Source organism: Pseudomonas sp. CFBP 5748 (assembly GCF_053850495.1).
The window spans coordinates 693,881-749,357 of sequence record NZ_JBSPTN010000001.1; the positions used below are offsets into that span (position 1 = coordinate 693,881).

General features: G+C 61.1%; 53 protein-coding genes (2 of these 53 cut by a window edge). 27 read left to right on the top strand and 26 right to left on the bottom strand.

The annotated features are described in order from the left end of the window. Positions 1 to 280, bottom strand: the 5' portion of a protein-coding gene (locus ACWNZ1_RS03180; protein ID WP_135844635.1) for a LysR family transcriptional regulator. Its footprint begins 653 nt before the window's first position; the window shows 280 of its 933 coding nt (coding positions 1-280); the start codon lies at positions 278 to 280; the stop codon falls past the left edge of the window. Positions 281 to 393: 113 nt separating this feature from the next. Between ACWNZ1_RS03180 and ACWNZ1_RS03185 the strand changes: the two genes are divergently transcribed. After that, complete coding sequence (locus ACWNZ1_RS03185) at positions 394 to 891, top strand: DMT family transporter (protein WP_256452512.1); 498 nt, start codon at positions 394 to 396, stop codon at positions 889 to 891. 2 nt (positions 892 to 893) lie between these two features. After that, a complete protein-coding gene (locus tag ACWNZ1_RS03190; protein ID WP_135844637.1) occupies positions 894 to 1,346 on the top strand; it encodes a DMT family transporter in 453 nt (150 codons plus the stop codon). A 5-nt stretch (positions 1,347 to 1,351) separates the two neighbouring features. On the opposite strand, the gene ACWNZ1_RS03195 is transcribed toward ACWNZ1_RS03190, so the two are convergent. From ACWNZ1_RS03195 to ACWNZ1_RS03205, 3 genes are all read right to left on the bottom strand, one after another. Next, positions 1,352 to 1,633: a hypothetical protein gene (locus ACWNZ1_RS03195; RefSeq protein WP_135844638.1), complete on the bottom strand. Its 282-nt coding sequence runs from the start codon at positions 1,631 to 1,633 to the stop codon at positions 1,352 to 1,354. A 128-nt stretch (positions 1,634 to 1,761) separates the two neighbouring features. After that, positions 1,762 to 2,778: a purine-nucleoside phosphorylase gene (locus tag ACWNZ1_RS03200; protein ID WP_256452513.1), complete on the bottom strand. Its 1,017-nt coding sequence runs from the start codon at positions 2,776 to 2,778 to the stop codon at positions 1,762 to 1,764. Between the two features lie 42 nt (positions 2,779 to 2,820). After that, the gene (locus ACWNZ1_RS03205; RefSeq protein WP_256452514.1) at positions 2,821 to 3,771 is read right to left on the bottom strand and encodes a nucleoside-specific channel-forming protein Tsx; all 951 of its coding nucleotides are present in this window, start codon (positions 3,769 to 3,771) and stop codon (positions 2,821 to 2,823) included. A 309-nt stretch (positions 3,772 to 4,080) separates the two neighbouring features. On the opposite strand from ACWNZ1_RS03205, the gene selD reads away from it, so the two are divergent. Both selD and mnmH read left to right on the top strand, forming a co-directional pair. Beyond that, on the top strand, positions 4,081 to 5,115 hold the full coding sequence (gene selD / locus ACWNZ1_RS03210; protein WP_256452515.1) for a selenide, water dikinase SelD: 1,035 nt from the start codon (positions 4,081 to 4,083) through the stop codon (positions 5,113 to 5,115). Further along, on the top strand, positions 5,115 to 6,218 hold the full coding sequence (gene mnmH, locus ACWNZ1_RS03215) for a tRNA 2-selenouridine(34) synthase MnmH (RefSeq protein ID WP_256452516.1): 1,104 nt from the start codon (positions 5,115 to 5,117) through the stop codon (positions 6,216 to 6,218). Before selD ends, mnmH begins: the two co-directional genes overlap by 1 nt. Before the next feature lie 133 nt (positions 6,219 to 6,351). Here the strand turns inward: mnmH and ACWNZ1_RS03220 are convergent, their stop codons facing one another. Next, on the bottom strand, positions 6,352 to 7,026 hold the full coding sequence (locus ACWNZ1_RS03220; protein ID WP_135844643.1) for a histidine phosphatase family protein: 675 nt from the start codon (positions 7,024 to 7,026) through the stop codon (positions 6,352 to 6,354). Between the two features lie 320 nt (positions 7,027 to 7,346). On the opposite strand from ACWNZ1_RS03220, the gene ACWNZ1_RS03225 reads away from it, so the two are divergent. From ACWNZ1_RS03225 to ACWNZ1_RS03240, 4 genes are all read left to right on the top strand, one after another. Further along, positions 7,347 to 8,045 (top strand): glutathione binding-like protein, encoded by a 699-nt coding sequence (locus ACWNZ1_RS03225; protein ID WP_135844644.1) that lies wholly within the window; start codon positions 7,347 to 7,349, stop codon positions 8,043 to 8,045. Continuing rightward, positions 8,042 to 8,899 carry a PhzF family phenazine biosynthesis protein gene (locus tag ACWNZ1_RS03230; RefSeq protein WP_456027340.1) on the top strand — a complete coding sequence of 286 codons (858 nt, stop codon included), beginning with the start codon at positions 8,042 to 8,044 and terminating at the stop codon, positions 8,897 to 8,899. Before ACWNZ1_RS03225 ends, ACWNZ1_RS03230 begins: the two co-directional genes overlap by 4 nt. A gap of 113 nt (positions 8,900 to 9,012) precedes the next feature. After that, positions 9,013 to 9,987 (top strand): porphobilinogen synthase, encoded by a 975-nt coding sequence (gene hemB, locus ACWNZ1_RS03235; protein ID WP_256452519.1) that lies wholly within the window; start codon positions 9,013 to 9,015, stop codon positions 9,985 to 9,987. Positions 9,988 to 10,265: 278 nt separating this feature from the next. After that, positions 10,266 to 11,360: a DUF1615 domain-containing protein gene (locus tag ACWNZ1_RS03240; RefSeq protein ID WP_135844647.1), complete on the top strand. Its 1,095-nt coding sequence runs from the start codon at positions 10,266 to 10,268 to the stop codon at positions 11,358 to 11,360. Between the two features lie 97 nt (positions 11,361 to 11,457). On the opposite strand, the gene ACWNZ1_RS03245 is transcribed toward ACWNZ1_RS03240, so the two are convergent. Next, positions 11,458 to 11,970, bottom strand: coding sequence for a phage infection protein (locus tag ACWNZ1_RS03245; protein ID WP_280944816.1), 513 nt, complete (start codon positions 11,968 to 11,970; stop codon positions 11,458 to 11,460). A 194-nt stretch (positions 11,971 to 12,164) separates the two neighbouring features. Here ACWNZ1_RS03245 and ACWNZ1_RS03250 point away from each other — a divergent pair, with 194 nt between their 5' ends. After that, positions 12,165 to 12,794: a glutathione S-transferase family protein gene (locus ACWNZ1_RS03250; protein WP_256452520.1), complete on the top strand. Its 630-nt coding sequence runs from the start codon at positions 12,165 to 12,167 to the stop codon at positions 12,792 to 12,794. Position 12,795: 1 nt separating this feature from the next. On the opposite strand, the gene ACWNZ1_RS03255 is transcribed toward ACWNZ1_RS03250, so the two are convergent. The 5 genes from ACWNZ1_RS03255 to ACWNZ1_RS03275 form a co-directional block, all read right to left on the bottom strand. After that, positions 12,796 to 13,332: a PqiC family protein gene (locus ACWNZ1_RS03255; RefSeq protein WP_256452521.1), complete on the bottom strand. Its 537-nt coding sequence runs from the start codon at positions 13,330 to 13,332 to the stop codon at positions 12,796 to 12,798. Between the two features lie 17 nt (positions 13,333 to 13,349). Next, positions 13,350 to 15,008, bottom strand: coding sequence for a PqiB family protein (locus ACWNZ1_RS03260; RefSeq protein ID WP_256452522.1), 1,659 nt, complete (start codon positions 15,006 to 15,008; stop codon positions 13,350 to 13,352). After that, positions 14,989 to 15,648, bottom strand: a complete 660-nt coding sequence (locus ACWNZ1_RS03265; protein WP_265072877.1) for a paraquat-inducible protein A — start codon at positions 15,646 to 15,648, stop codon at positions 14,989 to 14,991. Before ACWNZ1_RS03265 ends, ACWNZ1_RS03260 begins: the two co-directional genes overlap by 20 nt. Next, positions 15,645 to 16,241, bottom strand: a complete 597-nt coding sequence (locus ACWNZ1_RS03270; protein ID WP_135844653.1) for a paraquat-inducible protein A — start codon at positions 16,239 to 16,241, stop codon at positions 15,645 to 15,647. Before ACWNZ1_RS03270 ends, ACWNZ1_RS03265 begins: the two co-directional genes overlap by 4 nt. Positions 16,242 to 16,353: 112 nt before the next feature. Beyond that, positions 16,354 to 16,794 (bottom strand): CBS domain-containing protein, encoded by a 441-nt coding sequence (locus tag ACWNZ1_RS03275; protein WP_030138503.1) that lies wholly within the window; start codon positions 16,792 to 16,794, stop codon positions 16,354 to 16,356. 220 nt (positions 16,795 to 17,014) lie between these two features. Between ACWNZ1_RS03275 and ACWNZ1_RS03280 the strand changes: the two genes are divergently transcribed. Continuing rightward, positions 17,015 to 19,378 (top strand): DNA polymerase II, encoded by a 2,364-nt coding sequence (locus ACWNZ1_RS03280; protein WP_135844654.1) that lies wholly within the window; start codon positions 17,015 to 17,017, stop codon positions 19,376 to 19,378. Positions 19,379 to 19,589: 211 nt separating this feature from the next. On the opposite strand, the gene ACWNZ1_RS03285 is transcribed toward ACWNZ1_RS03280, so the two are convergent. Both ACWNZ1_RS03285 and ACWNZ1_RS03290 read right to left on the bottom strand, forming a co-directional pair. After that, positions 19,590 to 20,411, bottom strand: coding sequence for an aldo/keto reductase (locus tag ACWNZ1_RS03285; protein ID WP_135844655.1), 822 nt, complete (start codon positions 20,409 to 20,411; stop codon positions 19,590 to 19,592). Between the two features lie 163 nt (positions 20,412 to 20,574). After that, positions 20,575 to 21,726 (bottom strand): aldose epimerase family protein, encoded by a 1,152-nt coding sequence (locus ACWNZ1_RS03290; protein WP_135844656.1) that lies wholly within the window; start codon positions 21,724 to 21,726, stop codon positions 20,575 to 20,577. A gap of 321 nt (positions 21,727 to 22,047) precedes the next feature. Here ACWNZ1_RS03290 and ACWNZ1_RS03295 point away from each other — a divergent pair, with 321 nt between their 5' ends. The 3 genes from ACWNZ1_RS03295 (at position 22,048) to ACWNZ1_RS03305 (ending at position 24,404) form a co-directional block, all read left to right on the top strand. Continuing rightward, complete coding sequence (locus ACWNZ1_RS03295; RefSeq protein WP_238346750.1) at positions 22,048 to 22,773, top strand: hypothetical protein; 726 nt, start codon at positions 22,048 to 22,050, stop codon at positions 22,771 to 22,773. 110 nt (positions 22,774 to 22,883) lie between these two features. After that, positions 22,884 to 23,669, top strand: a complete 786-nt coding sequence (locus ACWNZ1_RS03300; protein ID WP_135844658.1) for a sulfite exporter TauE/SafE family protein — start codon at positions 22,884 to 22,886, stop codon at positions 23,667 to 23,669. A 186-nt stretch (positions 23,670 to 23,855) separates the two neighbouring features. After that, positions 23,856 to 24,404 (top strand): DUF4174 domain-containing protein, encoded by a 549-nt coding sequence (locus ACWNZ1_RS03305; RefSeq protein ID WP_135844659.1) that lies wholly within the window; start codon positions 23,856 to 23,858, stop codon positions 24,402 to 24,404. Positions 24,405 to 24,482: 78 nt separating this feature from the next. On the opposite strand, the gene ampC is transcribed toward ACWNZ1_RS03305, so the two are convergent. Further along, positions 24,483 to 25,631 (bottom strand): class C beta-lactamase, encoded by a 1,149-nt coding sequence (ampC, locus tag ACWNZ1_RS03310; protein ID WP_280944819.1) that lies wholly within the window; start codon positions 25,629 to 25,631, stop codon positions 24,483 to 24,485. Positions 25,632 to 25,883: 252 nt separating this feature from the next. On the opposite strand from ampC, the gene ACWNZ1_RS03315 reads away from it, so the two are divergent. Both ACWNZ1_RS03315 and ACWNZ1_RS03320 read left to right on the top strand, forming a co-directional pair. Beyond that, a complete protein-coding gene (locus ACWNZ1_RS03315) occupies positions 25,884 to 26,762 on the top strand; it encodes a Dyp-type peroxidase (protein WP_135844661.1) in 879 nt (292 codons plus the stop codon). A gap of 79 nt (positions 26,763 to 26,841) precedes the next feature. Then, positions 26,842 to 27,588 (top strand): SDR family oxidoreductase, encoded by a 747-nt coding sequence (locus ACWNZ1_RS03320; protein WP_135844662.1) that lies wholly within the window; start codon positions 26,842 to 26,844, stop codon positions 27,586 to 27,588. A gap of 150 nt (positions 27,589 to 27,738) precedes the next feature. Here ACWNZ1_RS03320 and mapR read toward each other — a convergent pair whose 3' ends face one another. The 3 genes from mapR to ACWNZ1_RS03335 all read right to left on the bottom strand — a co-directional run bounded on the left by mapR (position 27,739) and on the right by ACWNZ1_RS03335 (position 31,194). After that, entirely contained in the window at positions 27,739 to 29,148 is a 1,410-nt protein-coding gene (mapR, locus tag ACWNZ1_RS03325; protein ID WP_135844663.1) for a GntR family transcriptional regulator MpaR, read from the bottom strand. Positions 29,149 to 29,328: 180 nt separating this feature from the next. Continuing rightward, on the bottom strand, positions 29,329 to 30,741 hold the full coding sequence (gene ccoG / locus ACWNZ1_RS03330) for a cytochrome c oxidase accessory protein CcoG (protein WP_280944821.1): 1,413 nt from the start codon (positions 30,739 to 30,741) through the stop codon (positions 29,329 to 29,331). A 213-nt stretch (positions 30,742 to 30,954) separates the two neighbouring features. Beyond that, positions 30,955 to 31,194 (bottom strand): DUF3203 family protein, encoded by a 240-nt coding sequence (locus ACWNZ1_RS03335; protein WP_256452526.1) that lies wholly within the window; start codon positions 31,192 to 31,194, stop codon positions 30,955 to 30,957. A 137-nt stretch (positions 31,195 to 31,331) separates the two neighbouring features. On the opposite strand from ACWNZ1_RS03335, the gene ACWNZ1_RS03340 reads away from it, so the two are divergent. After that, positions 31,332 to 31,832 carry an MgtC/SapB family protein gene (locus tag ACWNZ1_RS03340; RefSeq protein ID WP_135844666.1) on the top strand — a complete coding sequence of 167 codons (501 nt, stop codon included), beginning with the start codon at positions 31,332 to 31,334 and terminating at the stop codon, positions 31,830 to 31,832. A gap of 127 nt (positions 31,833 to 31,959) precedes the next feature. Here ACWNZ1_RS03340 and ACWNZ1_RS03345 read toward each other — a convergent pair whose 3' ends face one another. Continuing rightward, positions 31,960 to 32,145: a hypothetical protein gene (locus ACWNZ1_RS03345; protein WP_135844667.1), complete on the bottom strand. Its 186-nt coding sequence runs from the start codon at positions 32,143 to 32,145 to the stop codon at positions 31,960 to 31,962. A gap of 211 nt (positions 32,146 to 32,356) precedes the next feature. Between ACWNZ1_RS03345 and ACWNZ1_RS03350 the strand changes: the two genes are divergently transcribed. The 3 genes from ACWNZ1_RS03350 (at position 32,357) to glgB (ending at position 40,132) form a co-directional block, all read left to right on the top strand. Further along, positions 32,357 to 34,354: an alpha-1,4-glucan--maltose-1-phosphate maltosyltransferase gene (locus tag ACWNZ1_RS03350; RefSeq protein ID WP_135844668.1), complete on the top strand. Its 1,998-nt coding sequence runs from the start codon at positions 32,357 to 32,359 to the stop codon at positions 34,352 to 34,354. 187 nt (positions 34,355 to 34,541) lie between these two features. Beyond that, complete coding sequence (treS, locus tag ACWNZ1_RS03355; protein WP_456027341.1) at positions 34,542 to 37,871, top strand: maltose alpha-D-glucosyltransferase; 3,330 nt, start codon at positions 34,542 to 34,544, stop codon at positions 37,869 to 37,871. A 26-nt stretch (positions 37,872 to 37,897) separates the two neighbouring features. Then, positions 37,898 to 40,132, top strand: coding sequence for a 1,4-alpha-glucan branching protein GlgB (glgB, locus tag ACWNZ1_RS03360; RefSeq protein ID WP_456027342.1), 2,235 nt, complete (start codon positions 37,898 to 37,900; stop codon positions 40,130 to 40,132). A 159-nt stretch (positions 40,133 to 40,291) separates the two neighbouring features. On the opposite strand, the gene gudD is transcribed toward glgB, so the two are convergent. Further along, the gene (gudD, locus tag ACWNZ1_RS03365; protein ID WP_456027343.1) at positions 40,292 to 41,635 is read right to left on the bottom strand and encodes a glucarate dehydratase; all 1,344 of its coding nucleotides are present in this window, start codon (positions 41,633 to 41,635) and stop codon (positions 40,292 to 40,294) included. A gap of 300 nt (positions 41,636 to 41,935) precedes the next feature. On the opposite strand from gudD, the gene ACWNZ1_RS03370 reads away from it, so the two are divergent. Then, positions 41,936 to 42,649, top strand: coding sequence for a FadR/GntR family transcriptional regulator (locus ACWNZ1_RS03370; protein ID WP_456027344.1), 714 nt, complete (start codon positions 41,936 to 41,938; stop codon positions 42,647 to 42,649). Positions 42,650 to 42,901: 252 nt separating this feature from the next. Here the strand turns inward: ACWNZ1_RS03370 and ACWNZ1_RS03375 are convergent, their stop codons facing one another. The 3 genes from ACWNZ1_RS03375 to ACWNZ1_RS03385 are packed head-to-tail and all read right to left on the bottom strand — an operon-like array spanning position 42,902 to position 45,494. Further along, the gene (locus tag ACWNZ1_RS03375) at positions 42,902 to 44,083 is read right to left on the bottom strand and encodes an acetyl-CoA C-acetyltransferase (RefSeq protein ID WP_135844674.1); all 1,182 of its coding nucleotides are present in this window, start codon (positions 44,081 to 44,083) and stop codon (positions 42,902 to 42,904) included. Between the two features lie 11 nt (positions 44,084 to 44,094). Beyond that, positions 44,095 to 44,760 carry a CoA transferase subunit B gene (locus tag ACWNZ1_RS03380; RefSeq protein ID WP_003180355.1) on the bottom strand — a complete coding sequence of 222 codons (666 nt, stop codon included), beginning with the start codon at positions 44,758 to 44,760 and terminating at the stop codon, positions 44,095 to 44,097. Between the two features lie 35 nt (positions 44,761 to 44,795). Continuing rightward, on the bottom strand, positions 44,796 to 45,494 hold the full coding sequence (locus ACWNZ1_RS03385) for a CoA transferase subunit A (RefSeq protein ID WP_003180356.1): 699 nt from the start codon (positions 45,492 to 45,494) through the stop codon (positions 44,796 to 44,798). Between the two features lie 130 nt (positions 45,495 to 45,624). On the opposite strand from ACWNZ1_RS03385, the gene ACWNZ1_RS03390 reads away from it, so the two are divergent. Further along, complete coding sequence (locus ACWNZ1_RS03390) at positions 45,625 to 46,527, top strand: LysR family transcriptional regulator (RefSeq protein ID WP_135844675.1); 903 nt, start codon at positions 45,625 to 45,627, stop codon at positions 46,525 to 46,527. Between the two features lie 119 nt (positions 46,528 to 46,646). Here the strand turns inward: ACWNZ1_RS03390 and ACWNZ1_RS03395 are convergent, their stop codons facing one another. Continuing rightward, positions 46,647 to 47,486: an NAD-dependent protein deacetylase gene (locus ACWNZ1_RS03395; RefSeq protein ID WP_135844676.1), complete on the bottom strand. Its 840-nt coding sequence runs from the start codon at positions 47,484 to 47,486 to the stop codon at positions 46,647 to 46,649. Between the two features lie 177 nt (positions 47,487 to 47,663). Here ACWNZ1_RS03395 and ACWNZ1_RS03400 point away from each other — a divergent pair, with 177 nt between their 5' ends. From ACWNZ1_RS03400 to ACWNZ1_RS03415, 4 genes are all read left to right on the top strand, one after another. Continuing rightward, on the top strand, positions 47,664 to 47,924 hold the full coding sequence (locus ACWNZ1_RS03400) for a hypothetical protein (RefSeq protein ID WP_456027345.1): 261 nt from the start codon (positions 47,664 to 47,666) through the stop codon (positions 47,922 to 47,924). A gap of 236 nt (positions 47,925 to 48,160) precedes the next feature. After that, complete coding sequence (locus tag ACWNZ1_RS03405) at positions 48,161 to 48,538, top strand: con-10 family general stress protein (RefSeq protein ID WP_135844678.1); 378 nt, start codon at positions 48,161 to 48,163, stop codon at positions 48,536 to 48,538. A 534-nt stretch (positions 48,539 to 49,072) separates the two neighbouring features. After that, positions 49,073 to 49,924 (top strand): ZIP family metal transporter, encoded by an 852-nt coding sequence (locus ACWNZ1_RS03410; RefSeq protein WP_406550161.1) that lies wholly within the window; start codon positions 49,073 to 49,075, stop codon positions 49,922 to 49,924. 169 nt (positions 49,925 to 50,093) lie between these two features. Beyond that, positions 50,094 to 51,062, top strand: a complete 969-nt coding sequence (locus tag ACWNZ1_RS03415; protein ID WP_256452533.1) for a hypothetical protein — start codon at positions 50,094 to 50,096, stop codon at positions 51,060 to 51,062. Between the two features lie 10 nt (positions 51,063 to 51,072). Here ACWNZ1_RS03415 and ACWNZ1_RS03420 read toward each other — a convergent pair whose 3' ends face one another. Further along, positions 51,073 to 51,264: a hypothetical protein gene (locus ACWNZ1_RS03420; protein ID WP_135844681.1), complete on the bottom strand. Its 192-nt coding sequence runs from the start codon at positions 51,262 to 51,264 to the stop codon at positions 51,073 to 51,075. Positions 51,265 to 51,429: 165 nt separating this feature from the next. Here ACWNZ1_RS03420 and glsB point away from each other — a divergent pair, with 165 nt between their 5' ends. Then, a complete protein-coding gene (glsB, locus tag ACWNZ1_RS03425; RefSeq protein WP_135844682.1) occupies positions 51,430 to 52,338 on the top strand; it encodes a glutaminase B in 909 nt (302 codons plus the stop codon). 59 nt (positions 52,339 to 52,397) lie between these two features. On the opposite strand, the gene ACWNZ1_RS03430 is transcribed toward glsB, so the two are convergent. Beyond that, positions 52,398 to 52,727, bottom strand: coding sequence for a hypothetical protein (locus ACWNZ1_RS03430; protein ID WP_135844683.1), 330 nt, complete (start codon positions 52,725 to 52,727; stop codon positions 52,398 to 52,400). 555 nt (positions 52,728 to 53,282) lie between these two features. Beyond that, on the bottom strand, positions 53,283 to 55,229 hold the full coding sequence (locus ACWNZ1_RS03435) for a DNA topoisomerase III (protein ID WP_280944823.1): 1,947 nt from the start codon (positions 55,227 to 55,229) through the stop codon (positions 53,283 to 53,285). A gap of 243 nt (positions 55,230 to 55,472) precedes the next feature. Here ACWNZ1_RS03435 and ACWNZ1_RS03440 point away from each other — a divergent pair, with 243 nt between their 5' ends. Next, on the top strand, positions 55,473 to 55,477 hold the 5' end (the start) of the coding sequence (locus tag ACWNZ1_RS03440; protein ID WP_135844686.1) for a response regulator. 403 nt of this gene lie beyond the right edge of the window; 5 of the gene's 408 nt are visible here — the first part of the coding sequence; the start codon lies at positions 55,473 to 55,475; its stop codon lies off the right edge, out of view.

Sequence of the window (55,477 nt, forward strand, 5' to 3'; positions counted from 1 at the left end):
CGCTGTGTTGTTCCTGCAAGGCTTGTTCGGCTTCTTCCAATTGCACCAGTAGCAGCCGCGCGTGGTGACCCAGCAGGCGTCCGGCTTCGGTGGGGGACACGGCGCGGGTGTGGCGATAAAGCAACTGCTGGTTCAGGGCCTGCTCCATCAGTTGGATCTGTCGGGAAATCGATGACGGAGCCAGGCCTTCGCGCCGTGCCACCTCCGAGAAACTGCCGTGATCGAGCACCGCGACAAACAAGCGAAGCGCCTTGAAGCCAAGTTCATTGAGGCCGTGCATGGGGGCGGCTGTCCTGTGCGTATTACGCAAAAGTGTTGTCGGGAAACTCCCATTTATCGCACAGAGGCACCAGCCGATAATACCGGCCATCCTTTTCCAGACAGGTTATGACTATGCAGGTTTCCTCATTGAACGAGGCCGGCCCGGTGACGGTGGCCACCCCACCGCGGTCGTTCTTGCGTTGGCTATTGCTGCCCCTGGTGATCCTGGCCGGTATGGGCTTGTCGGTCGAGGCCGGCCTGCTGGGGCCGCTCGGGGGCCAGGTCGGGCATTTGTGGGCCACCCTGAGCATTTTTGGCGTCGGCTCGGCGATTCTCTTCCTGCTGTTACTGCTCAGCGGTCGGCAACAAGGCCCGGCCTTGAATGAGCTGCCGCGTTGGCAACTGATCGGCGGTTTCCTGGGGCCCGTCTACGTGGTGGTGCTGACGCTTGCCACACCCCACATCGGCATCGCCATGACCATGGTCGCGATCCTTTCCGGCCAGGTGGGCAAAAGTGTGTTGATCGACCATTTCGGCTGGTTCGGTGCGAGCCGCAAGCGGGTCAACGGCGAACGTTGGCTGGCGTTGGCACTGATAGTCGTGGCCCTTGTCCTGATTGCCCGAGGTTGAATATGAGTCTGTTTATTTTATTGCTGGTGGTCGTCGCTGCGGGTGCGGTGTTGAGCGTGCAGGCGGCTATCAACGGCCGCCTGGGCCAGACGGTCGGTGTGCTGCGCAGCAGCCTGCTGACGTTTACGGTGGGCACTGTGACCACCGGGTTGCTGATCGTGTTTTTCGAACCGGCCCACGCTGTCACTTTGCTGGATGTGCCGAAATGGCAGCTCAGCGGTGCGTTGTTCGGTGTCGTCTACATGATGGTGATGGTCGGTGCGGTGCCGCGGGTGGGGACTGGCGTGGCCACGGTGGCGGTGATCGTCGGGCAATTGGGCATGGGCATGTTGATCGACAACTTCGGCTGGCTGGGCAACCCGGCCATCGAGTTGTCCAGTAGCCGGGTCCTGGCCATGGCCTGCCTGGCGCTGGCGCTGGTGTTCATGTATCGCAGCAATGCGCAGCAGGCCTGAAGGTCTCAGTTGCTTTCGACGTTCAGTCGCAGGCTGCCATCGTCCAGGCGCTCGGTGCTTCGGACGATGCCACTGGTTTGCCGGCCTTCGGCGCTGAATACTACGATCTGGGCTTTATCCAGGTCGTCCGGCATCGGTGGGCGTACGTGCAGTACGAACCATGGCGGTTCGGCGTCGTCGAAGCGTTTGACGTCGAATTGGCAAGTGGCATTTTGGGTCTGGTGCCCGAGCAGCGCGTCCAGGCCGTAATAGAAGTGAGTGCTGTCGGCAGCAAGGGGCATGTGCATCGGCGGTCTCCTGGGGACGCTCGGTGGATGTTCAAGTGATCCTGCCTGGAATGGAAAATTCCATCGGGTGAGCTATAGAAATTAGCTCACCACCCCTGCACATTTCCTGTGACGTGGGCTTCGATAGATCACAAAGCAGGCACTCCGTCTTTCCACACCGACCAGTTTTTCACGATGTCCTGCACCACCGGGTTGCCGGTGCGGAAGAGGTTTTCCAGTGCAGGAACGAACGCGCCCTGGTCAGCGTATTTGAGCAGGTTGTCCACTTCGTTGCCGCCGGGTTCGGGACGGTCGAAGTCCGAGCCGGCCCGCAGCACGGCCAGCCGGTTGATATCCACCCGACCTTCGCGGCTGGCTCGCAGCAAGGCCTCGTAGGTGGAATTGTCCTCCTGTTGGGTGGTGCAGTAGACGCCTTTGTTATCCGTGAGCAGGCGGGTCCAGACTTCGGCGCGTTCGCTCAGGCGCGTACCGGAGAACCAGGTGTTGCCGGCCAGGGTGTCACAGCGGGTTACCACCGGTGGCTGGTTGGCCGGTGCATACGGATATTTCAAGCGCCAGGCGGCTGACTCCTTGCTTTCAGCCAAGGCCACTTTCTGGCTGAGCGCAAATGCCTTGGCTTGCAGCGCCGGGTTGAGTTCGAAGACTTCGGTCTTGTAGTCCAGCGGCGGCTTCTCATTCGGCCCCTTGGTGTTGATGCCCAGGTAGCCGGTGGGCCATTCCTTGGGTATATCTCGCGAATCCAATTCCCACTGGGTACCGAACTCCACCAGGTAATGGGCCCAGGCCGTCGTACCGAGGGTGCCGTGGTGCGGGTTGATCCCGGCGATCCCGGCCACCAGGAAATAGCTTTTGCGCAGGTCGACGGTTGGCGAGAGCGCCAGGGCCAGTGTCGAGGCTGCGGCGTTGGTCTGGCCCATGCCGGTGATCAGCAGGCAGACCCGCTCGGTATTGCAGCGGATAGTCGGATAGTCGGCGGACAGCCCTGGTATGCGGATCTCATTCTTGAGCTGCAGGCGTTCGATCCAATTCTGCGCCTCGGGAGCAAACATTGTGATCAGCATGACTTTGGGTTGAAGCGGCACTGTGGCCCCGGCGGTCGAGCAGAACAGGGCCAGGCCGATTGAAGTAAGCAGGCGGTTGGTCATGAGTCGTTACCTCCATGGATTTAAAAAGGGGCGAGCAGGGGTTCAGAATTGATAGCCGACACCCGCGTAGTATCCCCACCCATCTGAGCGGGCGCGGAAGTTGCCGTCGCCAAAGTTAAGTTCACTGCCGTCCTGCCAGTTGCCGCCGTTGTGAAAGTAACGGCCCACCAGCGTGAAGCGCAGGTGCGTGAAGGAGTACAGCAAGACGTTGGTCGCGACCGTGGCGTTGGCCGTGCGAGCCGGGTTGTCTTTATGCAGGTCAGAACCGAAATCGAAGTTGGTGAAGCCGATGTACGTCAGCGAAGCACCGTTGCTGAACTGGCTGATGGGCACGATGTACTTGAGTTGGGCGCGGTAGCCGTCCCAGGAATACTCATTGCTGGCGCCGTAGTTTTCCCACTGATACCGCCCGTAGAAGTTGGCCGACAGATTGACCCGCGAATGGGTGTCGATATCGGTGCCCAGGCCGCTGTACAAGGTATTGGCGCGATTGGCGGAGTTGCTGCCGTGATCGTAGATCCAGTCGAACGCCACATACCATTCCTTGAACGGCCCGACGGCCAGGCTGCGGCCCGCCAGGTAGTCGATGGAAATGCGTGGTTCGTGCTCCATGAACACCGGCGAGCCGTGGTCCCACACCCCTTTGTCGTGGCTGTTGCCGATGTTGAAGATCTTCGGGATGTCGATGTAGCCATACAACTCGAACGGCCCCTTGCGCCCGAAATACTCATATTCCAGGTAGACATCGTCGGCCGGTTGCGGGCCGAAACTGATGTCCTTGCTGCCGATGATCGTCAGGTCCTGGTTGTACCAGTCCGACAGATAGGCACCTTTTTTCGAGGGGGTGGCGTCAGGGCTGAGGGCTTCGCCCTGGGCGGACGCATCGGTTGTCTGGGCTTGGGTCGTGGGGCTGAGTAGTGCGGTAACGGCGGTCAGTAGCAGGGCGCCTGCAAATACGCCAGGCGCGGCGCAACACCGGGAAGTGAAATGCATGGAAAGTCCTTGTTCGTGCAGGCCGAAGCCTGTGTTCCGTGATTGAAAAAGTACCCGACCTGGAGAATTCGATCGATTGCGCAAACGTTTGCAGTTCTCATACCAGTTTTTCGTACTTGCTTGAAAAATAGGGGGTTGAGGCTTTTTTCCTGTCCTTTTGATCAGGTGGCGCGCACCGGATGTTCACGTTGTTGCGCGAAGGGGCACCAAAGGGTGGCAGGGTGTGTGGCGGGCACCCATCGTGCCGTGGCACTGGGCGACTGGCGTTGCTGGTAGACTCGGTCAACTTGACTGACAAGAGGTATGCCCATGAGCGAGCCGATTCGCCTGACGCAGTACAGCCACGGCGCCGGTTGCGGCTGCAAGATTTCGCCCCAGGTGCTGGAAGTGATTCTGGCCGGCAGCGGCGCGCAGAACCTTGACCCGAAGCTGTGGGTCGGCAATGCCTCCCGTGACGATGCAGCGGTATACGCCATCGATGAGGAGCGCGGGGTGGTCTCGACCACCGACTTTTTCATGCCGATTGTCGATGATCCTTTCGATTTCGGCCGCATCGCCGCCACCAATGCCATCAGCGACATCTACGCCATGGGCGGTGACCCGCTGATGGCGATTGCGATTCTCGGCTGGCCGGTCAATGTCCTGGCTCCGGAGATTGCCCGGGAGGTGATACGCGGCGGTCGTTCGGTGTGCGACGAGGCGGGCATTCCCCTGGCCGGCGGGCATTCGATTGATACGCCTGAGCCGATTTTCGGCCTGGCGGTCACCGGTCTGGTGCAAAAGCGCCACATGAAACGCAACGACACCGCCACCGCGGGCTGCCGCTTGTACCTGACCAAGCCCCTGGGCATCGGCATCCTCACCACCGCAGAAAAGAAAGGCAAACTGCGCGCCGCCGACGTTGGCCTCGCCCGTGACTGGATGTGCACCCTCAACAAACCCGGCAGTCGCTTCGGCAAGCTCGACGGCGTGACAGCGATGACCGATGTCACCGGTTTTGGCCTGCTCGGGCACCTGGTGGAAATGGCCGACGGCAGCCAGCTGACGGCGCGAATCCACTACGACGCGGTGCCGCGCCTGCCGGGCGTCGAGTACTACCTGGACCTGGGCTGTATGCCGGGCGGCACGTTGCGCAACTACGACAGCTACGCCAGCAAGGTTGGTCGGCTTCAGGAACTGCACAAGCGCGTGCTGTGCGACCCACAGACCAGTGGTGGCCTGCTGATCGCTGTCACGGCGCAAGGCGAGGCGGAGTTCCTTGCGGTTGCCGCTGAACTGGGCCTCACACTGGAGCCGATTGGCGAACTGGTCGAGCGACAGACCTACGCGGTCGAGGTGTCTTGATGGCCAATGACATCACCGATTACCGCGACATCTTCCTCAATGACCGGCCGATGATGGACACCCGCGCGCCGATTGAATTTCTCAAGGGCGCCTTCCCTGGCGTGGTCAATCTGCCGCTGATGACCGACAGCGAACGGCAACGCGTCGGCACCTGCTACAAACAGCAGGGTCAACAAGCAGCCATCGTCCTGGGGCATCAACTGGTGTCCGGCGAGACCAAGGCGCAACGCATTCAGGCCTGGAGCGAGTTCGCCCAAACCCATCCGGACGGCGTGCTGTATTGCTTTCGCGGTGGCTTGCGTTCACAGATCGTCCAGCAATGGCTCAAGGACGAAGCGGGCATCGACTACCCCAGGGTCGGTGGCGGCTACAAGGCCATGCGCACATTCTTGCTGGACACCGTCGAGCAGGCGGCCAGTCAATGTGACCTGGTGTTGTTGGGTGGCATGACCGGTACCGGCAAGACCGAAGTGCTGATCCAGTTGGGCAATAGCCTGGACCTGGAAGGCCATGCCAATCATCGCGGCTCGAGCTTCGGCAAACGCGCCACCGGGCAGCCTTCCAACATCGATTTCGAGAACTGCCTGGCGGTGGACGTGCTGAAAAAGCGCGCCGCTGGTATCGAGCAATTTGTACTCGAAGATGAAAGCCGCATGGTCGGCAGCTGCGCCTTGCCGCTGCCGTTGTTCCAGCGCATGCAGCAGGTGCCGGTGGTCTGGCTAGAAGACAGCCTGGAGCGGCGGGTGGAGCGGATCCTGCGCGATTACGTCATCAACCTGTGCGCCGAGTTCATTGCCGTGCATGGCGAGGAAGGCTTCTCGCTGTTTTCCGAGCGATTGCTGGCGAGCCTGGACAACATCCACAAGCGCCTGGGTGGCGATCGTCATCGGCGCCTGATGGACATCATGGAAGCCGCCCTGGCCGAGCAGGCCCATAGCGGCGCCGTCGACTTGCATCGTGGCTGGATCGAAGGCTTGCTGAGCGAATATTACGACCCGATGTATGTGTTCCAGCGGGAAAAGAAGGAGTCGCGAATCGAGTTTGCCGGGGAGCGGGCGGCGGTGTTGGAGTATTTGCGAGAGCGAGCGGGACGGGGAGGGTGATAGCCCAGGATCCGAATCAATGTGGGAGCGAGCTTGCTCGCGATAGCGTCGGATCAACCGACATCCATGTTGACTGACACCTCGCTATCGCGAGCAAGCTCGCTCCCACAGGTGTTTTGTTGCTGTAGACAGGCTATGTCGGACAGGCTTCCTTGCCATTGTCCAACCCTTGCTTGTAACTCTGGCTACTGAGGCTGGCCTTGCCGTTGTGCCAGGTCAAGGTCAGCACATACAGCGAGTCGAAGTCCCCGGATGCCCAGTCGGCGGTGATGGTCTGCTCTTTGCCCACCGCTTCACCGGCAACTTTATTGATCAGTTCCGGCAGGTAGCCATGGGACCAGGCGGTATAGATGGTGGAGTTGTGGTACTTGTCGTCCAGCAACTCGTCAGCCAGATCGCTGGTGTCGTTGGCCGAAAAGTTGATGTTCACCGGCAACCCGAGCTTGATGGCGCTGGGGCTGATGGTCATCAGCGGGCGAATGTAGCTGTAGGAGTTATCCAGCTCACCCTCTTCGACATTGCGAGTCGGGTTGGCCGCGAACACGTAATCGGCCTTGCCGAACTTTTCCGGCAGCAGGGTAGCCAGGTCGATGGCGCGGTTGAGCCCCTGGCAATTGAGCTGGCCCAGGCCGCCGGCGGGCTTCTCGGCGTGGCGCAGGAACACCAGGGTCTGGGTGCCGTCGGCTGGCTGGGCGCGGCTGATGCTGGACTCCAGCAATAGCCCCAGGCCACAGACCACAAGCAGCGTCGGCAGCATCAGCCACGAACGGTGTTTGAAGCGTCTGGCGAAATTCAGTGGGTTCATCATCGAATAAATATTCTTCAGCACTCTCGATTAAGGCTGACAAACCTTGGCACCGCAGAGCTTTTGGCTCGGGGTGTTTTTCCCTGTCGTTACGCCGCTTCGATTCCTCGGGGGCATTGCTCAGAGTCTCCTGAGCTCCTTTGGTTCGATCGGGGTTGATCCTGTGCACTGTAAGGCCTCCTGTGGGGAGGTGAGTCGAATGTTAGCGACAGGATGTTGCGAAATTAAGAAGGGGTAGTGTGAATCCCGTGACGTGCTTGTGATGTTGTCCCGCACGTCTTGGATTATTCTCAGGCCTTTCCTTAATCGCCGAGCTTGCCCCCATGCCCGACCTGACCCCATTCCCCATCACCCAAAAATGGCCCGCCCAATACCCTGAATGGCTCCAGCTCTACTCCCTGCCAACCCCCAACGGCGTCAAGGTTTCGATCATGCTGGAAGAGATCGGCCTGCCCTACGAGCCCCACAAAGTGGATTTCGGCAGCAACGATCAGCTGTCTCCCGAGTTTCTCTCCCTGAACCCCAACAACAAGATCCCGGCGATTCTCGATCCTCATGGGCCGGGGGATCAGCCGTTGGCGTTGTTCGAGTCGGGCGCGATTCTGATTTATCTGGCGGACAAGAGTGGTCAGTTGCTGGCTCAGGAGTCGGCGGCGCGCTACGAGACGATCCAGTGGCTGATGTTCCAGATGGGCGGGATCGGGCCGATGTTCGGGCAGTTGGGATTCTTCAATAAGTTTGCCGGCAAGGACTACGAAGACAAACGGCCTCGCGATCGGTATGTCGAGGAAAGCAAGCGCCTGCTCAAGGTGCTCGACGGTCGCCTGCAAGGACGGGACTGGATCATGGGCGAGCGCTACACCATCGCTGACATCGCCACGTTTCCCTGGGTGCGCAACTTGATCGGGTTTTATGAGGCCGGTGATCTGGTGGGTATCCAGGACTTCCCCAATGTGACGCGGGTGTTGGAGCGCTTTCTGGCGCGACCGGCGGTGGTACGCGGCTTGAAGATTCCGGAATGAATGAGCCGATGGCCAGCCGATTCGATTTCAAACAACTGGATGTGTTCAGCAACGTGCCGCTCAAGGGGAATCCGCTGGCGGTGGTGTTTGGCGCGGATGAGCTCAGTGGCGAGCGCATGGGCGCTTTTGCCAACTGGACCAACCTCAGCGAAACCGCGTTCCTGCTGGCGCCGCAGCATCCGGAGGCCGATTACCGGGTGCGTATTTTCACCACCTCGACCGAGCTGGCGTTTGCCGGTCACCCGACCTTGGGCAGTTGCCACGCCTGGCTCGAAGCCGGAGGCGTGCCGAAAGGGCTGGAGATCGTGCAGGAATGTGGCGTCGGTCTGGTCAGAATTCGCCGCAGTGATTACGGGTTGGCATTCCTGGCGCCGCCCTTGCTCAAATCCGGACCGCTGGAGGCCGACCTGCTGGAGCGGGTGTGCAAGGGGCTTGGGCTGGAGACCGAGGCGATTGTCGAGGCGCAATGGGTCGATAATGGCGCCGGTTGGCTGGCGGTGATGCTCAAGGATCGCCAGCAGGTCCTGACGCTCAAGCCTGATTATCATCAATTGCTCGACCTGGCCGTGGGCGTGATCGCGCCTTGGGATCCGGCCGTGGATGGCGACGAGGCACAGTTTGAAGTGCGTGGTTTCATTGCGGGCGATGGCATGCCCGAGGATCCCGCCACCGGCAGCCTGAACGCTGGGCTTGCACAGTGGATGCTGGCCAAGGGGTTGGCGCCTTCGGCTTATGTGGTCAGCCAGGGCTTGACCATGGGCCGGGCCGGGCAGATTCATGTCGAGCAAATAGGGGAGGAGGTGTGGATTGGTGGCGCGGTGGTGACTTGCATCAATGGTTCGCTGACCTTGTGAGGGGATTATTGCCAGGTCGGTAACACTCTGTTTTCCTGCCGGCGTTTGTGCCTTGGTCGACCAGGGCATAAGCTTTGCCCCCTGTGATCGAGCCCCATTTGCCCAGGAGTCCCATGTCCAGCCAGTTCCCCGAAGCACGTCCACGCCGTCTGCGCCGCAATGCGAGCCTGCGCAGCCTGTTCCAGGAAACCGAATTCACCTTGAATGACCTGGTGTTGCCGATTTTCGTCGAAGAAGAAATCGATGACTTCGTGCCGATCAAGAGCATGCCGGGCGTGGTGCGTATTCCTGAGTCGAAACTGGCCGGTGAGATCGAGCGCTATGCCCGGGCCGGCATCAAGGCGGTGATGACCTTTGGTGTCTCCCATCATTTGGACAGCGACGGCAGCGATACCTGGAACGAGCGCGGCCTGGTGTCGCGCATGGCGGGGATTTGCAAGGACGCGGTGCCGGAAATGATCGTGATGTCCGACACTTGCTTCTGTGAGTACACCGATCACGGCCATTGCGGCGTACTTCACGGGCACGAAGTGGACAACGACCGGACCCTGGCCAACCTCGGCAAGCAAGCCGTGGCCGCGGCCCGCGCGGGTGCCGATGTGATTGCGCCGTCCGCGGCCATGGACGGACAGGTCCAGGCCATCCGCCGGGCCCTGGACGAAGCCGGTTTCAGCCAGACGGCGATCATGGCCTATTCCACCAAATTCGCCTCGGCGCTCTACGGCCCGTTCCGCGAGGCGGGCGGCAGTGCGTTGAAAGGCGACCGCAAGAGCTATCAGATGAACCCGATGAACCGTCGCGAAGCGCTGCGCGAATCCTTGCTCGACGAGCAGGAGGGCGCCGATGCGCTGATGGTCAAGCCGGCCGGTGCCTACCTCGACATCATCCGCGACATTCGCCAGGCCTCGAACCTGCCGCTGTCGGCCTATCAGGTCAGCGGCGAATACGCGATGATCAAATTCGCCGCCCAGGCCGGCGCCATCGACGAAGCCCGCGTAGTGCGCGAAAGCCTTGGCGCGATCAAGCGGGCGGGGGCAGACCTGATCTTCACTTACTTTGCGATGGACCTGGCGTTGAGCGGGATCTGATCAGCGCTGGGTTTTCGCTGGGGGCGGGTGTTCACACATCCGGCGTTCACCCAGATCCCTGTGGGAGCTGAGCTTGCTCGCGATGGCGGTGGATCAGGTGGCGGTGATGTTGAATGTGCTGACGCCTTCGCGAGCAAGCCCGCTCCCACATTAGGTATCGGGTGACTGTTGAACCGGTTCTTTCCCACAGCCATTTCGGTGCTCTGGACGACGGGCCATAGCCCGTGCCCGCTTTTGATCGTATGGTTGCTCCGCAATAACAGACTTGATGGAGCACCATGCAACTCAATCGATTGATGATCAGCGTCGCCGCATTGCTGGCTCTTGCCGGTTGTGGCAGTCGCCAGGTCCAGGAACCTGAACGCCAGCCCGCAGAGGTCAAGAGGCAGATCGTGCGGTTGTTGCCGGCCAAGACTGCGGATCGCGAAGGTTGGGCGACTGACATTTATGTGGCCTTCGCGGCTCAGCAGATCCCAACCACGACGCAGAATATCTGTGCGGTCCTGGCTGTGACCGAACAGGAATCGACGTTCCAGGCAGATCCGGCGGTGCCGGGGCTGGGCAAGATCGCTCGGCAGGAGATCAACCGCCGTGCGGCGAAGGTACACATTCCGCAGTTGTTGGTCAGCGGCGCACTGGAGGTGCGTTCGCCCAACGGCAAGAGCTACAGCGACCGGCTCGACGCGGCGCGTAGCGAGAAGGCGTTGAGTGAGATTTTCGATGATTTCATCGGCACGGTGCCGTTGGGCAAAACGCTGTTCGACGGCTTCAATCCGGTACACACAGGCGGACCGATGCAGGTCAGCATCGCCTTTGCCCAGGACAATGCCCGGGACTATCCCTACACGGTGGATGGCTCGATTCGTCGTGAAGTGTTCAGTCGTCGTGGCGGGATGTATTTCGGTATCGCACATTTGCTCGGCTATCCGGTGAGCTATACCGAGCCGTTGTATCGTTTTGCCGATTTCAATGCCGGGTGGTACGCCAGTCGCAACGCCGCTTTCCAGCATGCGGTGAGCCGGGCCTCAGGCATTTCCCTGGCGCTGGACGGGGATTTGATTCTGCCGGGTTCCATCATGCCGGGCAGCACGGAGCTGGCGGTGCGTACGTTGGGCAAGTCGCTGGGGATGCGCAACCCGACCATTCGCGATCAGTTGGAGCTGGGTGATAGTCTCGCGTTCGAAGACAGCAAGCTCTACAAGCGCGTGTTCGAATTGGCTGAGCGGGCCGAGGGCAAGCGGTTGCCGCGAGCGGTATTGCCGGGAATCGTGCTCAAGAGCCCGAAGATCACTCGCAAGCTGACCACGGCGTGGTTTGCCAAGCGGGTGGATGAGCGTTATCAGCGGTGCATGGCACGGGCGGCGGGGCGCTAGGTAAACCTGGCCCATGAAAAAGCCCGGTGGATGAGACCGGGCTTTTATTGCGATGGGGCTGGTTCGGCAGACGATTGAAGCGTTGTGGTTGAACAACTCATACACGGTTTTCGATCAGGCGATCAGAGCCACCTTCAGCGACGCGACGTTCCAGCAGACGATCAGCACCGCCTTCAGCAACACGGTTTTCGATCAGGCGATCAGAGCCACCTTCAGCAACACGACGTTCCAGCAGACGATCAGCACCGCCTTCAGCAACGCGGTTTTCGATCAGGCGATCAGAGCCACCTTCAGCAACACGACGTTCCAGCAGACGATCAGCACCGCCTTCGGCAACACGGTTTTCGATCAGGCGATCAGAGCCACCTTCAGCGACGCGGCGTTCCAGCAGACGATCAGCACCGCCTTCGGCAACACGGTTTTCGATCAGGCGATCGGAACCACCTTCAGCGACGCGACGTTCCAGCAAGCGATCAGCACCGCCTTCGGCAACGCGATTTTCAATCAAACGATCAGAGCCGCCTTCGGCGACGACGGGTTGGGAGGAGGCGGCGAATACGTTGGCGGCCAGGACAGAGAAAGCGACGCTGAGGATGATTTGGCGTTTCATGATGGTGTGCTCCGGGGATGCTGTTGGTTTGTGTGGGGCCATTGTTGCGCCGGGGGATTATCAAGAGAACTTCATTGACGTGATGGTGAACATCGACGGCAGTGATAGCTCGTTGGTCCGCTACCGGCCAGCTTGATGGAACACTGATGGGCCCGCGGGCTCTACCGGCTACCCCTTATGCTGGAGGCAAGTTCATGTATCAGTTATTCGGCCACAGCCAATCCGGTTCTTCGGCGGTGGAGATTGCCCTGCGTCTATGTGACGTGGCTTATCGCCGGATCGATGCCTATTCCACCGAAGACAGCGACGCGGCGAAAGAACTCGAGGCATTGAACCCTCAGAAGCAGGTCCCGACCCTGCAGTTGCCGGACGGCTCGGTGCTGACCGAAGCCGCAGCGATCCTGATTCATCTCGGGCTGACCTATCCAGAATCGAAGTTGCTGCCTGATGACCCCGCGCAGCGCGCACAAGCCATCCGCGGCCTGGTCTATATCGCCGCCAATTGCTATACGCCCATCGGCATCATTGATTTTCCTGAACGCTGGCTGACCGATGCGGACGAGGCAACCCGGCAGCAATTGGTCGCGGGCACCCGGCAACGGCTGTATCGCAACTGGGCGCTGTTTGCCGACCAGTTCCCGGCCCGACCTTTTCTCAGCGGTGCCGAGCCGGGTGCGCTGGATATCCTGGCCGCCGTGATCTCCAAGTGGAGCGGCACGCGGGAGGCGCTGATAGGCGCCCGTCCTGAGTTCTACGGGCTATTGGAGCGCATTGACCACCATCCGCGCATCGCACCAGTGCTGTCGCTGCATTGGCCCGGGTGAGTCAGGGGCAGGCATTACGCGAAGCGGCCTGCTCAACCAGGCCGACAAATTGCCGGACATTGTCCTGATGCGCCGTCACCAGCGCATCGATGCTGTCTGCCGCCGGGGTTTGCAGGCTGCTGCGGCAGGTGAGGGGAGGGGCTTCGTTGCCCAGGTTGCGCAGGCGCCATTGCACGTCCATGCGGGCATAACGGCCAGGGATGGAGTCGAAGCGTTGCACGTCGACCCGCAGCAACCGCTTCGGCGCCCCGGGGTTGTTCAGTTGCTCCTCCAGGCTGCTGTGCAGTTCATCGGCCAGGCTGGCGCCCCACCATTGCGTTTCCAGGATCGCCAGCCCGCTGTTGCCTTGGCGAATGACGATCTGGGTGCGATCCACCTGGGGCGGAACGCTCACCTGTTCGATCTGGATGTCCACGCCGGAGCGCGACTGGCTGGCCGGTTGGGCCGGGCTCAAGGTGTGATAGTGGATCGGATCGCTGCGGCAGGCGCCGAGCAGCAATGCCACGGCAACCAAGGTGAATTTCAGCGTCAGCGGCATGGGGCGGGCTCCTGTGATCATTCTGTCACCGGCAATGTGAGGTTCTGCGCCGGTGCGTCCTTGGGACGGCCGCGAAGCAGCGATTCGGGATGGCGGCTCAGGTAGTCGGACAGCTCGCGCAGCGAACGTGACATGCGTCCCAGGTCGTCCAGGGTCTGGGTCAGTTGTTCACGCTGCGGCGAGTCTTCGGCCAGGGTCGAGTTGGCCGATTGCAGGGTCTTGCTGACGTCCTGCAAGGTGTTTTGCACGCTTGGCAGCGTCTTGCTATTGAATTGGGCCAGGCCTTTGCGCAATTCCACCAGGTTGCCGTTCAGGTTGCTGGCGACGCTTTCCAGCGGCAGTTTGTTGATGCGCTCGACCATCGCTTGCAGTTGTTCCTGCAATTGTTGGAGGCTGCCCGGGATAGTCGGTATACGGACCGGGCGGGCGGCGGGGTCGAAGGCGACTTTTTCTGCCTTGGGGTAGAAATCCAGCGAAATGTACAACTGCCCGGTCAGCAGGTTGCCGCTGCGGGCCTGGGCACGCAGTCCCCGATCGACGAAGCTGCCCATCAGGCGGGCGGAGGCCGCTTCGTCCTCCGGGTCGTGATTGAGCGCCTTGAGCAGTTTCTCATGGGCCTTGCCCAGGCGCTGTGGGTAGATCACCACACCGACGTTGACCGGAAAACTGCGCTGCTTCTCATCGAAATCCAGGTTGATGGCGACCACCTTGCCGACTTCCACGCCAAGGAACTCGACCGGCGCGCCGACGCGCAATCCGCGCAGTGCCTGATCGAAACGTAAAGCCAGGTATTGCGCCTTGCCATCGGGTGGGGCGAGGGCGCTCTGCTGGTCGGCAAACAGCTCGAATGTCTTGTCCTCGCTGGCGGGGGTGTCATTGGGGCTGTACTCCGGCGCCCGGAACGCAATGCCGCCCAGCAGCAGCGCCGAAAGTGATTCGGTCTTCACCGCAAAACCGTTGGCACCGACGTTCACGTCCACACCGCTGACATTCCAGAACCGGGTGTTTTCGGTGACGTACACATCGTTGGGTGCGTTGACGAACACGTCGATGTTCACGCCTTTGCCCTCGGCGTCCAGCGCATAGGACACCACCTGGCCCACCGGGATCTTGCGCAGGTACACCGGCGAGCCGATGTCCAGCGAGCCGAGGTCCTGGGAATGCAAGGTGAAGCGCTTGCCCGGTTCGCCATAAGTAATGGGGGGCGGGTTCTCCAAGCCAGTAAAGGACTTGGCGCGCACTTTCGACTGACCGGCGTCGGCCCCGATGAAGTCCCCAGACAGCAAGGTGTCGATCCCCGAGATGCCGCCGGCCCCTATGCGCGGTCGCACGACCCAGAACACCGAGTCTTGGTGAGTGAAAGTGTCGGCCGTCTTGGCCAGCTTGACCGTGGCGGTGACGTTCTTCTGGTCGGCGCTCAGTTGCACGTCGGTGACCTGGCCGATGACCACGTTGCGATATTTCACCTGGGTCTTGTTGGCGGTCAGGCCCTGGCCGGTCTTGAAGGTGATGGTGATGGTCGGGCCTTCCTGCAGCCAGTTGTGGACCACCAGGGACAGCCCCACCAGCACCGCGATGATTGGCACGATCCAGACCAGCGACACCGTCCAGCGGCGGGTGGTGACATTGGCGCGACCCGGTGTGGGTTGCTGCCCGTCAGTGGCTTGCGACTTCATCCATGACCTCCTCGGAAGGTTGGGTGTCCCAGATCAATCGGGGGTCGAAACTCATGGCCGAGAGCATGGTGAACAGCACCACGAGGCCGAAGAACAGGATGCCCGGCCGCGGTTCGATATCACTCAGGGCCTGGAACTTGACCAGCGCCGCCACCAGGGCGACCACCAGCACGTCGAGCATCGACCAGTAGCCGATGATTTCCACCAGCCGGTACAGCTTCGCCCGCTGGACCTGGGCCCAGGTGCTGCGCCGTTGTACGGTGACCAGCAGCAAGGTCAGTACCACGAACTTGATGCCCGGTACTGCGATGCTGGCGATGAAAATGATCAGGGCTATGTCCCAGGCGCCGCCCTGCCAGAATTCGATGACGCCGCTGATGATGGTGCTGTCGGCACCGTCACCGAGCATCTGGGTGTTCATCACCGGAAGGAGATTGGCCGGGATATAGAACACCAGCGCGGCGAGCATGTAGGCCCAGGTGCGTGTGATGGGGTTGGGTTTGCGTCGATGCAGGGCGGCGTCGCAGCGGGGGCATGTCTCGGGTTCGTCGGTCATGTCGCAAGCCAGGCCGCAGCTGTGGCACAGGCACAGGTTCAGATCGCGAGCCTCTGGCGGAGTGTTCTGCGGCTTGCCGTTCACAGGCTGTCCCACAGGTCGCGGACATCGCGCCCGGCAATGCGGATCATCAACAGGCTCAAGACCGCCAGGGCGAACAGGCCGATGCCCGGCAGCACGTCCAGCAACCCGGCGAGCTTGATCACCGCCACCAGCGCGCCCAGCAGGCACACCTCCAGCATGCTCCAGGGCCGCAGGGTTTCCAGGCTGCGCATGCACAGGTTGAACCCCGGCGCCCGCTGGTTGGCGTAGGCGTAGGCCAGCACCCAGATCAGGAGCGTCAGTTGAAAGGCTGGGGCAATGATGATCGCCACCGCCGCCACCAGGGCGATGAAGGTAATCGGCCCCAGGCTCAGCGCGACGATGGAGTCCCACAGCGTGGCGCTGTTGCTCAGGCCCTGAAGGCGAATGCTCATCACCGGATAGACGTTGGCGAACGCCCAGAGCACCGCTGCGGTAACGCTCAGGGCCAGGCGCTGCTCGATGCTCAGGCCGTTGTAACGCTGGATCACCGCGTGGCAGCGCACGCACGAGGCTTTCTGGTGCGGGGCCAGCACAACCGGCTCGTACACCGCATCGCAATGCTCACAAATGATCAGTCGGTCGGTGGTGGCCATCGGGATGCTCGCAGGAACAACCCCTTCAATATAGAAGTACGTTGAGAATGAGCAACCCGACCGGCTGGCCCTGTGAAAAACTCGCTGGGTTTTCACATGGCCAGCCGAACGATCATTCGCCGCGAATGTACTGCTCCAGTTGCCGGATCAGGTCCGCCTGCTCGGCAATCGCTTCCTTGACCAGGTCACCAATGGACAGCAGGCCGACGAGCTTGCCGTCCTCGACCACCGGCAAATGCCGCAGGTGCTTTTCAGTCATGATGCTCAGGCAGGTTTCGACATTCTGGTGCGGGTCTATGGTGATGACCGGGGAGACCATGATGTCGCTCACTTTCGTGCCCACCGACGAGCGGCCGTGCAAGACCATTTTGCGCGCATAGTCACGCTCACTGATGATCCCCAGCACTTCATCGTTTTTCACCACCAGCAAGGCGCCGACGTTTTTCTCGGCCATGCGCATCAGGGCCTGCAATACCATGTCGTCCGGTGAAATGGTGTGCACTTGCTGGTTTTTCTCATCTTTTATCCGGAGCAACTGCGCGACGGTTTTCATGGAGGAGCCTCAGGTGTTGTTTTTGCGGGTGCTTAAAGAATCGTAGACCCAATGGCGTAGAGCAAGCGGTAAAGCGGCGGCCAGTCGTCCAAAAGCGTCATTGCCAGTTAAATTAACGCCGATGCAAGGCTATTCCCCCTGTGGTGAGGGAGCTCATGAGCAGGTGAAGTCCCCTCGCCACAGGTAGAATCACCGCTCACGCAAAATTGAGGTTGCAGCGGTGGATTTACAGCAGGGCTTCGTCCTGACCCGGCATTGGCGCGACACCCCGGCCGGCACCGAAGTCGAGTTCTGGCTGGCGACCGACGCCGGCCCCCGACATGTGCGCCTGCCGGTGCAGCCGTCGGTGGCGTTTGTGCCACAGATTCAGCGTGGCCAACTCGAAGCCCTGCTGCAAGGGGAGAAGGACGTAGAGCTTCGCCCCCTGGACCTGCTGGATTTCGAACATCGCCCGGTGTTGGGGCTGTATTGCCAGCAACACGCCCAGTTGATGCGCCTGGACACCACCCTGCGCCGTGCCGGCGTGGAGGTGTTCGAGGCTGACATCCGGCCCCCGGAACGCTACTTGATGGAGCGTTTCATCACCGCCCCGGTCTGGTTTGACGGCACACCGACGGCTGACGGCCTGTTGCTCAACGCCCAGATGAAACCGGCGCCCGAATACCGGCCACCGTTGCGCCTGGTGTCCCTGGACATCGAAACCACCGCCCAGGGCGATTTGTATTCCATTGCCCTTGAGGGCTGCGGCGAGCGTCAGGTCTACATGCTCGGCCCGCCCAATGGCGACGCCAGCGGTGTGGATTTTCAGCTCGAGTACTGCGACTCGCGCACGGTACTGCTGAAAAAACTCAACGACTGGTTCGCCCGTTTCGACCCCGATGGGATCATCGGCTGGAACCTGGTGCAATTCGATCTGCGCGTGTTGCACGAGCATGCCCGGCGCCTGGCCGTGCCGTTACGCCTGGGGCGTGGTGGGGAAGAGATGCAATGGCGCGAGCACGGCGCGCGCAAGAACCACTTTTTTGCCTCGGCGGCCGGCCGGCTGATCATCGACGGTATCGAGTCCTTGCGTTCAGCGACCTGGAGTTTTCCGTCATTCAGTCTGGAAAACGTCGCCCAGACGCTGCTGGGGGAGGGCAAGTCCATCGATAACCCGTACCAGCGCATGGACGAGATCAATCGCATGTTCGCCGAGGACAAACCGGCCCTGGCCCGCTACAACCTCAAGGACTGCGAGCTAGTGACGCGGATCTTCGTCAAGACCGAGTTGCTCAAGTTCCTGCTGGAACGGGCCAGCGTCACCGGCCTGCCGGCGGACCGCAGCGGCGGTTCGGTGGCGGCTTTCACGCACCTGTATATGCCGCTGATGCACCGCCAGGGTTTCGTCGCGCCGAACCTTGGTCAGCGCCCGCCCGAGGCCAGCCCGGGTGGCTTTGTCATGGATTCCCAGCCAGGACTCTACGAGTCGGTGCTGGTGCTGGACTACAAGAGCCTGTATCCGTCGATCATCCGCACCTTCCTCATCGATCCGGTGGGTTTGATCGAAGGCCTGCGTCATCCCGACGACCAGGCGTCGGTGCCAGGCTTTCGCGGTGCGCGGTTTTCCCGTACCCGGCATTGCCTGCCGGCCATCGTGGCGCGGATTGCCGAAGGCCGGGAAACCGCCAAGCGCGAACATAACGCACCGCTGTCCCAGGCGTTGAAAATCATCATGAACGCCTTTTATGGCGTGCTCGGTTCCAGTGGGTGCCGCTTCTTCGATACACGGTTGGCCTCGTCCATCACCCTGCGTGGCCACCAGATCATGCAGCGCACCCGGCAATTGATCGAGGCCAAGGGGCATGTGGTGATTTATGGGGATACCGACTCCACGTTCGTCTGGTTGCGCCGGCCCCATGGCCAGGAGGAGGCGGCCAGCATCGGTCGCGAGCTGGTGACGCACGTCAACCAGTGGTGGCTCGAGCACGTGCGTGACGAATTCGGCCTGGAGAGCGCGCTGGAGTTGCAGTTCGAAACCCACTTCAAGCGTTTTTTGATGCCAACTATTCGTGGCGCCGAGGAAGGCAGCAAAAAACGCTACGCCGGACTGGTGACCCGCGCCGACGGCAGCGACGAGATCGTCTACAAGGGCCTGGAGACCGTACGCACCGACTGGTCGCCCCTGGCTCGGCAATTCCAGCAGGAGCTGTACGGGCGGATCTTCCACCGCAAGCCTTATCAGGATTACGTACGCGATTACGTGCAGCAGACCCTGGCAGGTGCGTTTGATGAACGGCTGGTCTACCGCAAGCGCCTGCGTCGGCCACTGGAGGACTACGAACGTAACGTGCCGCCCCATGTGCGCGCCGCGCGCCTGGCCGACGAGTTCAACCAACGCCAGGGACGTCCGCGGCAGTACCAGAATGGCGGCTGGATCAGCTACGTCATCACCGTCGCCGGCCCTGAACCGCTGGAAATCCGTAGCGCCCCGATTGATTACGACCACTACGTGACCAAGCAGCTACAACCGGTGGCGGATGCGATCCTGCCGTTTGTGGACGATGATTTCTCGACGTTGGTGGGGGGGCAGATGGGGTTGTTCTGACGGGATGCGGCATTATTGGTTGGCTGGATGCCTTTGTGGCGAGGGAGCTTGCTCCCGCTGCGCTCTGTAGGCGCTGGCGAAGCCTGCGATCTTTTGATCTTTCGCTTGAGATTCAAGTGTCATGGGAAAGAAAGATCGCAGCCTCGTTGCACTCGACAGCTCCTACGGGAGCAAGCTCCCTCGCCACAAAAAAGCCCACTGCTCGTGAGAACTAGACCATCGCCAGCCGCTGCTTGCCCCGAGGCTGCGGAAACATCAGGTCCAACGCCGCCAGATCCTGTGGTTCAAGCGTCAGGTTCGCCGCTTCGGCATTCAAGCGCACATGTTCAGGCTGCACGGCCTTGGGAATCGCAATGACGTTGTCCTGGCGCAACAGCCAGGCCAGGGCGATTTGCGCCGGCGTCGCGCCGTGGCGTTCGGCGATCTGCCCCAGGGTATGGTCCTTGAGCAGATGTCCGCCCTGGCCGACCGGGCAGTACGCCATGACCGGCATGGGTTGTTTTTGGCTCCAGGGCAGCAGGTCGAATTCGATGCCGCGCTCTTGCAGGTTGTACAGTACCTGATTGGTCGCGCAGGCCGGCGAGGCCAGTTCTTCAAGGTCCGCCACGTCGAAGTTCGACACGCCCCAACGGCCGATCTTGCCTTCTTCGCGCAGACGCTCGAAAGCTTCGACGGTTTCCTCCAGCGGGTACTGCCCGCGCCAGTGCAGCAGGTAAAGGTCGATGTAGTCGGTGTCGAGCCGGCGCAAACTGCGTTCGCACGCCAGGGGAATGCCTTTGCGACTGGCGTTGTGAGGGTAGACCTTGCTCACCAGGAAAACCTGATCCCGCAGGCCGGTGATTGCTTCGCCAACGACGGTCTCGGCCCCCCCCTCGGCATACATTTCCGCCGTGTCGATCAGGGTCATGCCCAGCTCGATGCCCAAGCGCAGGGCTGCGACTTCTTTCTTGTGATGGGACGGTTCTTCCCCCATGCGCCAGGTGCCTTGGCCAATCACCGGTACGGACACGCCGGCCAATTCCAGAGTCCTCATGTCTACCTCCTGTCATGCTGATCGATAATCCAATGGACAGCAGGATAGTCGTAGGCGCTGGCGAAGCCTGCGATCTTTTGATCTTTCGCTCCAGGCTCAATGGTCTGGGGAGAGATCGCAGCCTCGCTTCGCTCGACAGCACCTACGGGTGTTGCGTTGGGTTTTATTTCGCCGAGAACTTCAACACCATGGTCTGAGTGTAGGTCTGGCCTGGATCAAGTCGCGTCGAGGGGAAGTTCGGCTGGTTGGGCGAATCGGGGTAGTGCTGGGTTTCCAGGGTAAACGCACCCCAATGCGGGTAGACCTTGCCTTGCTTGCCCTTGACCGTGCCGTCGAGGAAGTTGCTGGTGTAGAACTGCACGCCAGGCTCGGTGGTATAGAGCTGCAGGCGTCGTCCGGATTCCGTGTCATACACCTCGGCGGCCAGTTTTTTCACGTCGCCCTTGGCGTCCAGCGCCCAGTTGAAATCGAAGCCGCCCTGTTTCGGTTCGGCGAATTTGAGTTGGGGGTGATCAGCCTTGATATGCGTGCCGATGGCGGTGGGCTGGGTGAAATCCATCGGTGTACCGGCCACGGGGGCCAGCTCGCCGGTGGGAATGAGCTTGCCGGTGACCGGCGTGTAGTGGGCCGCGTGCAAAGTCGCGATCTGCTCGAGTATGTCGCCATTGCCGGCGCCGGCCAGGTTGAAATAGCTGTGGTTGGTCAGATTCAGCACCGTGGGTTTATCGGTGGTGGCCTTGTAATCGATGCGCAACTCGTTCTGTTCATTGAGGCTGTAGGTGACATCGGTCGTCAACGCTCCGGGAAAGCCCATCTCGCCATCTGGCGACACATAGGTCAGGGTAACGCCCACCGAGTCTTTGCCATCATGGGGTTCGGCCTTCCACACGCGTTTGTCGAAGCCTTGGGGCCCGCCATGCAAGGAATTGCCATGGTCGTTCTGCGGCACCTGGTAACGCTTGCCATCGAGCTCGAATGCGCCGTCGGCCAGGCGATTGCCGAAGCGGCCGATGGTCGCGCCGAAATACACGCTGCCGTTCTTCTGGTAACCCTGCACATCGTCGAAACCGAGCACGATATCGGCGGCCTTGCCGTTTTTGTCGGGCACGCTCAATGACTGGAGGATACCGCCGTAAGTGATGACGGTGGCCTCCATGCCATGGCTGTTGCGCAGCACAAATTTTTCCACCGCCGTGCCGTCGCTGGTCTTGCCGAACGCACCGCGTTCATTGGTCAGGCCGGCAGCCTGGGAAGCCGAGGTGGCGATCATCAGAGACACTCCGAGGGCCGTGAGCAGATGTCTGGATTCAAGCATGGTATGACCTTCCTTCCTGTTGTTTTGTTGTTGTTTTTAACGCGAGTCGAGTCAGTTACTGGTCGGACAGCGGCGAAGGTTTTTTTGTCAGTAGTCTTTCTATTTGTGGGTTGAGAAGAGGATTTATAGCCATAAATAGAGATTTATCAATTAAAAAGTAAGACTAATTGAGTGGGCGAGTCTAGCCAGGGAGGGAAGGTTTTTCGCCGGGCACTGCACTTTTGCGCTTTTTGCCGCTCTATCCATGGCCTGGAAGCGGCGACCCCCGTGGCTTCCCCATGCTCAGACCGAGACTCGATGGCCGGTGCTTTTTATTCCGTGATGATGTTGCGACGTCGCTGTCCGGCGTTGTTGGTCGGTGTGTTGCTGCTGCTCAGCGGCGGTTGCAGCCACCAGCAGGGGCAGGACATGGTCACTCAGTTCAGCAACGCCAGGCCCCAGGAGTTCTTGCAGACCAGCGTCGACCGCATGGCCACGCTGTCGATGCGCGACAACCTGCAAAGTCTTTATCTGCTGATGAGCAAGCTGTACCTGCGCAACCCCGAGGAACTGCGAAAATCCGGCTTTCTCGACGCTCGCGCCGCCGAGAAACAGGTGCGCATGGCCATCGAGCAGCAACAACCCTTGCCCACCCTGGGTGGCAAGAAGGACCTGGCCGCCCTGAGCTATGCCATGAGCCCGGAATTCCTCGGCGATCGGGTCGGTGCGTTCATCTATGCCATCGGCAGCATGCTGGTCACGGCCCATGGCAATCGCCTGGAGTTCTACATGACCGACGCCATCGACCCACGCTTTGTCAATAACGCGGCCCGCAATATCGAAAAGGCCACCTGGTTGCTGAGCCAGCGACAGAACAAGGCCGGCCAGCCGTTGCTGTTTTCCAACGAGATCTCGGAGGAGGGCAGCAACCTGAGTTTCGCCGTGGAATTCGGGAAAATCGTTGCGCGCCTGGACCTGCTGACTCAGATGCTGGACGAGCGTTACCGGCGGATCGGGCTGAACTACGCCCAGAGCCTGTTGTTCCTGAACTTCCTGCCGGTTCAGTGAGTTGATAATGAAAAAGGAATAAAGATAGATCACATCGATATAGGTGGTTATAAGAAAAATCGCTATGCTCGCGGCCAGATTTTCCACGCGGTCGCGCTGAGACGGGTTTAATGGATTTCGGTAATGTCGGTTTAGTCGTAGCAGGCTTGGTGGTCGGTTTCATCGTCGGGATGACCGGCGTCGGCGGCGGTTCGCTGATGACCCCCATTCTGTTGTGGTTCGGTATCAACCCCGCGACTGCGGTGGGTACGGACTTGCTGTACGCGGCCATTACCAAATCTGGTGGTGTCCTGGTTCATGCCAGGAACCGCAACATCGACTGGGCCATTACTGGCTGGCTGACCTTGGGCAGCGTGCCGGCGGTCGGCTTGACGCTGTGGTTTCTCAGCAGCCTGCACAGTTCGCCCGACGCCATGAACGCGGTGATCAAGCAAGCCTTGGGCTTTGTCTTGTTCGCCACCGCCCTGGCGATCCTGTTCAAGAAGCGCCTGCTGCAATTCGCCCATGATCGCGCTGGCGGTCACTACAACCCCACTGGCACAAGACTTAACGTGCTTACGGTTGTCACCGGCCTGGTGCTGGGCACCATGGTTGCGTTGACCTCCATCGGTGCCGGGGCCCTGGGCACTGTCGCGTTGTTCATTCTCTACCCGTTCCTGGTCACCAAGCGCCTGGTGGGCACCGAAATCGCCCACGCCGTGCCACTGACGTTGGTCGCGGGCCTTGGCCACGCGAGCATGGGCAACATGGACTGGCACATCCTTGGCTACTTGCTGGTCGGTTCGTTGCCGGGGATCTACCTGGGTAGCCATTTGTCCGGGCGCATCTCTGACGAGGTACTGCGCCCGTGCCTGGCGGTGATGCTGGCGATGATCGGGTTCAAGTTGGCGTTCTGACACTGCCCCCCCGCTCCCACAATAGTCCCTTCTGGCTTCAGTACCGAAGTTGTCTGCTCCTCGCCCGGTTGCGCAATGAACCCTCTAGCCTAAGCTTCAAGGCAGGCAGGCGTAGTATTGGGCGAGTCGCGGAACAATCGCCGCCATGCGCAATCAGTACAGCGTAGATATCAAAAGGAGAGGCGCATGCTCATTCGGTCGTTGACCTTCGCTACCTTGCTGGCTGTCGCCGGCCCCCTGTTCGCCGCGGATGGCGACCCACCCCTGGAGGCGGAGAAGGGCAAGACCCGGCCCCTGATCGTCATCGCCCCCAGCACTGTCGACCCCGCCTGGGTCAGCCTGAAAAAAGCCTTGGACGAGCCGGCCGGCAAGCAGGGCTTTGCCGAGCGCAACATGGTGCTCTACACCATCCTCAACACTATCGGCCAGCGTGATGGCAAAGACTTGGACCCACAAAGCACCATGGCGTTGATCCGTTCACTCAGGTTGGGCGCCGGTGCCCAGACCAAGGTCATCCTGGTGGGCAAGGACGGGGAAAAGAAGTTGGAGCATTCCGGGGCGATCGAACTGAAAGACGTCTTTGATGCCGTCGATAAACTGCCTGCGGCAGAAAAGGAGGCGACACCTCCCGCCCCACCTCCCGCACCGGAACCTGTGCCGACCAAGGATGCGAAGGGCGCCAAGGCTGGCAAGGCAGTCAAACCGTCCGCTGCGCCGAAGCCGTTGGATGATTGAGCCTTAAGGCTGATGAGACCCTTGTGGCGAGGGAGCAAGCTCCCTCGCCACAGCAAGCTTCCCTCGCGTACGCGTTGCTTATTGCCCATCCAGTGCAGTGAGGATCCGGTACGCCACTTTTACCCGTTCCTCATTCGGATAGTTCTTGTTCGCCAGCAACACAATCCCCATGTTCTTGCCGGGCACGAACGCGGCATAGGCGCCAAAGCCGCGGGTCGACCCGGTCTTGTTGATCCAGGCGTCGTCCGGCGCAGGCCGTGGTGGATCGAGAGGTTCTACTGTGTTGGGCTCCATGGCCATCTGTGTCGAGTTGCCGGCCAGTAACTGTTCCAAAGTGAGAGGGTAAGGGTAGAGCTCCCAACCCAGGCCCTGGGTCATCCCGCCTACGGTGTAGAACCCGGTGTGGGTCGTGGCAATGGCTTGGTGCAGATCGGCGTCCAGTTTTTCAGGCCGCAGGTTGGCCTCGACGAAACGAATCAGATCAGATGAGCTGGTTTTCACCCCGTAAGCCTCGGAATCCATCGCGCCGGGCCCGACCCGGACGGCTTCGCCGTCCTTTGCGTAGCCCTGGGCGTATCGGTTCTGTTGATCCTTCGGCACCCGCACATAACTGTGTTTGAGCCCCAATCCCGGCATCAGCGTGTGTTCCATCAGCTCATCGAATGGCTGGCCCAGGCTGCGGGCTGCCAGATAGCCGAACAAGCCGATGCTCGGGTTTGAATAGAGCCGCTGGGTGCCGGCCGGGTAGAGCGGTTTCCAGGTCTTGTAATAACTGAACATCCGGTCTGGATGGTCCGCGTCCTCGGGAAACTGCAAAGGCAGGCCGCCGGGGGTGTAGGTGGCGAGGTTGAGCAGGCTGATGCCCTCGAAGGCGCTCCCGCGCAGTTCGGGGGCGAAGCGACTGGCCGGGTCCGACAGGGACAGTTTGCCCCGGGCCTGGGCATAGGCCCCGAGCGTCGCGGTGAAGGTCTTGCTGACTGAGCCGATCTCGAAGAGGGTCTGGTCGGTCACCGGTTTTTTCGTATCTTTGGAGGCCACGCCGTAATTGAAGTAATGCCGTTGACCGTTGTAGGTCACCGCAACGGCCATGCCAGCGATGTCCTGTTGTTTCATCAGGGGCTGGATAGCGGCATTGACCGTGTCCTCCAGGCTGTCCTGGGCCAAGGCTGGCGTGAGGCCACAGCACAGAAAGAAAGTACCTGTGAGTATCGATTTGGCAATGTGCATGTCTGACCGCTCTCCATGGATGGTTCCAGCCGCTCCGCATCCGGAGCGCCTGAGGGGGGGCTCAATCTAGGGAGTTTTCGGTTGGCTGGCAATCGGCTGTCGTGTGGCCCAAACCCGCTTGCGAGTCGTCCGACTGGGGCATAGGAGAGTTCCTACGAAAAACTTTGATGTCCGGGCGTTCCACGGTCGTATGGCAAACCACACAAACTCACGGGCGCCGGGTAAACTTGCGCTCTTTCTAAAGGAGTCGACATGAGCTACTACCAGCCCGGCATTCTTGCCACCCCTGTTCCGCCTCAGGCCCGTCACTTGTTTTTTGCCCTGGAATCGGTCGAGGCGCTGCCGGCTGCGATAGACAGGCTCCTGTTGCTGGTCGATGGTCGTGCAGTGATTGGCTTCGGTGAGTCGCTGGTCCAGGCGCTGGGTGCCCAGATCGAAGGCCTGCGGGCATTTCCGGCACTGGCTGGTGTCGGCGTGGACAACCCTTCGACCCAGCACGCGCTGTGGTGCTGGTTGCACGGCGAGGACCGCGGCGAGCTGCTGCACCGCAGCCGCGCCATCGAGGCGGCGCTGGCCCCGGCGTTGCGCCTGGTGCAGATGAACGAAACCTTCCGCCACATGACCGGCCATGACCTGACGGGTTATGAAGATGGCACCGAAAACCCTCATGACGAAGCAGCTGTCGCCGCAGCCCTGGCCCAAGGCGTCGACGGCGTGCGTGGTGGCAGTTTTGCCGCGATCCAGCAGTGGCAACACGATTTGGACGGTTTCGCCGCCATGCAGCCTCACGAGCGCGACAACATCATGGGCCGGCGCTTGAGCGACAACGAGGAAATCGACGAAGCGCCGGAGTCGGCCCACGTCAAACGCACCGCCCAGGAAAGCTTCGCGCCGGAGGCCTTCGTCGTGCGCCGCTCCATGCCGTGGATCGAGGGCGATCGCGCCGGTCTGATGTTTCTGGCGTTTGGTTTCTCCCTCGACGCTTTTGAAGCGCAACTGCGGCGCATGAGTGGTCTGGAGGACGGCATCACCGACGGTCTGTATCGCATGAGCCGGCCGATCACCGGCGGTTACTACTGGTGCCCGCCGCTGCTGGACGGGCGCCTGGACCTGCGCGCCCTGGCCCGGTAAGCGCAGCGGTTTGTGCAAAGCGTGACGTGAACGCTATCCTTGGGGGCGCACGTCTATCCGTGGAACGGGGGAAGCAAACGTGGATAAAGTCATCGTCATTACCGGTGGCGGCCGCGGAATCGGAGCGGCCACGGCGCTGTTGGCCGCCGAACTGGGTTACCGGATCTGCATCAACTACCAGTCCGATGAAAGCGCCGCGCAGGAGGTGCTTGAGCATGTCCGGGCCAAGGGGGCGCAGGCGATTGCCGTGCGTGCCGACGTGAGCATCGAAGACGAAGTGATCGCGCTGTTCCACCGGGTGGACGCCGAACTCGGCCGCGTCACGGCGCTGGTGAACAATGCCGGCACGGTCGCCCAGAAGTCCCGGCTCGATGAAATGTCCGAGTTCCGCATTCTCAAGATCCTGAAGACCAATGTGCTGGGACCGATTCTATGTGCCAAGCACGCGGTGCTGCGCATGTCGCCCCGCCATGGCGGGCAGGGCGGTAGCATCGTCAACGTCTCGTCCGTGGCCGCCCGCCTGGGTTCCCCGAATGAGTACGTTGATTACGCGGCCTCCAAGGGCGCACTGGACACCTTCACCATTGGCCTGTCCAAGGAAGTGGCCGGCGAAGGCATTCGCGTCAACGCCGTTCGCCCGGGTTATATCTACACCGATTTCCATGCCCTCAGTGGTGATCCGGACCGGGTCAGCAAGCTGGAATCGGCGATCCCCATGGCCCGGGGCGGCCGTCCGGACGAAGTGGCCGAAGCGATTATCTGGCTGCTGTCGGACAAGGCTTCGTATGCGACCGGGACGTTTGTGGATTTGGGGGGCGGGCGCTAAACCTCTGGTTTGTCGTTGTCAGTATCGACCTCTTCGCGAGCAAGCCCGCTCCCACCCTGGACTGCGGTGAACCAATGATTGTGGCCGCACAGCAAATCCAATGTGGGAGCGGGCTTGCTCGCGAAGGCGATAGCCAGATCGACACAGCAGTCAAAACGATCGAATAATCCGCCCCAACGTCTCCATCGCCTTCTCCGACACTTCGGTCCACGGGCTGCCGTAGTTCAGGCGGATGCAGTTCCTGAAACGCCGGGTCGGTGAAAAAATCGGCCCCGGGGCGATGCTGATGCCTTGGGCCAGGGCCATCTGGAACAGTTTCAGCGAGTCCATCTGTTCCGGCAGTTCCAGCCACAGGAAATAACCACCCGCCGGCTGGCTGACGCGGGTCTGGGCTGGAAAGTAGCGGGCGATGGCGGCGAGCATGGCGCTTTGCTGTTCTTCCAGGGCGTAACGCAGTTTGCGCAGATGACGGTCATAGCCGCCGTGTTGCAGGTAGTCGGCGATGGCGACCTGGGCCGGCATCGAGGCACACAGTGACGTCATGAGTTTGAGCCGTTCGATCTTCTGTGCGTAGCGCCCGGCGGCGACCCAGCCGATGCGATAGCCTGGCGCCAGGCTCTTGGCGAAGGAACCGCAGTGCATCACCAGCCCTTCGGTGTCGAACGCCTTGGCCGGTTTGGGGGCCTGCTGGCCGTAATAGAGTTCGGCGTAGACATCGTCTTCGATCAGCGGCACCTGATGGCGGCGCAGCAGCTCAACCAAGGCCTGTTTCCTTTCCTCGGGCATGGTCGCGCCCATGGGGTTCTGGAAACTGGTCATGCACCAGCAGGCCTTGATCGGATGGCGTTCCAGCGTCTGTGCCAACACGTCCAGGTCGATGCCGTCGCGCGGATGGACGGGGATTTCAACGGCCTTGAGCTTGAGCCGTTCCAACACTTGCAGGCTGGCGTAGAACGCCGGCGCTTCGATCGCCACCAGGTCTCCGGGCTCGGTCACCGCTTGCAGGCACAGGTTCAAGGCTTCCAGGGCGCCGTTGGTGACCAGCAGTTCCTCCATGGGCAGCATCAGCCCACCGACCATGTAGCGCAGGGCAATCTGTCGACGCAGTTGCGGGTTGCCCGGTGACATGTCCGTGACCACCATGCGCGGGTCCATATCCCGGGTGGCGCTGGACAGCGAGCGGGACAACCGTTGCAGTGGAAACAGCATCGGGCTGGGGAACGCCGAGCCGAACGGTACGGTGGTCGGATCCTTGATCGAGTCCAGCACGGAAAACACCAGCTCGCTGACGTCGACTTCGGTGGATTCGTGCACATGGCTGCTGACCGCCGGTTCGGAAAACGGGTTCGGCGCATGGGTGTTGACGAAGTAGCCCGAGCGTGGCCGAGCCCGGATCAGGCCGCGGCGCTCCAGCAGGTAATAGGCCTGGAACACCGTGGACGGGCTGACACCGTAGGTCTGGCTGGCGTAGCGAACCGATGGCACACGCTGACCCGGGCCCAGCATGCCGGAACGGATCAGTTCAGCGATGTCGTCGGCGAATTTTTCGTAGCGTTTCATTGCGGGCCCAGCCTTGAGTGACACATGGTTTGCGCTTTTAAACTGTGGGAGAGCCCGTGGGAGCAAAGCTTGCTCGCGACGCAGGCGACACGGATCAACAGTAAGGTCGCGTCATCGTTCTTCGCGAGCAAGCTTTGCTCCCACAAGCCCGCTCCCATAGGTGCTCGGCATCTTAAAGCTTCACCGATTCATCGGCGCGACAAAACGGCTCTTGGCCACGCTGTAGATGTCAGGCTCGTCACTGTCTGCCACCTTGAAGGTCATTTCCCGAGAGCCGCGTTCAGGCCGTTCGCTGAGCATCGCCACCGACACCGGCACATCGATAATTTCCCCCGGAGCCAGGCTCAGCTGCGTCTTGCCTTGCAGGAGGAAGCCGTCGCCGTCCACCAGGGACAGTTCATAGTCCTGGCGCTGCTGGGTCTTGTTGATGATTTTCAGGCTGTAGATGTTTTCGATCTGGCCAGCGCTGTTTTCGCGGAACAGGCCTCGGTCCTTGCTCACGTCCAGCGACACCATGGACCGCTCCACCAACGCGAGGGCCAGCGCGCCGATCATCACCAGCAACACGGCGGTATAGCCGATCAGCCGAGGCCGTAGCAGATGGGTCTTGCCGCCTTGCAGCTGATGTTCGGAGGTGTATTTGATCAGGCCGCGGGCATACCCCATCTTGTCCATGATCGAGTCGCAGGCGTCGATGCACGCTGCGCAGCCGATGCATTCCATTTGCAAACCATCGCGGATGTCGATGCCGGTGGGGCAGACCTGCACACACATCTGGCAGTCGATGCAATCGCCCAGGCCAATATTGGCCGGGTTCACTTCGCGTTTGCGCGGGCCGCGGATTTCGCCACGGGCCGTGTCATAGGAAATGGTCAGCGTGTCTTTGTCGAACATCACGCTCTGGAACCGTGCATAGGGGCACATGTGCATGCACACCGCCTCACGCAGCCAGCCGGCGTTGAGGTAGGTGGCCGCAGTAAAGAACAGCACCCAGAACAAACTGACGCCGGCCATTTGCAGGGTCAGCAGCTCTTCGGCCAGCGGTCGGATCGGCGTGAAGTAGCCGACGAAGGTCAGACCGGTAAGCAAACTGATAGCCATCCACAGCGTGTGCTTGGCCGAGCGGCGCAGCAGCTTATTCAGGCCCCAGGGCGCGGCTTGCAGCTTGATCCGCTGGTTGCGCTCGCCCTCGGTGATTTTCTCGCACCACATGAAAATCCAGGTCCAGGAGCTTTGTGGGCAGGTGTAGCCGCACCACACGCGACCGGCGAACACGGTAATCGCGAACAGCCCGAAGGCGGCGATGATCAACAAGGCCGACAACAGGATGAAATCCTGGGGCCAGAAGGTCGCGCCAAAGATGTGGAATTTGCTCTCGGAAAGGTCCCAGAGCACCGCTTGGCGGTCGCCCCAGTTCAGCCAGGCTGTGCCGAAGAACAGCAGGAACAGAACCCCCGCACCGCTTATGCGCAAGGTGCGAAACAAGCCGGTGAAGCTGCGGGTGTGGATCAGTTTATCAGTGGTCTTGGCCTTGATCTTTGGTGGCGAGGGTTCGAAGGTCTGTATCAACTGGACGGGGATTCTATCGCTCATGGTCGGTCGCTCATCAGCCTCTATCTGGCCGGCGCACTATGACCATGGAACTGTTTGCATAACAGACTCAGGTGTTTAGATAAAAACCGGATCAGATGCCAGAAAACCCCGGCCCTGCGACACTTTGATGCACTCAACGATAGCCGAACAAGCCTTTGTGGCGAGGGCGCTTGCTTCCTCGCCACAGGTGGGGGCTTTTCTCGTTACAGGGATTCAGATCACCGAATCGCTGTCAGTGGCCTTGAGGTGTTTGCGTCCATCAACTGCCCCGGCTACGGTCAAGGCGTCGGCTTCGGTCTCGGTGATATAGACCCGCTCGCCGTTGACATCCACGGCTGACATGGCTTTGTCCGAATCAGTCACGATGGTCAGCTCGGTGGCAGGGCGCAGTTGTTCCGTCCCGTTGTCGGTTGTGAAATGGCAGGTCTTGTCTTCGTCGATTTTCTCAAGCATGACGTCACTCCTTTCCTGAATGTCCTGAACGTTAGGCGTCACCCCATCGCCGGGGTTCGACGCGGCTGATCAGCGGTCAAGCGCACCTCTGCCGCCGCGTGCGGTCCATCGTTTATCGACTGAAAAGAGGACGACTCATGGACGCCTGGTGGCATGAAGTCTGGATGACCTTGCAAGCGGAATTCGCCGACATCACCGATGCCCAACAGATGACCCGGGTCACGGTGCGCCTGCTGATGGCGGCGCTGCTGGGCGGTATCCTGGGTTTCGAACGCGAGCACAAGGGCAAGGCCGCCGGTGTGCGCACGCATATGCTGGTGGCGCTGGGGGCCGCGTTGTTCGTGCTGGTGCCGCAGATGTCCGGCTCTCAGGCCGACGCCATGAGCCGGGTCATTCAAGGCGTTGTCGCGGGCATCGGCTTTCTTGGGGCCGGCACCATCCTGAAAAGCAACGACGGCGACGAAAGCCACGTGAAGGGCCTGACCACCGCCGCCGGCCTGTGGATGACCGCCGCCATCGGCGTCGCCGCCGGGCTGGGCCGAGAGGCGACGGCCGTGCTGAGCACCTTGCTGGCGTTGGCGATCTTCAGTGTGATGCCGGTGATCATCCGGGCGCTGGAGAGGGAGGACAAGCCGTGACCGCGATCTCTAGCCAGAACACAAGCCAAAGTGGGAGCGGGCTTGCTCGCGAAAGCGCTGTGTCAGTCGACGAAACCTAGCCTGACACACCGTCTTCGCGAGCAAGCCCGCTCCTACAGGTTTTTTGTTATCCACTAGGCTGTTGATCAAACCCGCTCTCCGGCGGCGCCTCGCTTGGCGGATCGCCCAGCGGCGGCTGTGGATCCAGTGGCGGGTCTTGCTCCGGAATCGGTTCCGGATCAGGGCCGGGTGGCGGCAAGGTGGGATCGTCAATGTTCGGGTCGGGTGTTTCGGCCGGGATGGGAATATTCATCGGGACGGTTCTCCATAACGCATATGGCTTGAGTCGTGCTTATTGTTGTTGACCACCCCGCACCGGGTTTGATCCCGGAAGGCCTCTGGGCAAATCCCGCTGAACTTTTAACCGCTGATTCGGTTCGGAGTTTAAGTGAGTTTTTTCAGGGACCCGTTGGGCCTTTACCGTCACAAGCGCGTCCATGGGGCGTAAAAAGGAGTGATGCTCGATGACTGCTGAATACCCGACTGACTTGGCCTCTACCCTGCACTTGCCGTTGTCCCAGGCCTTGTTGTTGCCGCGTATTGCAATTGAAAACACCATGCCGGTGATCGACGGCGGGCTATTCGCCGCCAAGGCCGTGGCCGGGCAAGACGTGACGGTGACCAGTAAAGTTTTCGCCGATGGCCACGATAAGTTGGCCGTGCACATCCGCTGGCGCGCGCTTGAAGACGAGGCGTGGAACCGCGAAGCGATGACCGATCTGGGCAATAACGGCTGGGGCGGCCAGTTCAACGTGCCGGAGCAAGGTCGCTATGTGTTCTGCATCGAAGCCTGGATCGATCAGTTCGCCAGCTTCCGCTACGAGCTGGAGAAGAAATTCGGCGCCGGGGTGCCTATCAGCCTGGAGCTGCAGGAGGGGCGCAACCAAGTGCAGATGGCCTCCGAGCGTAGCGACGGTGAGCTGAGCGAACAGTTGGCCGCGTTGCACCATGAACTCTCCGGCCTGTTGCCGGCCGAACAGGTTGCGTTGTTCCTGGCGCCTCGCAGTGCCGACCTGATGTCCCAGGCCGACCACCGACCTTACTTGAGCATCAGCCCTCAGTACCCGTTGGACGTGGAGCGCAAACTGGCCGAGTTTGCCAGTTGGTATGAGCTGTTCCCACGCTCGATCACTGATGATCCCGCCCGCCATGGCACGTTCAACGACGTGCATTCGCGCCTGGCGGTGATCCAGGACATGGGTTTTGACGTGTTGTATTTCCCGCCGATCCACCCCATCGGCCGCAGCTTCCGCAAAGGCCCGAACAATTCCCTTACGGCCGGGCCCGACGATCCGGGCAGCCCCTACGCCATCGGCAGCGAGGAGGGCGGGCACGAAGCGATTCACCCGCAATTGGGCTCCCGTGACGACTTCCGCCGCCTGGTGGCGGCAGCCGCCGACCATGGCCTGGAGATCGCTCTCGACTTCGCCATCCAGTGCTCCCAGGACCACCCGTGGCTCAAGCAGCATCCGGGCTGGTTCAGCTGGCGGCCGGACGGCACGATCAAGTACGCGGAAAACCCGCCGAAGAAATACCAGGACATCGTCAACGTTGATTTCTACGCGGCGGATGCGATTCCCAGTCTGTGGCTGGAGCTACGGGACATTGTGGTGGGCTGGGTCAAAGAAGGCGTGAAGATATTCCGCGTCGACAATCCCCACACCAAGCCGTTGCCGTTCTGGCAGTGGCTGATCGCCGATGTGCGGGCTCAACACCCGGAAGTGATGTTCCTCGCCGAAGCCTTCACCACCCCGGCCATGATGGCCCGCTTGGGCAAGGTCGGCTATTCCCAGAGCTACACCTATTTCACCTGGCGCAACACCAAGGCCGAGCTGGCGACCTATTTCACCGAGCTCAACGAGTCGCCTTGGCGCGAATGCTACCGGCCCAATTTTTTCGTCAACACACCAGACATCAACCCGGCGTTTCTCCATGAATCGGGGCGGGCGGGCTTTTTGATCCGCGCGGCGCTGGCAACCATGGGCTCGGGCTTGTGGGGCATGTATTCAGGTTTCGAGTTGTGCGAATCGGCACCGGTGCCCGGCAAGGAGGAATACCTCGACTCGGAGAAGTACGAAATCCGCCCTCGAGACTTTACGGCGCCGGGCAACATTGTTGCCGAAATCGCCCAGCTCAACCGCATCCGCCGGCAGAACCCGGCGTTGCATACGCACTTGGGCCTGAAGGTCTACAACGCCTGGAACGACAACATTCTCTATTTCGGCAAGCGTACGCCTGACGGCAGCAATTTCATCCTGGTGGCGGTGAACCTCGATCCGCATAACCCGCAGGAAGCCAATTTCGAACTGCCGCTGTGGGAGATGGGCTTGCCGGACGATGCCGCGACCCAAGGCGAGGATTTGATGAGCGGCCATCGCTGGACCTGGTATGGCAAGTACCAGTTCATGCGGATTGACCCGGCGACCCAGCCGTTTGGGATCTGGCGGATCAGCCTGGCTTGACGCTGTGGGAGCAAGGCTTGCCCGCGATGAAGATGACGCGGTCTCTTGGAGAATCCAGGCGCCTGCATCGCGAGCAAGCTTTGCTCCCACAAAGCGGGGCGGCGCGACGTTTCGCAAAATCCCTCCGCCACAAAAAGACTTAACAAGCCTGTTCCCGCGGCTTTATTGAATTCATCAGGAGTTGCAAATGGCGAAGAAACCCCGGTCTGCCACCTTTATCAAAGACCCGCTCTGGTACAAGGACGCGGTGATTTATCAGGTCCACGTAAAATCCTATTTTGACTCCAATAACGACGGGATCGGGGACTTTCCCGGCCTGATCGAGAAGCTCGACTACATCGCCGATCTGGGCGTCAACACCATCTGGCTGCTGCCGTTCTACCCTTCGCCGCGTCGCGATGACGGCTACGACATTGCCGAGTACCGTGGCGTCAGCCCCGACTACGGCACCATGGCCGATGCGCGGCGCTTCATCGCTGAAGCCCACAAACGCAACCTGCGGGTCATCACCGAACTGGTCATCAACCACACCTCGGACCAGCATGCGTGGTTTCAGCGCGCGCGCAAGGCCAAGCCGGGTTCGGCGGCGCGGGACTTCTACGTCTGGTCCGACGACGACCACAAGTACGATGGCACGCGGATCATTTTCCTCGACACCGAGAAGTCCAACTGGACGTGGGACCCGGTAGCCGGCCAGTACTTCTGGCACCGTTTCTACTCCCACCAGCCCGACCTCAATTTCGATAACCCGCAGGTCATCAAGGCCGTGCTGTCGGTGATGCGCTACTGGCTGGACATGGGCATCGACGGCTTGCGCCTGGACGCCATCCCGTACCTGATCGAGCGCGACGGCACCAACAACGAAAACCTGCCCGAGACCCACGACGTCCTCAAGCAGATTCGTGCCGAGATCGACGCCAATTACCCCGACCGCATGTTGCTGGCCGAAGCCAACCAGTGGCCGGAAGACACCCAGCTGTATTTCGGTGATGTCGATGCCCAGGGTATGAACGGTGACGAGTGCCACATGGCGTTCCACTTCCCGCTGATGCCGCGCATGTACATGGCGCTGGCCCAGGAAGACCGCTTCCCGATCACCGACATCCTGCGCCAGACCCCGGAGATTCCGGCCAATTGCCAGTGGGCGATTTTCCTGCGCAACCACGATGAACTGACCCTGGAGATGGTCACTGACAAGGAGCGCGATTACCTGTGGAATTATTACGCGGCCGACCGTCGGGCGCGGATCAACCTGGGGATTCGCCGGCGCCTGGCGCCGCTGATGGAGCGCGATCGTCGTCGCATTGAATTGCTCAACAGCCTGCTGCTGTCGATGCCTGGCACGCCGACTCTGTATTACGGCGATGAAATCGGCATGGGCGACAACATTTACCTGGGCGACCGCGATGGCGTGCGCACGCCGATGCAGTGGTCCATCGACCGCAACGGCGGCTTCTCGCGGGCCGACCCGGCCAGCCTGGTGCTGCCGCCGATCATGGACCCGCAATACGGCTACCAGTCGGTCAACGTCGAGACCCAGGCCGGCGATCCGCATTCGCTGCTCAACTGGACTCGTCGGATGCTGGCGGTGCGCAAGCAGTCGCAAGCCTTCGGCCGGGGCACGCTGAAAATGCTGTCGCCGAGCAACCGTCGGATCCTGGCCTACACCCGGGAATACACCAGCCCGGAAGGCAAGCACGAAATCATCCTCTGCGTGGCCAACGTGTCCCGCAGCGCCCAGGCTGCCGAGCTGGATCTGTCGGCCTACGCCGGCATGGTCCCGGTGGAGATGCTGGGGGGCAATGCCTTTCCGCCCATTGGCCAGCTGAATTTCCTGCTGACCCTACCGCCGTACGGTTTCTATTGGTTCGCCCTGGCGGCGGAAAACCAGATGCCGAGCTGGCACGTGGAACCGGCCCAGAGCCTGCCGGATTTCACCACGCTGGTGTTGAAAAAACGTCTGGAAGAGTTGCTCGAAGCGCCATCGCGCACCACGTTGGAGCAAACCATCCTGCCGAGCTGGCTGCAGAACCGTCGTTGGTTCGCCGGCAAGGACAGCAAGATCGAGAAGGTCAACATCGTCTACGGCGTGCGCTTCGGTGATCCGCAGCACCCGGTGCTGCTCAGCGAAATCGACGTCACCAGTGCCGGCCAGACTCTGCGTTATCAACTGCCGTTCGGCCTGCTGCCTGAAGACCAGGTCGGGGCGGCGTTGCCACAGCAATTGGCGCTGTCGCGTGTTCGTCGGGTTCGCCAAGTCGGCCTGATCACCGATGCGTTCAGCCTGGAGAGCTTCGTGCGGGCCGTGCTGCAAGGCATGCAGAGCGCCACGGTGCTGCCATGCACCGAAGGTGAGTTGCGTTTTGAGCCCACCGAAGGCCTGACCGCGTTGAACCTGGGGGCTGAGCCTGAGGTGCGTTACCTGTCCGCCGAGCAGTCCAACAGTTCGGTGGTGGTCGGCGGCAGCCTGGTGCTCAAACTGATCCGCAAAGTCGCTTCGGGCGTGCATCCGGAACTGGAGATGAGCGCCTATCTGACGGCCGCAGGCTTCAGCAATATCTCGCCGCTGTTGGGTTCGGTGATCCGCCGCGACGCCGAGGGCGAGGACGCGCTGCTGATGATTGCCCAGGGCTACCTGAGCAACCAGGGCGATGCTTGGGAATGGACCCAGAACAACCTTGAACGCGCATTGCGCGATGAATTGGCCGATGCCGTGTCCGAGCAGGAGCAGCATTACAACGCGTTGGGCGAGCTGAAGGATTTCGCCGGTATGCTCGGCCAACGCCTGGGGGAAATGCACCAGGTGCTGGCCAAGTCCACCGACGACCCAGACTTCGCGCCGCAGGCTACCAATGCCAAGGAAGCCCAGGCCATCGGCAAGGATGTGGCCGCTCAAGTGGAAAACGCTCTGCGCCTGCTCAAGCAGAATCAGAGTCAGTTGAGCTCGACGGATCAAGCCATGGTCGCGCGTTTGCTCGAGCACAAGAAAACCGTCCTGGGCCACATTCAGGAACTGGCCAGCAAGGCCGTCGGTGGCTTGCGTATTCGCGTGCACGGCGACCTGCACCTGGGGCAGGTGCTGGTGATCAAGGGCGACGCCTACCTGATCGACTTCGAGGGCGAGCCGGCACGACCGTTGCACGAACGTCGGGGCAAGCACAGCCCGTACAAGGACGTCAGTGGTGTGCTGCGTTCCTTCGATTACGCGGCCGCCATGGCGATCCATTTGAACACTGTCGACAGCACCGCCGATGCCGATGCGGCGCGGCAGCGGGTGGCTGATCGTTATTTAAAAGAGGCCCGCGAGGCATTTGTTCAGGCATATCGACTGGCGGCAGCTAGTCTTGCTCATGAATGGAAGGATGCTGAAGGCGAAGACGCCGCGCTGGCGTTGTTCGGCCTGGAGAAGGCGGCCTATGAAGTGGCCTATGAAGCCGAGAATCGCCCCGCCTGGCTGCCCGTGCCATTGCACGGTCTGTACGGGTTATTGAGTGGGCTGAAACCCTTTTCCGATTAAGCCGGACCGATTTAGTGGAGAGAATCATGAGTGTCTCGAACAAAGAATCCCAAGGGCAGGCCAAAGAGTCATTGCTGCCTGCACCCCATGACATCGACGCGCTGGTGCGCGCCGAGCATCAAGACCCGTTTTCGATCCTGGGCCCTCACGGCGATGGCGCGGGCGGACAGTTCATTCGTGCGTACTTGCCCGGTGCGTTGAGCGTGCAGGTGCTCGCCCGTGACGGCGGTGAGGAGCTCGGTGAGCTGCAACAGAGCGAAACCCCGGGCCTGTTTGTCGGCCATTTCGACCGCTCCCAGGCCTACCTGCTGCGCACCCGTTGGGCCGGCGGCGAGCAAGTGGCAGAGGACCCGTACAGCTTCGGGCCGCTGCTGGGAGAGATGGATCTTTACCTGTTTGCCGAGGGTAATCACCGCGACCTCAGTTCCTGCCTCGGTGCGCAACTGACCACCGTCGATGGCATCGACGGCGTGCGGTTCGCCGTGTGGGCGCCGAATGCGCGGCGCGTCTCGGTGGTGGGGGACTTCAACGTCTGGGACGGGCGTCGGCATCCGATGCGCATCCGCTATCCGTCCGGTGTGTGGGAGCTGTTCATCCCACGGCTTGGCGCGGGTGAAGGCTACAAATATGAAATCCTTGGTGCCCACGGCATCCTGCCGCTCAAGGCCGACCCCGTGGCGCTGGCTACCCAAATGCCGCCAGACACCGCGTCGAAAGTCGCCGCGCCGTTGAAGATCGAATGGCAGGACCACGAATGGATGCAGCAACGCGCTGAGCGGCATCTGCCCGCTGCCCCGTTGTCGATCTACGAGTTGCACGCCGGTTCCTGGCAGTGCGAAATCGACGAGGCGGGGGAGGTGGCCCGGCAATACAACTGGCATGAAATGGCCGAACGGCTGGTGCCTTACGTCAAGGACCTGGGTTTTACCCACATCGAGCTGATGCCGATCATGGAGCACCCGTTCGGCGGCTCCTGGGGCTATCAACCGCTGTCGCAGTTCGCCCCGACGGCGCGCTTCGGCTCGCCGGACGATTTCGCTGCGTTCGTCAATGCCTGCCACCAGGCCAACATCGGTGTGATCCTTGACTGGGTGCCGGCGCATTTTCCCACTGACACCCATGGTCTGGCCCAATTCGACGGCACCGCGTTGTACGAATACGGCAACCCGCTGGAAGGCTTCCACCAGGATTGGGACACCCTGATCTACAACCTGGGGCGCACCGAAGTCCACGGTTTCATGCTGGCCTCGGCGCTGCACTGGCTCAAGCATTTCCACATCGATGGCCTGCGTGTGGATGCCGTAGCCTCGATGCTGTACCGCGACTATTCGCGCAAGGCGGGCGAGTGGGTGCCTAACCGTCACGGCGGGCGCGAGAACCTGGAAGCCATTGATTTCCTGCGGCACCTCAACGACGTGGTGGCATTGGAAGCCCCTGGCGCGTTGGTCATCGCCGAAGAGTCCACCGCCTGGCCGGGCGTCAGCCAGAGCACGCAACAGGGCGGCCTGGGTTTTTCCTATAAATGGAACATGGGCTGGATGCACGATTCGCTGCACTACATCCAGCAGGACCCGGTATACCGCGCCCATCACCATAACGAACTGAGTTTTGGCCTGATGTACGCGTGGTCCGAGCGGTTCGTGCTGCCGATTTCCCATGACGAAGTGGTCCACGGCAAACGTTCGTTGATCGACAAAATGCCCGGTGATCGTTGGCAGAAGTTCGCCAACCTGCGGGCCTACCTCAGTTTCATGTGGGGCCATCCGGGCAAGAAGCTGCTGTTCATGGGCTGCGAGTTCGGCCAATGGCGCGAGTGGAACCACGATCAACAGTTGGATTGGTACCTGCTGCAATACCCTGAGCACCGCGGGGTGCAGAAACTGGTCAGCGATCTGAACCGACTGTATCGCGAAGAACCGGCGTTGCATGACCAGGATGACGCGCCTCAGGGTTTCCAATGGTTGATTGGTGACGATGCGGTCAACAGCGTCTACGCCTGGCTGCGTTGGAGCAAGGATGGTCGGCCGGCGTTGGTGGTGGCCAACTTCACACCGGTGCCGCGCGAGGCCTATCGGGTCGGCGTGCCGTTCGCCGGGCGTTGGGTGGAATTGCTCAACAGCGATGCCGACACCTATGCCGGTTCCAACTACGGCAACGGCGGCGGTGCCTCCACCGAAGAAGTGCCCAGCCATGGGCAAAACCTGTCGCTGGAACTCAACCTGCCGCCGTTGGCTGTGTTGATCCTGCGGCCGGAGGGCTAGTCACGCAGTCCCACAAGGCGTCATGGGTGACTTCAAGCTCAAGAGCACCTGAGCCAATGTGGGAGCGGGCTTGCTCGCGAAAGCGGCGTGTCAGTCACCATTAATGTGGCTGATTCATCGCCATCGCGAGCAAGCTCGCTCCCACAGGGGGGAGTCGTTTCAGCGCACCAGGCACGGCCGCTTGTTGTTGAACGTCCAGCCCGGAATCAGGTACTGCATCGCCACCGCATCGTCCCTTGCTCCTAGCCCCATGCCTTTGTACAGCTCATGGGCCTTGGCCAACTGATCGGTATCCAGCTCAATCCCCAGCCCCGGTTTTTTCGGCACCTGCACGCAGCCGCCCTGGATCTGTAGCGGCGCCTTGGTCAGCCGTTGGCCGTCCTGCCAGATCCAGTGAGTGTCGATGGCGGTGATGTCGCCCGGCGCTGCAGCGGCCACATGTGTGAACATCGCCAGGGAGATATCGAAGTGGTTGTTGGAATGCGAACCCCAGGTCAGGCCCCATTCATTGCACATCTGCGCCACCCGCACCGAACCCTGCATGGTCCAGAAATGCGGATCGGCCAGAGGAATGTCCACTGACTGCAAAGTGATCGCGTGGCCCATCTCGCGCCAGTCGGTGGCGATCATGTTGGTCGCGGTCTTGAGGCCTGTAGCCCGGCGAAACTCGGCCATGACCTCACGCCCGGAGTAGCCGTTCTCGGCCCCGCAGGGGTCCTCGGCATAGGCCAGCACTTTGTGCTGGTCGCGGCACAGACGGATCGCTTCCTTGAGTGACCAGGCACCGTTCGGGTCCAGGGTGATGCGTGCCTGGGGGAAACGTTCGGCCAGTGCGCTAACCGCTTCGATTTCTGCGTCACCCTCGAGCACGCCGCCCTTGAGCTTGAAATCCTCAAAGCCATAACGCGCGTGAGCGGCTTCGGCCAGGCGCACCACGGCGTCGGCGTCCAGGGCTTTTTCGTGGCGGATGCGGAACCAGTCGTTGTCGGCGTCCGGTTCGCTGCGGTAGGCCAGGTCGGTCTGCTGGCGATCGCCGACATAAAACAGATAACCGAGCATCTTCACTTCATCGCGCTGCTGGCCTTCGCCGAGCAGGGCTGCGACCGGCACGTCCAGGTGTTGGCCGAGCAGGTCCAACAACGCCGCTTCCAGGCCGGTTACCGCGTGGATGGTGATGCGCAGGTCGAAGGTCTGCAGGCCCCGGCCACCGGCATCGCGGTCGGCGAACGCCTGGCGCACCGTGTTGAGGATCTTCTGGTAGGTGCCGATGGGGCTGCCGACCACCAGCGAGCGGGCGTCTTCGAGGGTCTGGCGAATGCGCTCGCCACCGGGCACTTCGCCCACTCCGGTGTGGCCGGCGTTGTCCTTGAGGATGACGATGTTGCGGGTGAAGAACGGGCCGTGGGCGCCGCTGAGGTTCAGCAGCATGCCGTCATGGCCGGCCACGGGCACGACCTGCATGCTGGTGATGATCGGGGCTTTGGTGGCATCTTGGATCTGCATGTTTTTTCCCACTCGTTGTTTTTATACGGGCATCGCGGCGGGGCGATGTTGCTAGACATCATACAACTTGATTTTTTTGTCTTACAAGTGAGCTTTGTCGCTTTTTAAATGCGACTGTCCAAAATATCCCTTGAGTACCTGTGTTTGCTGGGGGTTCTAAAAAAATAGAAGTGCAGGGATGATTGCATTAGCACTGGCGCAGCCGAGCGTCGGCTGCGATGATTGTGCTTGTCATACAACTTGAGGGGCGATGAGGTTTCATCCGACGATCAGCCTGCCCGTATTAAGGAGCAACGGTCCATGCCGCCAGACACCCGCGCACCGCTGCGCAAGCGTACTCACAACCTGGCCCATGATCTGGTGGTGAAACTGAGCCAGAGCATCCTGCTGGGCCAGTTGAAACCGGGGGATAAACTGCCCTCGGAAATTGCCATCGTGCAGGCCTATGGCGTCAGCCGCACGGTGGTGCGCGAGGCGATTTCCAAGTTGCAGGCTTCAGGATTGGTGGAGACTCGTCACGGCAGTGGCACCTTTGTGCTGGAGCAGACCGGCGAGCCGGGCCTGCGGCTCAATGTCGATACCGCGGCGGGGGTGCGTGCCATTCTGGAACTGCGCCTGGGCCTGGAAACCCAGGCGGCTGCGTTGGCGGCCCAGCGCCGCAGTGAACACCAACTGCAGCAGATGCGTCAGGCGCTGGATGATTATCAACGGTTGTCCAGCAACAACGACAGCTGCGTCGAAGCCGACCGGCGTTTCCATTTGCTCATCGCCGAAGCCACGGACAACACCTGCTTTGTCGAGATCATGCAACACCTGGGCAGTGCGATGATCCCCAGGACCCGAGTAGACGTGGCCGAACGCGGCCAGGCTGATCTCGGGAAACTGGCGCAATTGGCCAGCCTCGAGCACGAGGCAATCTTCAACGCCATCAAACGCCAGGACCCCGACGCCGCCCGCGCCGCCATGTGGCTGCACCTGACCAACAGCCGCGACCGGTTTGGCGCGGGAGCCTGAGGGCTCATCGTCGCCTGACCCACCGCCTTCGCGAGCAAGCCCGCTCTCACACTGGAACTGTGGTGGACGTCGCATCTGTGAGCACCCAAGAACCCTTGTGGGAGCCGAGCTTGCTCGCGATGACGGCCGGCGGGCCAGGCTCAAAACCAGCAGGCAAAAAAAACCGGCGCAACCGAGGTTGCGCCGGTGGTGGTGCCAGTGGCTGCGCGGATGTTCGTGGGTCCGCACAACCGCTGTTGAACCCTTTGCCGGTTACGCCCGTTCCAGCGCCAAGGCCACGCCTTGGCCGCCGCCGATGCACAGCGTTGCGAGGCCTTTCTTGGCATCGCGCTTGATCATTTCATGCAGCAGCGACACCAGTACCCGGCAACCTGAAGCCCCGATGGGGTGACCCAGGGCGATGGCGCCGCCATTGACGTTGACCTTGTCCATGTCCCATTTCAGCTCCTTGGCCACGGCCAACGACTGGGCGGCGAAGGCTTCGTTGGCTTCGATCAGATCCAGTTGCTCCAGCGACCAACCGGCCTTGTCCAGGCAGCGGCGGGTGGCCGAGACCGGGCCGATGCCCATGATCGCCGGGTCGACGCCAGCGTTGGCGTAGGCACTGATTTTCGCCAGCACCGGCAAGCCCAGCGCCTTGGCTTTTTCGGCGCTCATCAGCACGACCGCAGCGGCGCCGTCATTGAGCGACGAAGCATTGCCGGCGGTGACGCTGCCGTCCTTCTTGAAGGCGGGCTTGAGCTTGCCCAGGGATTCTGCGGTGGTGCCGGCCCGTGGTTGTTCGTCGGTGGCGAACGCCACGGGATCACCTTTGCGCTGCGGAATCAGGATCGGCGTGATCTCATCGGCAAACCGACCGCCTTCAACAGCGGCGACGGCTTTCTGCTGGGACGCGGCGGCAAAGGCGTCCTGCTCCTCGCGGCTGATGCCGTACTTGTCCACCAGATTCTCGGCGGTGATGCCCATGTGGTAATCGTTGAAGGCATCCCACAGGCCGTCGGTAATCATGCTGTCGATCATCTTCGCGTGGCCCATGCGCAGGCCGGTGCGAGCGGCCGGCAACACGTATGGGGCCAGGCTCATGTTCTCCATGCCGCCGGCGATGATGACCTCGGCATCGCCACAGCGGATCGCCTGGGCGCCCAGGTGCAACGCCTTGAGCCCCGAGCCGCAGACCTTGTTCAGGGTCAGCGCAGGCACTGCATGGGGCAGACCGGCGAGGATCGACGCCTGGCGGGCCGGGTTTTGCCCGGAGCCTGCGGTCAGCACCTGGCCGAGGATCACTTCATCGACCTGCTCGCCGGACAGGCCGGTCTGTTCCAGCAGGCGGCGAATCACCGCCGCACCGAGTTCCGGTGCGGGAATGGAAGCCAGCGAACCCTGGAAGCTGCCAATGGCAGTGCGGGTGGCGGCGACAATCACGACTTCTTGCATCGAATCTCTCCTCACTGGGCAGCGAACTGCATTTCAGGCACATGGTCCGGCACGATAAGTTTGCCGGCGGTCTTGGCGACGATTTCCTCGACGCTGACGCCCGGGGCACGTTCTTTCAGGATGAAGGCGCCGTCCTGGATTTCCAGGTAGGCCAGGTCGGTCAGTACACGCTTGATGCAGCCGGCGCCGGTCAGCGGCAGGCTGCAACGTGGCAGCAGTTTCGACTCACCGTCCTTGGACGCATGGGTCATGGTAACGATGATGTTCTCGGCGCCGGCCACCAGGTCCATCGCGCCGCCCATGCCTTTGACGAGCTTGCCGGGGATCATCCACGAGGCAATGTTGCCTTCCACATCCACTTCGAACGCGCCAAGCACGGTCAGGTCGATATGGCCGCCACGGATCATGGCAAACGATTCGGCCGAAGAGAAGATCGAGGCACCGATGCGCGCGGTGACGGTCTGCTTGCCGGCGTTGATCATGTCGGCATCGACCTCGGCTTCGGTGGGAAACGCGCCCATGCCAAGCAGGCCGTTTTCCGACTGCAGCATGACTTCCATGCCTTCGGGGATGTAGTTGGCGACCAGGGTCGGAATGCCGATACCCAGGTTCACGTAGTAGCCGTCCTGCATTTCGCGGGCGACGCGTTGAGCCATTTGTTCGCGGGAAAGTGCCATGTTGTTATTCCTTCATTCGGGCCGGGGGCAGGGGATCACTTACGCACGGTGCGCTGTTCGATGCGCTTTTCGAACGTGCCGCAAATGACCCGGTCGACGTAGATGCCAGGGGTATGGATCTGCGTCGGGTCCAGCTCGCCGGGTTCGACGATTTCTTCGACTTCCACCACGGTGATCTTGCCGGCCGTGGCAGCCAGCGGGTTGAAGTTCTGGGCGGTATGGCGATAGACCACGTTGCCGAAATGGTCGGCTTTCCAGCCTTTGACAATGGCGAAATCGCCGGTGATGGATTCTTCCATCAGGTACTGGCGGCCATGGAATTCACGCACTTCCTTGCCTTCGGCCACGGGGGTGCCGACGCCGGTAGCGGTGAAGAACGCCGGGATGCCTGCGCCGCCGGCGCGCATTTTTTCGGCGAGGGTGCCTTGGGGGGTGAGTACGACTTCGATTTCGCCGCTCAGTAGCTGCTTTTCGAAGAGCGCGTTTTCGCCCACGTAGGAGGCCACCACTTTGCGAATCTGCCGATCTTCCAACAGCACGCCGAGGCCGAAACCGTCGACTCCGCAGTTGTTGGAGACCACGGTGAGATCGCGAATACCCTTGCGCTTGATCTCGGCGATCAGGTTTTCCGGAATGCCGCAGAGGCCGAAACCACCGGCGATGACGGTCATGCCGTCCTTCAAGCCTTCCAGCGCTTCTTCATAAGAACTCACGCGTTTGTCGAAACCTGCCATAGACACCTCTTTTATTCTTGATGGGCTCGCAATGAATGCAGTGTTGCGCCAACTCATATATTTGTTAAGTTGATTTTTAGGTTGAATTGATTGATAAAACTCAATAGTTGCCACCCGGAACACCGCGCCCATGACCCTCAAGCAAATCCGTGCCTTTCTCGCCGTGGCCCAGAGCCTGAGCTTCGCCGTGGCCTGCGAGCGACTGCACCTGTCCCAGTCGGCCTTGAGCCTGACCATCAAGGCTCTGGAAGAGGGCCTCGGCGGTCGGTTGTTCAGCCGCAATACCCGTAACGTCGCGCTGACGCCTGAAGGCGAATCCTTGCTGCCACTGGCTCGACGGCTGGTTGCCGATTGGGACAACGCCGAGGATGAAATGCGCCAACGCTTCACCTTGCAGCGCGGTCGGGTGACGTTGGCGGCGATGCCGTCATTTGCCGGTAACTTGCTGCCACCGATCCTCAAGACCTTCCGCGCCCGTTATCCGAATGTCAACGTCACGGTCAACGATGTGATCAACGAGCAGGTGCTGGAGATGGTGCGTGATCGCCATGTCGAACTGGGGGTAGCGTTTGAACCGCAGCAGAGCTCATCCCTGGCCTTTACCCCTTTGTACCTGGATCGCTTTGTTGCCGTGGTGCCCCTCGATTCGCCGCTGGCCCAGCTGAGCGAAATCAAGTGGCAGGCCTTGCTGGAACAGCCGTTTATCACTTTGCAGCGGCCCTCCACCGTGCGGGTGATGCTCGAGGAACATTTGCAGGCCCGGGGCATGAAACTGCCGGTGGAGTTCGAGAGCCATCAACTGGCGACCGTCGGGCGAATGGTCGCCAGCGGGTTGGGGGTGAGTGCAGTACCGGCCCTGTGTGTCGGGCAGATGCATGAGTTGGGCGCCCGTTGCATTACCTTGAGCGATCCGGTGATCGAGCGGGCCATCGGTGTGCTGACCAAACCGGGGCATGAACTGTCGGCGGCGGCGCAGGCGTTGTTCGATACGCTCAAGGAGCAGGATCTTGGTGCGCAGTTGGCCGTACGCTGAGTACCGAGCTTTTGTGGGAGCAGGCTTGCTCGCGAAGACGGTGGAACATTCAGCATTGATGTCGACTGATACTCCGCTTTCGCGAGCAAGCCCGCTCCCACAGGGGGCTGAGTTGTTCGTTAGAACTGGCGATGTGTCAGTAAAGGCAGCAACGCCTCGCATGGCTCTTCCAGCTTCAAATCCAGCAACTCATCAGCCCGGGTCTTGCCCCGGTTGATCGCCAGCAGCGGTTTGCCCTGATCCTTGATCGCCCGGCACAGGCGAAACGCCGACCAGGCCATCAGCGACGAGCCCACCACCAGCAGGCCGTCCGCATCCTCGACGGCCTGGGTGGCGCGAGCGGCGGTAACGGCGGCGACGTTTTCGCCGAAAAAAACCACGTCGGGTTTCAAGCGTTCACCGCCGCAATGGGGGCAGTGAGGTATCTGGAAGCGCGCTTCGAACGCCGGGGCCAGCAGGGTGTCGCCGTCGGGCGCCTGCACCGCATCGACGTCGGCCAGGTAAGGGTTTTGTGCTTCCATCAACAATTGGATCTGCTGCCGTTCGCTGCGCTGCTCGCAATCCAGGCACAGCACGCGATGCAGGCTGCCATGGAGTTCGATCACCTCCTGGCTGCCGGCCTGGTCGTGCAGGGTGTCAACGTTCTGGGTGATCAGGCCGCTGATGCGTTGTTCGGCCTGCAGCGTCGCCAAGGCCTCGTGGGCTGCATTCGGTCGCGCCTGGCGCACCCGTGGCCAGCCCAGCATCGCTCGCGCCCAATAGCGTCGCCGCGCCTCGGGTTTGGCGAGAAACTCCTGGTACATCATGGGCTGTCGACCCCGGCGTACACCGTCGCTGTCGCGGTAATCGGGAATGCCCGATGGGGTGCTGATGCCGGCGCCGGTGAGGACCAGGAAATGGCGCCCGGCCATGTGTTCCAGCAACTGATCGAGCGGTTCACGGTGAAGATCGTCGGGCATGTGGGGGTCTCCGCTGGCCTGGAACTGTTGAGATTAGCACTGCGGTTGAGCTGGGAAACGGCGATACGCCTTTCGTCGCTCTGTGCGGTGGTTCTTCAAACTTCCCCGGGCCCGCGACATCCACTTCTATGTGCGGCGATCGCGGTCGCTCCTGAACCTGCCGAGAGAAGGAGGCGTATGAAACAGACCACCGGTAAAGTACGGGTCATCAATCGACAGCGTGCAATGGTGGGTGTGTACGTCGAGCAAGAGAACGACCACACCGTGCTCAAACTAAGTTCGGTCAATGACATCGACATTGGCGACGTCATGGCGTGGGACAGCGGCACGGCCTTGGGCACCCAGTCCTATCGTAACTTGACCAAGGGCTGGACCGCCGAGGTGTATGTGGCTAAGCACGGTGTTGCGACGGCGAATCTTGAGGTCCAGTTGAGGTGAGATCCCGACAGGGTTCATCTGGCTGAAATATACCGGATCAAAATCATCTAAGGGTCGTGGTTTGATCAATAGCCTATTGCAATAGGCCAGGGCGTCGACCCCATAAATAAGGTGAGCATGAAAGCATCGACCGTTCGTCGTCGCATGCGCGCATCCTCTAAAACCTTAGCGGCCTCGAGTTTTCCGAATACTACGAACCAGCAGGTTCGCTAACATCAATTAACGAGGTGAATGAAATGGCTAACACAGGAAATAACAATCCTGGCAATTTCGCTAACGATCGTGAGAAGGCCTCGCAAGCTGGGAAGAAAGGCGGCCAAGCCTCGGGTGGCAACTTCGCCAACGACCCGGAGCGCGCATCCGAGGCCGGACGCAAGGGTGGGCAAGCCTCGGGCGGCAATTTCGCCAACGACCCAGGACGTGCCGCAGAGGCTGGCCGCAAAGGCGGGCAGGCCTCGGGGGGCAATTTTGCCAAAGATCCGGAACGCGCCTCTGAAGCGGGGCGTAAAGGCGGCCAAGCCTCCGGTGGCAACGTAGCCAACGACCGTGAGCAAGCCAGCGATGCCGGTCGAAAAGGCAGTGGAAACAGTCAGGGGGGAGGGCGTAAATCGTAATGTCCGGTGACTTTGCAGACCCTGTGCTAATTCCATAGGCCTAGGCTGGTTGGATATAACTGCCAGGGCGAGAAGTTATGGATTGGCCGGATCGATGGGCTTGTAAGTTACTTAATGGTCGGGTGATTTGAACGGTTTATATAAATGACCGCTCGTCCTCGTGTTGGATAAAAAATAAACTGTATTCCTTCCGCTCCTTTGGATTTTTGTGGACGCTACTATCGGTAGCGTCCACATGCGTTGTGCCAGTTGGAGAGCTTTAATCATTTTTCACATGAAAAAAAGACTGCACCGCACCCCGCCGCCACGTGTGCCGGCTTGGGTTCTGGGATGCAAGGTGACAAACTGTAAAAACGGCCAGGGGGTCGACTTCCTCGCCTGAACATTCAGTTTGATCATTCAAGTCGTGACGCCAACGACCAGGCATGGCCTGGCTAAAACCAGTAAGGACATTCAATGGACCAGCCCACCTCCCGGATCCGATCGCCCTGGCGTACCTGGCTGGATCCTGTGCAAAACAATCTAGTGCTGGGGATGACCTTCTGGCTGGGGTTGGCCGTCATTACCGCGTTGTTGCTCTACAGCGGCTACAACGCGCTGGTGGGGGCTGACCGGCAAAACCTGGGGTATGCGGTGCTGGGCGGCACGTCCGGCTTCGCCGCCACCGCGGTGGGCGCCATGATGGCGGTGGTGTTGCGGGACATCTCGTCCCGTACCCAGGACATCATGCTGGGTTTCGCCGCGGGCATGATGCTCGCCGCCAGTTCATTCTCACTGATCTTGCCGGGGATCGAGGCTGCACAGGTCATTTGTGGCAATCAGTTGCTTGCCGCGTTTGTCGTCGTAGTCGGCCTGGGGCTCGGCGTCGCCCTGATGATCGGCCTTGACCGTTTCGTTCCCCACGAACACGAGTTGAGTGGTCGGCGCGGCCCGCAGGTCGAGCGCATCAATCGTGTCTGGCTGTTCGTCCTTGCCATCACCTTGCACAATTTGCCGGAAGGCATGGCCATTGGTGTCAGTTTTGCCGACGGCGATTTCAAGGTCGGCCTGCCCCTGACCACCGCCATTGCCATTCAGGACATCCCGGAAGGTCTCGCCATCGCCATGGCGCTGCGGGTCACTGGCATCAGTACTCTGCGTGCAGCGCTGATTGCGGTGGGCTCGGGGCTGATGGAGCCGCTGGGGGCGGTGATCGGCCTGGGCATGTCCTCGGGCGTGGCTGTTGCTTATCCCATCAGCCTGGGCCTGGCTGCCGGGGCGATGATCTTCGTGGTGTCCCACGAAGTGATTCCCGAAACCCACCGCAACGGCCATGAAACCCCGGCTACCTTGGGATTGATGATGGGGTTTGCGGTGATGATGTTTCTCGACACGGCGTTGGGGTGATTGTCCCGCCAAATACCTGTTGGATGAGATCTTGGGTTTTGTGTGTTTAGGCCAAGCCCCTGTTTCCCGCCACCTATACTCAACCCCGTGGATCACATGAATCGGGGGTGGCGCGATTGTGCTGCGTTCGCTGATGCTGGCCGTTTTGCTCGTTCTGGCGGGGTGTGCCATGCCGCAGCGCGGACAACAGGTCGCTACGGTGGTGATTCCCCAGGACACCTGGCGGCAGGTCGACCAGCAGATCATCGCGGCGTCGAAAAGCGCTATCGAACAGGCCGGAGTCTACGCCCGCGGGTCGATGGAGCATTGGCGGATGCTGGTGTACCAGCGGACCGAAGTTGAGTTCATCCCCTGGTTCAGCAGCTACTGGACCCAGGAGTGGCTGGCAGTGAAGGTCAGTTGGTATGCCGCCAGTGCCAAGGGTGAGGAGGACTCCTCGGCAAGGCGTCTGGCGGTTTATCTGCAAGAGCAGTATCGCGAGCAGGTGCTGGAGCCGGTGGCGGTGGAAATCGATCCTGAGGCGATCAGGGCCAGTGCGACGGATTATTACCTGCGCCTGGTCAGTCAGCAGGTTCAGGTGATCGCCTCGCGGCATCAAATCCCGACCGAGCTGATGAACCGACGCCTGCACGGCATTCCTGCTATCCGCCTGGGCCCGCCGGCGGCGCGCAACGCTTCGTTGTATGAGATGGTCCATACCGAACCGCTCAATACACTGCCGGCCTATGCCGCGCTGATTGATCATGTGAACAAAGCCGCCGCCACCGGTTCGGGCCCATCGGACGCAGTGATTGCCACGGTGGCACAGCGTACCAGTGAAAAAATCGAAGCGCAGTTCGCCACACGAGGAGCGGCCGGCGCGGCGGCGGCCGTGGCCGGGAAGGCGGCGGGGGCGTTGATTTCGGTGGGTGTGGCGGGTATTCGCGCCATGATCCACGAGGGCGAACGGCTGGAAATGGAAGCGCAGATCCGCAAAAACCTGAGCGCCGCGTTCGACGAGGCTTGGTTCAGGTCACTCAAGCATCCCCTCAGTGGGGTGATGGCGCCGGTGTACTACCTGGACGAAGAAATCAAAGGCTACCTGGTCGAGTCGGACCTGGCCAACCGAGCGGTGGCGTTGCCGGACATCAAACCGTGACGGGGCGGGTTCACTCGCCGAGTGTGACGCGGCAACCCTTGCGATGACGGATCTGTTCATCCGTGGGACGTTCCTTGACGAATTCGAAACGCGGCTCGCCTTCGCTGTAAATCACCAGCCAGCCCCATTCCAGCTCGCTTTCATCCTGCCCGGGCCTGGGCGGCGAGGCCCACCAGGGTTCTTTTTGCATGATTTGACGCATCCTGTACCTCCTGTCGGTTGATCCCTTCAACTATAGACTGCTGGATTTCGTCGCAAGCGCCCGTGAAAACGCTTGCAGTCAATTGAGTGTGCTCTGACGCCGCCCATCAGCGTCTAGCGTCTGTATCCCCGCACTTCGAACGGGGAATGACTGGACCCCGCGCATATGCAAGCACTGTTGAACGAGATCCTCGATACGGTTCGCCCCCTGATCGGTCAGGGCAAGGTGGCCGACTACATTCCAGCCCTGGGCACCGTGGCGCCCAATCAGCTGGGCATTGCCGTGTATGGCAATGACGGCGAGATGTATTGCGCAGGCGACGCCGACACGGTGTTTTCGGTGCAGAGTATTTCCAAGGTGTTCAGCCTGGTGCAGGCCATCGGGCATTCCGGCGAAGCGATCTGGGAGCGCCTGGGCCATGAGCCGTCCGGCCAGCCTTTCAACTCCCTGGTGCAGCTGGAGTTCGAACGCGGCCGGCCCCGCAACCCGTTCATCAACGCCGGCGCCTTGGTGATCTGCGATATCAACCAGTCGCGTTTCGCCGCTCCGGCGTTGTCGATGCGCGATTTCGTGCGGCGCCTGTCGGGCAACCCGCAAGTGATGGTGGACGGCAAGGTCGCCGAGTCGGAATACCAGCACCGTGCCCGCAACGCGGCGATGGCCTACCTGATGCAGTCCTTTGGCAACTTCCATAACGACGTGGAAGCGGTGCTGCGCAGTTATTTCAGCCACTGCGCCCTGCGGATGAGCTGCATCGACCTGGCCCGGGCGTTCTGCTTCCTGGCCAACGACGGGTTCTGCAAGCACAGCGGCGAACAGATCCTCACTGCGCGGCAGACCCAGCAGGTCAACTCCATCATGGCTACCAGCGGGCTGTACGACGAGGCCGGCAATTTCGCCTATCGCGTCGGCCTGCCTGGCAAGAGCGGGGTGGGCGGCGGGATTGTCGCCGTGGTGCCGGGGCGCTTCACGGTGTGCGTCTGGTCGCCTGAACTCAACGTCGCCGGCAACTCCCTGGCCGGCATGGCGGCGCTGGAGTTGATGAGCCAGCGGATCGGCTGGTCGGTGTTCTAGATACAACGAAAAAGGGCCCGTTCCTGGTTGAGGAACGGGCCCTTTTTATTCAAGTGCAATCAGCAGAAGCGATCGATGACCTGCACTTGCGAGGTGTTTTGCATCGACTGCCAAGCCTGGGTCAACGTTTGCAATACTCGACCGATGAAGTCCTTGTCCGCAGCGGCCTTCTTGCCGACATAGCCCTGGCCGCGACGGTACATCTTCAGCCGGGCACACAGGTCTTGGGTGTTCTTGTCGAACTCCTCCTCACCGGCGAAAGGCGCCAGGCAGTCCATATGCACTTGGCCAGTCTTGCTGATCCACAGGATATGGCTGTCGAGAGTGTCCTTGTGCGCTGCGAACATGCGAGCCAGTTCATCAATAGATGGTTGATTATTCAGATTCATGTGTAAGCCCCTTGACCATTTGGTTGATCTGTCTGGTGGTTCGCAAAAACTTCGCTTCTCGGTAAGTGCTACCTGGTACCGAAACCAGGCCGTCAGCGTTCATCCGTCGAACTTCGACGGGGTCGTGCATCGGTTGTGTAGTGTTATCGAAGGGCTGCTACGCAAATGCGCTACAACGAAGAGAAACAGCGAAGAATCTTCAGCCAGTGTCAACTTTCGAGGGTCGACCACGCGCATCATGAGGATTGATCGCCAGCGTTTCTCGTCCTTGTTACCGGACGGTCATGCCAGGTCAGCACCTTCAATCTGCCTTGTGGGCAGTCCCTTATCCAAAAAAACAGCTCGGCGGTCAGACGAGCTTGCTCAAACGGTTGCCTGTACTCCCGATCGGGGAGACGTCTGCATCATGCAAGGGCAAATCGGAGGCGTCAACGGTTTTGTAGTGATTATTTTTGTTCACTACATATTGTCGGACAAAATGGTTTGGGTATGAGAAACCGGTGAAAGGTTACGAGATGCTGACTCTGTGGCGAGGGGATTCTCGCCAGGTCATTGTCAGGTCACCTTGGCTTTGCTCGCCTTACGCGGTGTACCGGCAGCCTTGCGCTTGGCCGGCTTGCGCTTGTTCTTCCACGGTGTGGCTCCACGGCCGGCGGGGCTGGCCGGGCCGCTGATGGTCAGGCTCATGCCCTGGCAGCGAGCGATGTGTTTGCTCATCCACGCGGCTTGCCGGGTGACGAATTCTTCCAGGCTCATTTCACCGCTTTGCACCATGTCCAGCGCCTGCTCCCAGATGGCTGTGGTACCGGGGTCGGCGATGGCTCTGGGTACGGCGTCGATCAGGCTGAAGGCCGCCGGGGTGGCAGACAAGGCCTTGCCGTTTTTCACCAGGTAACCGCGGTCGAGCAGCCCCTGGATGATCGAGGCCCGGGTCGCTTCGGTGCCAATGCCAGTGGTGTCCTTGAGCTTTTGCTTGAGCAACGGATCCTCCACCAGTTTGGCGACGTTCTTCATGGCCTTGATCAGGTCGCCTTCGGTAAACGGCTTGGGTGGCTGGGTCCACAGGTCCTTGAGTTTTACCTCGTCCACCGCGCAGTCACGCCCCTCGGTCAGCGCTGGCAGGGTCTGCGGCACCGGTGCCTCACGGCCCCGCGCCGGCGCCAGCGCCTCGGGCAGGGCGCGTTTCCAGCCAGGTTCGACGATCTGCTTGCCCACCGCGCGTAGCGCCTGGCCGGCACAGTCGAAATCGGCTTGGGTCCGGTCGTATTCGTGGTTGGGCAGGAACTGCGCCAGGTAGCGCGCGCGAATCAGCGTATAGACGGCTCGCTGCTTGCTGGCGAGTTTGTCGAGGTTCTTTGCGGCGGCGGTGGGGATGATACCGTGGTGGGCACTGACCTTGGCGTCGTTCCAGGCCCGGGATTTGCGCTGTGGCTGCAGGTGCTCGCGCAGGGGCGCAAGGCCCGGGTCGGCCTGGGCGAGGGCGGTGAGGATGGCCGGGGCTTCGCTGTGTTGGCTCAAGGGCAGGAAACCGCAATCACTGCGAGGATAGGTGATGAGCTTGTAGGTCTCGTAGAGCGACTGGGCAATGTCCAGGGTTTCCTGGGCGCCGAGGCCGAGCTTCTTCGAGCAGACCTCTTGCAGGGTGCCCAGGTCGAAGGGCAACGGCGCCGTTTCGCGCAGGCGTTCGGTGCGCACCTTCATCACTCGGGCGGTGGCGGCATTGCCCATGGCTTGGGCGGCGTCCCGGGCCAAAGTCTGGTTCAGGCAGCGTTCCTGATCGTCGCAAGCATCCGGGTCGGCACGCCACTGGGCGGTGAAAGCAGTGCCTTCGTGGCTGAGCTGCACGTCGATGGCCCAGTAGGCGACCGGCACGAAGTTGGCGATGCTGCGGTCACGATCCACCACCAGCCGCAGCGTCGGTGTCTGCACGCGGCCCACCGGCAGCACGCCCTGGTAGCCGGACTGACGCCCCAGCAGGGTGAACAGGCGACTCATGTTCATGCCGATCAGCCAGTCGGCCCGGGAACGGCCCAGGGCCGAATGATACAGGTTGAAGGTTTCGGCCCCTGGCTTGAGGGCTGCCAGGGCCTTGCGGATCGACGCTTCGTCCAGGGCCGACAGCCATAGCCGCTGGATCGGCCCGCGATAGCGGCAATGCTCCACCAGCTCCCGGGCGATCATCTCGCCTTCACGGTCGGCGTCGGTGGCGATCACCAGTTCCTTCGCTTCCCCCAGCAGGCGCTTGACTGCCTTGTACTGACTGGCGGTCTTCGGCTTGACGGTCATTTTCCATTGCGCCGGCACGATGGGCAGGTCGGCCAGCACCCAGCGCTTGTAGCGGGCGTCGTAGGCGTCGGGCGGGGCGGTTTCCAGCAGATGACCAATGCACCAGGTGACCGTGACGTTCGCACCCAGCCAGCAACCGTCGCCACGGCGCGTGGCCCCGAGTACGGCTGCGATGTCCTTGGCCTGGGACGGTTTTTCACACAGGTACAGCTGCATAACGCCCTATTCCTAAGCAGAGTTCATGGGGCCGTAGCATGGTCATGGATGCGTGCCGGGGCAAGTTTTATCTGTATGGATATACAGATAAAGGCATTGCAATGCATTGCAACGGGGTGTCTGGCGCAACGTTCGGCGGTGTATTTGCACGCAGAATGAATTTTCTCGCCAGGGCATCGCTCATAACTTGCAGAGCGGCCGATACCGCAAAGAACGTTTACGGGGTCAAGGAGAGTCACTTACATGAA

Coding starts and splice junctions, on each gene's coding strand:
- mnmH (WP_256452516.1), top strand. CDS start 5,115: ATGGCCAATGACATCACCGATTACCGCGACATCTTCCTCAATGACCGG.
- mapR (WP_135844663.1), bottom strand. CDS start 29,148: ATGAAACGCTACGAAAAATTCGCCGACGACATCGCTGAACTGATCCGT.
- ACWNZ1_RS03250 (WP_256452520.1), top strand. CDS start 12,165: ATGTATCAGTTATTCGGCCACAGCCAATCCGGTTCTTCGGCGGTGGAG.
- ccoG (WP_280944821.1), bottom strand. CDS start 30,741: ATGAGCGATAGAATCCCCGTCCAGTTGATACAGACCTTCGAACCCTCG.
- ACWNZ1_RS03295 (WP_238346750.1), top strand. CDS start 22,048: ATGATGTTGCGACGTCGCTGTCCGGCGTTGTTGGTCGGTGTGTTGCTG.
- ACWNZ1_RS03205 (WP_256452514.1), bottom strand. CDS start 3,771: ATGCATTTCACTTCCCGGTGTTGCGCCGCGCCTGGCGTATTTGCAGGC.
- ACWNZ1_RS03410 (WP_406550161.1), top strand. CDS start 49,073: ATGACCTTCTGGCTGGGGTTGGCCGTCATTACCGCGTTGTTGCTCTAC.
- ACWNZ1_RS03415 (WP_256452533.1), top strand. CDS start 50,094: ATGCCGCAGCGCGGACAACAGGTCGCTACGGTGGTGATTCCCCAGGAC.
- ACWNZ1_RS03200 (WP_256452513.1), bottom strand. CDS start 2,778: ATGACCAACCGCCTGCTTACTTCAATCGGCCTGGCCCTGTTCTGCTCG.
- ACWNZ1_RS03245 (WP_280944816.1), bottom strand. CDS start 11,970: ATGAAACGCCAAATCATCCTCAGCGTCGCTTTCTCTGTCCTGGCCGCC.
- ACWNZ1_RS03285 (WP_135844655.1), bottom strand. CDS start 20,411: ATGAGGACTCTGGAATTGGCCGGCGTGTCCGTACCGGTGATTGGCCAA.
- ACWNZ1_RS03430 (WP_135844683.1), bottom strand. CDS start 52,727: ATGAATCTGAATAATCAACCATCTATTGATGAACTGGCTCGCATGTTC.
- ACWNZ1_RS03420 (WP_135844681.1), bottom strand. CDS start 51,264: ATGCGTCAAATCATGCAAAAAGAACCCTGGTGGGCCTCGCCGCCCAGG.
- selD (WP_256452515.1), top strand. CDS start 4,081: ATGAGCGAGCCGATTCGCCTGACGCAGTACAGCCACGGCGCCGGTTGC.
- ACWNZ1_RS03385 (WP_003180356.1), bottom strand. CDS start 45,494: ATGGCAGGTTTCGACAAACGCGTGAGTTCTTATGAAGAAGCGCTGGAA.
- ACWNZ1_RS03375 (WP_135844674.1), bottom strand. CDS start 44,083: ATGCAAGAAGTCGTGATTGTCGCCGCCACCCGCACTGCCATTGGCAGC.
- ACWNZ1_RS03340 (WP_135844666.1), top strand. CDS start 31,332: ATGGACGCCTGGTGGCATGAAGTCTGGATGACCTTGCAAGCGGAATTC.
- ACWNZ1_RS03305 (WP_135844659.1), top strand. CDS start 23,856: ATGCTCATTCGGTCGTTGACCTTCGCTACCTTGCTGGCTGTCGCCGGC.
- ACWNZ1_RS03270 (WP_135844653.1), bottom strand. CDS start 16,241: ATGGCCACCACCGACCGACTGATCATTTGTGAGCATTGCGATGCGGTG.
- ACWNZ1_RS03300 (WP_135844658.1), top strand. CDS start 22,884: ATGGATTTCGGTAATGTCGGTTTAGTCGTAGCAGGCTTGGTGGTCGGT.
- glgB (WP_456027342.1), top strand. CDS start 37,898: ATGAGTGTCTCGAACAAAGAATCCCAAGGGCAGGCCAAAGAGTCATTG.
- ACWNZ1_RS03400 (WP_456027345.1), top strand. CDS start 47,664: ATGAAACAGACCACCGGTAAAGTACGGGTCATCAATCGACAGCGTGCA.
- ACWNZ1_RS03290 (WP_135844656.1), bottom strand. CDS start 21,726: ATGCTTGAATCCAGACATCTGCTCACGGCCCTCGGAGTGTCTCTGATG.
- ampC (WP_280944819.1), bottom strand. CDS start 25,631: ATGCACATTGCCAAATCGATACTCACAGGTACTTTCTTTCTGTGCTGT.
- ACWNZ1_RS03345 (WP_135844667.1), bottom strand. CDS start 32,145: ATGAATATTCCCATCCCGGCCGAAACACCCGACCCGAACATTGACGAT.
- ACWNZ1_RS03260 (WP_256452522.1), bottom strand. CDS start 15,008: ATGAAGTCGCAAGCCACTGACGGGCAGCAACCCACACCGGGTCGCGCC.
- ACWNZ1_RS03195 (WP_135844638.1), bottom strand. CDS start 1,633: ATGCACATGCCCCTTGCTGCCGACAGCACTCACTTCTATTACGGCCTG.
- glsB (WP_135844682.1), top strand. CDS start 51,430: ATGCAAGCACTGTTGAACGAGATCCTCGATACGGTTCGCCCCCTGATC.
- treS (WP_456027341.1), top strand. CDS start 34,542: ATGGCGAAGAAACCCCGGTCTGCCACCTTTATCAAAGACCCGCTCTGG.
- ACWNZ1_RS03395 (WP_135844676.1), bottom strand. CDS start 47,486: ATGCCCGACGATCTTCACCGTGAACCGCTCGATCAGTTGCTGGAACAC.
- ACWNZ1_RS03225 (WP_135844644.1), top strand. CDS start 7,347: ATGCCCGACCTGACCCCATTCCCCATCACCCAAAAATGGCCCGCCCAA.
- ACWNZ1_RS03220 (WP_135844643.1), bottom strand. CDS start 7,026: ATGATGAACCCACTGAATTTCGCCAGACGCTTCAAACACCGTTCGTGG.
- hemB (WP_256452519.1), top strand. CDS start 9,013: ATGTCCAGCCAGTTCCCCGAAGCACGTCCACGCCGTCTGCGCCGCAAT.
- ACWNZ1_RS03230 (WP_456027340.1), top strand. CDS start 8,042: ATGAATGAGCCGATGGCCAGCCGATTCGATTTCAAACAACTGGATGTG.
- ACWNZ1_RS03350 (WP_135844668.1), top strand. CDS start 32,357: ATGACTGCTGAATACCCGACTGACTTGGCCTCTACCCTGCACTTGCCG.
- ACWNZ1_RS03315 (WP_135844661.1), top strand. CDS start 25,884: ATGAGCTACTACCAGCCCGGCATTCTTGCCACCCCTGTTCCGCCTCAG.
- ACWNZ1_RS03435 (WP_280944823.1), bottom strand. CDS start 55,229: ATGCAGCTGTACCTGTGTGAAAAACCGTCCCAGGCCAAGGACATCGCA.
- ACWNZ1_RS03390 (WP_135844675.1), top strand. CDS start 45,625: ATGACCCTCAAGCAAATCCGTGCCTTTCTCGCCGTGGCCCAGAGCCTG.
- ACWNZ1_RS03335 (WP_256452526.1), bottom strand. CDS start 31,194: ATGCTTGAGAAAATCGACGAAGACAAGACCTGCCATTTCACAACCGAC.
- ACWNZ1_RS03275 (WP_030138503.1), bottom strand. CDS start 16,794: ATGAAAACCGTCGCGCAGTTGCTCCGGATAAAAGATGAGAAAAACCAG.
- gudD (WP_456027343.1), bottom strand. CDS start 41,635: ATGCAGATCCAAGATGCCACCAAAGCCCCGATCATCACCAGCATGCAG.
- ACWNZ1_RS03405 (WP_135844678.1), top strand. CDS start 48,161: ATGGCTAACACAGGAAATAACAATCCTGGCAATTTCGCTAACGATCGT.
- ACWNZ1_RS03185 (WP_256452512.1), top strand. CDS start 394: ATGCAGGTTTCCTCATTGAACGAGGCCGGCCCGGTGACGGTGGCCACC.
- ACWNZ1_RS03380 (WP_003180355.1), bottom strand. CDS start 44,760: ATGGCACTTTCCCGCGAACAAATGGCTCAACGCGTCGCCCGCGAAATG.
- ACWNZ1_RS03370 (WP_456027344.1), top strand. CDS start 41,936: ATGCCGCCAGACACCCGCGCACCGCTGCGCAAGCGTACTCACAACCTG.
- ACWNZ1_RS03255 (WP_256452521.1), bottom strand. CDS start 13,332: ATGCCGCTGACGCTGAAATTCACCTTGGTTGCCGTGGCATTGCTGCTC.
- ACWNZ1_RS03190 (WP_135844637.1), top strand. CDS start 894: ATGAGTCTGTTTATTTTATTGCTGGTGGTCGTCGCTGCGGGTGCGGTG.
- ACWNZ1_RS03240 (WP_135844647.1), top strand. CDS start 10,266: ATGCAACTCAATCGATTGATGATCAGCGTCGCCGCATTGCTGGCTCTT.